40 protein-coding genes are annotated in these 42,199 nt (G+C 40.0%); 16 read left to right on the plus strand and 24 right to left on the minus strand.

The features are described from left to right. Nucleotides 1-280: 280 nt before the first annotated feature. Entirely contained in the window at nucleotides 281-1,396 is a 1,116-nt protein-coding gene (locus AC5JMF_RS09880; RefSeq protein WP_495795532.1) for an iron-containing redox enzyme family protein, read from the plus strand. A gap of 204 nt (nucleotides 1,397-1,600) precedes the next feature. After that, nucleotides 1,601-2,296 carry a class I SAM-dependent methyltransferase gene (locus AC5JMF_RS09885; RefSeq protein WP_495795533.1) on the plus strand — a complete coding sequence of 232 codons (696 nt, stop codon included), beginning with the start codon at nucleotides 1,601-1,603 and terminating at the stop codon, nucleotides 2,294-2,296. 137 nt (nucleotides 2,297-2,433) lie between these two features. On the opposite strand, the gene AC5JMF_RS09890 is transcribed toward AC5JMF_RS09885, so the two are convergent. Together AC5JMF_RS09890 and AC5JMF_RS09895 are read right to left on the minus strand one after the other, a co-directional pair. Beyond that, nucleotides 2,434-2,595, minus strand: coding sequence for a hypothetical protein (locus AC5JMF_RS09890; RefSeq protein ID WP_495794220.1), 162 nt, complete (start codon nucleotides 2,593-2,595; stop codon nucleotides 2,434-2,436). 130 nt (nucleotides 2,596-2,725) lie between these two features. Continuing rightward, nucleotides 2,726-3,820 (minus strand): glutamate--cysteine ligase, encoded by a 1,095-nt coding sequence (locus AC5JMF_RS09895; RefSeq protein WP_495795569.1) that lies wholly within the window; start codon nucleotides 3,818-3,820, stop codon nucleotides 2,726-2,728. 451 nt (nucleotides 3,821-4,271) lie between these two features. On the opposite strand from AC5JMF_RS09895, the gene AC5JMF_RS09900 reads away from it, so the two are divergent. Continuing rightward, nucleotides 4,272-4,700: a hypothetical protein gene (locus AC5JMF_RS09900; protein WP_495795534.1), complete on the plus strand. Its 429-nt coding sequence runs from the start codon at nucleotides 4,272-4,274 to the stop codon at nucleotides 4,698-4,700. A 95-nt stretch (nucleotides 4,701-4,795) separates the two neighbouring features. On the opposite strand, the gene AC5JMF_RS09905 is transcribed toward AC5JMF_RS09900, so the two are convergent. The 3 genes from AC5JMF_RS09905 to AC5JMF_RS09915 form a co-directional block, all read right to left on the minus strand. Continuing rightward, nucleotides 4,796-5,242 carry a hypothetical protein gene (locus AC5JMF_RS09905; RefSeq protein ID WP_495795535.1) on the minus strand — a complete coding sequence of 149 codons (447 nt, stop codon included), beginning with the start codon at nucleotides 5,240-5,242 and terminating at the stop codon, nucleotides 4,796-4,798. 69 nt (nucleotides 5,243-5,311) lie between these two features. After that, nucleotides 5,312-6,004, minus strand: a complete 693-nt coding sequence (locus AC5JMF_RS09910) for a hypothetical protein (RefSeq protein ID WP_495795536.1) — start codon at nucleotides 6,002-6,004, stop codon at nucleotides 5,312-5,314. An 86-nt stretch (nucleotides 6,005-6,090) separates the two neighbouring features. Continuing rightward, on the minus strand, nucleotides 6,091-6,861 hold the full coding sequence (locus tag AC5JMF_RS09915) for a Uma2 family endonuclease (protein ID WP_495795537.1): 771 nt from the start codon (nucleotides 6,859-6,861) through the stop codon (nucleotides 6,091-6,093). A gap of 206 nt (nucleotides 6,862-7,067) precedes the next feature. On the opposite strand from AC5JMF_RS09915, the gene acs reads away from it, so the two are divergent. After that, nucleotides 7,068-9,038: an acetate--CoA ligase gene (gene acs / locus AC5JMF_RS09920; RefSeq protein WP_495795538.1), complete on the plus strand. Its 1,971-nt coding sequence runs from the start codon at nucleotides 7,068-7,070 to the stop codon at nucleotides 9,036-9,038. A 130-nt stretch (nucleotides 9,039-9,168) separates the two neighbouring features. On the opposite strand, the gene AC5JMF_RS09925 is transcribed toward acs, so the two are convergent. Together AC5JMF_RS09925 and AC5JMF_RS09930 are read right to left on the minus strand one after the other, a co-directional pair. Continuing rightward, nucleotides 9,169-9,693: a GNAT family N-acetyltransferase gene (locus tag AC5JMF_RS09925; protein WP_495795539.1), complete on the minus strand. Its 525-nt coding sequence runs from the start codon at nucleotides 9,691-9,693 to the stop codon at nucleotides 9,169-9,171. After that, nucleotides 9,694-9,975 carry a type II toxin-antitoxin system TacA family antitoxin gene (locus AC5JMF_RS09930; RefSeq protein WP_495795540.1) on the minus strand — a complete coding sequence of 94 codons (282 nt, stop codon included), beginning with the start codon at nucleotides 9,973-9,975 and terminating at the stop codon, nucleotides 9,694-9,696. It abuts the gene before it with no gap. A gap of 363 nt (nucleotides 9,976-10,338) precedes the next feature. On the opposite strand from AC5JMF_RS09930, the gene AC5JMF_RS09935 reads away from it, so the two are divergent. Both AC5JMF_RS09935 and AC5JMF_RS09940 read left to right on the plus strand, forming a co-directional pair. Next, the gene (locus AC5JMF_RS09935) at nucleotides 10,339-11,007 is read left to right on the plus strand and encodes a tetratricopeptide repeat protein (protein WP_495795541.1); all 669 of its coding nucleotides are present in this window, start codon (nucleotides 10,339-10,341) and stop codon (nucleotides 11,005-11,007) included. Between the two features lie 149 nt (nucleotides 11,008-11,156). After that, the gene (locus AC5JMF_RS09940; RefSeq protein ID WP_495795542.1) at nucleotides 11,157-11,969 is read left to right on the plus strand and encodes a Uma2 family endonuclease; all 813 of its coding nucleotides are present in this window, start codon (nucleotides 11,157-11,159) and stop codon (nucleotides 11,967-11,969) included. Here AC5JMF_RS09940 and AC5JMF_RS09945 read toward each other — a convergent pair. The 7 genes from AC5JMF_RS09945 to AC5JMF_RS09975 form a co-directional block, all read right to left on the minus strand. After that, nucleotides 11,966-12,547 carry a Uma2 family endonuclease gene (locus tag AC5JMF_RS09945; protein ID WP_495795543.1) on the minus strand — a complete coding sequence of 194 codons (582 nt, stop codon included), beginning with the start codon at nucleotides 12,545-12,547 and terminating at the stop codon, nucleotides 11,966-11,968. The two genes, AC5JMF_RS09940 and AC5JMF_RS09945, sit on opposite strands and share 4 nt — an antisense overlap. A 247-nt stretch (nucleotides 12,548-12,794) precedes the next feature. After that, a complete protein-coding gene (locus AC5JMF_RS09950; RefSeq protein WP_495795544.1) occupies nucleotides 12,795-14,060 on the minus strand; it encodes an MFS transporter in 1,266 nt (421 codons plus the stop codon). A 114-nt stretch (nucleotides 14,061-14,174) separates the two neighbouring features. Continuing rightward, nucleotides 14,175-14,642, minus strand: coding sequence for a MarR family winged helix-turn-helix transcriptional regulator (locus AC5JMF_RS09955; RefSeq protein ID WP_495795545.1), 468 nt, complete (start codon nucleotides 14,640-14,642; stop codon nucleotides 14,175-14,177). A 108-nt stretch (nucleotides 14,643-14,750) separates the two neighbouring features. Next, the gene (locus AC5JMF_RS09960; protein WP_495795546.1) at nucleotides 14,751-16,085 is read right to left on the minus strand and encodes a tetratricopeptide repeat protein; all 1,335 of its coding nucleotides are present in this window, start codon (nucleotides 16,083-16,085) and stop codon (nucleotides 14,751-14,753) included. A 240-nt stretch (nucleotides 16,086-16,325) separates the two neighbouring features. Further along, complete coding sequence (locus AC5JMF_RS09965; RefSeq protein ID WP_495795547.1) at nucleotides 16,326-16,487, minus strand: hypothetical protein; 162 nt, start codon at nucleotides 16,485-16,487, stop codon at nucleotides 16,326-16,328. Between the two features lie 435 nt (nucleotides 16,488-16,922). Then, a complete protein-coding gene (locus tag AC5JMF_RS09970) occupies nucleotides 16,923-17,678 on the minus strand; it encodes an outer membrane beta-barrel protein (protein WP_495795548.1) in 756 nt (251 codons plus the stop codon). A 15-nt stretch (nucleotides 17,679-17,693) separates the two neighbouring features. Then, nucleotides 17,694-17,987, minus strand: coding sequence for a hypothetical protein (locus AC5JMF_RS09975; RefSeq protein ID WP_495795549.1), 294 nt, complete (start codon nucleotides 17,985-17,987; stop codon nucleotides 17,694-17,696). On the opposite strand from AC5JMF_RS09975, the gene AC5JMF_RS09980 reads away from it, so the two are divergent. Continuing rightward, nucleotides 17,977-18,111: a hypothetical protein gene (locus AC5JMF_RS09980; protein WP_495795550.1), complete on the plus strand. Its 135-nt coding sequence runs from the start codon at nucleotides 17,977-17,979 to the stop codon at nucleotides 18,109-18,111. The two genes, AC5JMF_RS09975 and AC5JMF_RS09980, sit on opposite strands and share 11 nt — an antisense overlap. A gap of 199 nt (nucleotides 18,112-18,310) precedes the next feature. Here AC5JMF_RS09980 and AC5JMF_RS09985 read toward each other — a convergent pair whose 3' ends face one another. Further along, nucleotides 18,311-18,880 carry a nuclear transport factor 2 family protein gene (locus AC5JMF_RS09985; protein WP_495795551.1) on the minus strand — a complete coding sequence of 190 codons (570 nt, stop codon included), beginning with the start codon at nucleotides 18,878-18,880 and terminating at the stop codon, nucleotides 18,311-18,313. A 258-nt stretch (nucleotides 18,881-19,138) separates the two neighbouring features. Continuing rightward, on the minus strand, nucleotides 19,139-19,582 hold the full coding sequence (locus tag AC5JMF_RS09990) for an aspartyl protease family protein (protein WP_495795552.1): 444 nt from the start codon (nucleotides 19,580-19,582) through the stop codon (nucleotides 19,139-19,141). Between the two features lie 41 nt (nucleotides 19,583-19,623). Here AC5JMF_RS09990 and AC5JMF_RS09995 point away from each other — a divergent pair, with 41 nt between their 5' ends. Beyond that, a complete protein-coding gene (locus tag AC5JMF_RS09995; protein ID WP_495795553.1) occupies nucleotides 19,624-19,788 on the plus strand; it encodes a hypothetical protein in 165 nt (54 codons plus the stop codon). A gap of 452 nt (nucleotides 19,789-20,240) precedes the next feature. On the opposite strand, the gene AC5JMF_RS10000 is transcribed toward AC5JMF_RS09995, so the two are convergent. Further along, on the minus strand, nucleotides 20,241-22,967 hold the full coding sequence (locus AC5JMF_RS10000; protein ID WP_495795554.1) for a two-partner secretion domain-containing protein: 2,727 nt from the start codon (nucleotides 22,965-22,967) through the stop codon (nucleotides 20,241-20,243). A gap of 214 nt (nucleotides 22,968-23,181) precedes the next feature. Beyond that, complete coding sequence (locus AC5JMF_RS10005) at nucleotides 23,182-24,822, minus strand: ArnT family glycosyltransferase (protein ID WP_495795555.1); 1,641 nt, start codon at nucleotides 24,820-24,822, stop codon at nucleotides 23,182-23,184. A 141-nt stretch (nucleotides 24,823-24,963) separates the two neighbouring features. Between AC5JMF_RS10005 and AC5JMF_RS10010 the strand changes: the two genes are divergently transcribed. Both AC5JMF_RS10010 and AC5JMF_RS10015 read left to right on the plus strand, forming a co-directional pair. Next, nucleotides 24,964-25,608, plus strand: coding sequence for a class I SAM-dependent methyltransferase (locus AC5JMF_RS10010; protein ID WP_495795556.1), 645 nt, complete (start codon nucleotides 24,964-24,966; stop codon nucleotides 25,606-25,608). Nucleotides 25,609-25,620: 12 nt separating this feature from the next. Further along, nucleotides 25,621-25,758 carry a hypothetical protein gene (locus AC5JMF_RS10015; RefSeq protein ID WP_495795557.1) on the plus strand — a complete coding sequence of 46 codons (138 nt, stop codon included), beginning with the start codon at nucleotides 25,621-25,623 and terminating at the stop codon, nucleotides 25,756-25,758. 104 nt (nucleotides 25,759-25,862) lie between these two features. Here AC5JMF_RS10015 and aroF read toward each other — a convergent pair whose 3' ends face one another. Further along, nucleotides 25,863-26,735 carry a 3-deoxy-7-phosphoheptulonate synthase gene (aroF, locus tag AC5JMF_RS10020; protein WP_495795558.1) on the minus strand — a complete coding sequence of 291 codons (873 nt, stop codon included), beginning with the start codon at nucleotides 26,733-26,735 and terminating at the stop codon, nucleotides 25,863-25,865. A gap of 775 nt (nucleotides 26,736-27,510) precedes the next feature. Between aroF and AC5JMF_RS10025 the strand changes: the two genes are divergently transcribed. Further along, nucleotides 27,511-28,005, plus strand: a complete 495-nt coding sequence (locus AC5JMF_RS10025) for a hypothetical protein (protein ID WP_495795559.1) — start codon at nucleotides 27,511-27,513, stop codon at nucleotides 28,003-28,005. Between the two features lie 251 nt (nucleotides 28,006-28,256). Continuing rightward, nucleotides 28,257-28,940 (plus strand): pentapeptide repeat-containing protein, encoded by a 684-nt coding sequence (locus tag AC5JMF_RS10030; RefSeq protein ID WP_495795560.1) that lies wholly within the window; start codon nucleotides 28,257-28,259, stop codon nucleotides 28,938-28,940. 69 nt (nucleotides 28,941-29,009) lie between these two features. Here the strand turns inward: AC5JMF_RS10030 and hisB are convergent, their stop codons facing one another. Together hisB and fabI are read right to left on the minus strand one after the other, a co-directional pair. Further along, complete coding sequence (hisB, locus tag AC5JMF_RS10035) at nucleotides 29,010-29,639, minus strand: imidazoleglycerol-phosphate dehydratase HisB (RefSeq protein ID WP_495795561.1); 630 nt, start codon at nucleotides 29,637-29,639, stop codon at nucleotides 29,010-29,012. Nucleotides 29,640-29,898: 259 nt separating this feature from the next. Continuing rightward, a complete protein-coding gene (gene fabI, locus AC5JMF_RS10040) occupies nucleotides 29,899-30,675 on the minus strand; it encodes an enoyl-ACP reductase FabI (RefSeq protein ID WP_495795562.1) in 777 nt (258 codons plus the stop codon). A gap of 378 nt (nucleotides 30,676-31,053) precedes the next feature. Here fabI and ntcA point away from each other — a divergent pair, with 378 nt between their 5' ends. Continuing rightward, nucleotides 31,054-31,725, plus strand: a complete 672-nt coding sequence (gene ntcA / locus AC5JMF_RS10045) for a global nitrogen regulator NtcA (RefSeq protein WP_010998529.1) — start codon at nucleotides 31,054-31,056, stop codon at nucleotides 31,723-31,725. Between the two features lie 166 nt (nucleotides 31,726-31,891). Then, a complete protein-coding gene (locus AC5JMF_RS10050) occupies nucleotides 31,892-33,379 on the plus strand; it encodes a DUF3084 domain-containing protein (RefSeq protein WP_495795563.1) in 1,488 nt (495 codons plus the stop codon). Nucleotides 33,380-33,585: 206 nt separating this feature from the next. Here AC5JMF_RS10050 and AC5JMF_RS10055 read toward each other — a convergent pair whose 3' ends face one another. The 3 genes from AC5JMF_RS10055 to AC5JMF_RS10065 form a co-directional block, all read right to left on the minus strand. Further along, the gene (locus AC5JMF_RS10055) at nucleotides 33,586-34,332 is read right to left on the minus strand and encodes a Stp1/IreP family PP2C-type Ser/Thr phosphatase (RefSeq protein WP_495795564.1); all 747 of its coding nucleotides are present in this window, start codon (nucleotides 34,330-34,332) and stop codon (nucleotides 33,586-33,588) included. An 18-nt stretch (nucleotides 34,333-34,350) separates the two neighbouring features. Then, nucleotides 34,351-36,036, minus strand: a complete 1,686-nt coding sequence (locus tag AC5JMF_RS10060; protein ID WP_495795565.1) for an ABC1 kinase family protein — start codon at nucleotides 36,034-36,036, stop codon at nucleotides 34,351-34,353. Nucleotides 36,037-36,161: 125 nt separating this feature from the next. Then, nucleotides 36,162-36,485: a DUF6825 family protein gene (locus tag AC5JMF_RS10065; RefSeq protein WP_495795566.1), complete on the minus strand. Its 324-nt coding sequence runs from the start codon at nucleotides 36,483-36,485 to the stop codon at nucleotides 36,162-36,164. 320 nt (nucleotides 36,486-36,805) lie between these two features. On the opposite strand from AC5JMF_RS10065, the gene AC5JMF_RS10070 reads away from it, so the two are divergent. Further along, nucleotides 36,806-38,248, plus strand: a complete 1,443-nt coding sequence (locus tag AC5JMF_RS10070; RefSeq protein ID WP_495795567.1) for a DUF1822 family protein — start codon at nucleotides 36,806-36,808, stop codon at nucleotides 38,246-38,248. Nucleotides 38,249-38,365: 117 nt separating this feature from the next. Next, nucleotides 38,366-41,722 carry a CHAT domain-containing tetratricopeptide repeat protein gene (locus AC5JMF_RS10075; protein WP_495795568.1) on the plus strand — a complete coding sequence of 1,119 codons (3,357 nt, stop codon included), beginning with the start codon at nucleotides 38,366-38,368 and terminating at the stop codon, nucleotides 41,720-41,722. The last annotated feature ends 477 nt before the right edge of the window (nucleotides 41,723-42,199 follow it).

Consider the following 42,199-nt stretch of genomic DNA (forward strand, 5'->3'; position numbering starts at 1 on the left):
CGGGTGACGCTCGCAAGCTCGCTAACGCTGCGCTAACGCAGTCGCCTGCGGAGGGTTTCCCTCCTGCAGCGCTGTCTCACCGTGTCCCCGCGTCCCCGTGTCCCCCAATCCCCAGTCCCCAATCCCCAATTCCCTACTCCCTACTCCCTACTCCCCACTCCCTTAGACTTAATCTTTCTTTATAACCAGGGAAAGAGGTAGAGAAGGCTACAAGCATGGAAATTATAGGTATTAAGAGGTGAAATGAATTTCACGCTTTTGTAAAGCTATCGAATATTCCATGCAAAGCAATTTGGTGATGTCCCACAATGCTGGGACTGTGATCAACAATCAACAAACACAGGAAAAAACGGCTACCAAGTATGAGCGTGCTGAGCAACAATTTATAAAATTGCTTGCAACAGCAGATTTGGACAGTCAACTCAATGCCAAAGCTGTAAATGCTGATGAGTTTGAAAACACAATCTCAACGGCGGTTATTGCTGCTTATCAAGATGGTGATGGCGATGACCAAGCGCATCGTTTTCTCCAGCGGATACTTTACCGAATTAATCGGTTAAATCTTTTTTGGTACGATGATTTGCGAAGCTATGCTAATGAGCGATCGCTTTACTTATATTCTTGGCGCGACCAAATTGAAACTGCTTGGCAAGAGTGGGAATTGGCACAGGTTGATGTAGCAGCACTGCAACAATTGGATGTTAAGCAAGCACTAATTGAACGTGCAGCAATTGATTTAGACCCGCCATTATCGCCAGAGAGTCGCTATATCCGTGAGGAAATGACTCAAGCCGGCTACCGTCATCTACTAGCAATTGGTTCCTTTGATGGCTTGGTTGAAGGTAGTCGCCTGTCACGGATTTTAGGTGGTGCAGCCAATGAAGTGCAGTGTATGCTTGTACGGGTACTGCTAGAAGAATATGGCAACGGTCGCTTAGCTCGCAAGCACTCTACATTTTTTGCCCAAATGCTTAACGAGTTTGGCATGAACACTGAACCAGAGGGATATTTCGATTTAGTACCTTGGGAAGTGTTGGCTTGTGCTAATCATAATTTTCTGTTGACTGAGCGTAAGCGTTATTTTCTACGTTACAGTGGTGGACTCACTTGTTTTGAGGTGGCTGGCCCAGCGGCTTACAGAAATTATTTGACTGCGGCCCAAAGACTCGAACTTTCGGAGGCAGCGATGGGTTATTGGGAACTACACATCAAAGAAGATGAACGCCATGGTCGGTGGATGTTGGATGACGTGGCTTTGCCCTTGGCTGAGCAATATCCTGATGATGCGTGGGAATTGGTGCTGGGGTATGACCAGGAAAAATTAACAGGCGATCGCGCCGCTAAAGCTGTTGTGAAATCAATACGCAAAGCCGAACAGGCTACCCTAATTTTGTGACCAATCCAAATAACTAAGAATGAAAAATTAGCAATGTAAGTTCGTTTCTTACATTGTCAATTTTGTGTTTCTTTAATTTGGGTTTTAAATTTAATTCCTTTAGTAACTAACTACTGACTAAAGGAACGATTTTTGTCTGCTTTAAATTTTGTACAAGGCAGCAACTAACATCCTCTCTAATACTATACTACGAAGTGCAGTCAAATGAAAGACATCTTTGTTTGCCCAGAAGAATCTAATTTCTACTCAAATTGCTTAGAGAATTTTGTGATCAGGAATAGTAAAAATCATGCTTCAGTTGTGGAGTTTGGTTCAGGAGATGGTAGTCCTGTAATTAATTCATTGCTGAGAAACAAATTTGATGGAGTAATCCGGGGTTTTGAGTTAAATGCTTCTGCCTGGAAAGTTGCTAACTCTACAATTGACGAATATGACTTAGGAAATAAATATGTAATTTATAATTCATGCTTGTTTGAGTCTTCTAAACCAGAAGCTGACTATCTTGTCGCTAATCCGCCGTATCTACCTGCACCAGATCAAGATATTTATATGCCGCTGTTATTTGGTGGTATTGATGGAGCTACAGTTACCAATAAATTGTTATCATTAGGTTATGAGAATGTATTGGTTTTAGTATCTAGCTATTCTAATCCTGAAAGTACAATTCAACAGGCTCAAGAAAATGGCTACAGTGTGAATAATTTTGTAGTCTTACCTTTGAAGTTTGGCTATTATAGTTCTGAGCCAAAAGTCAAAAAACACATAGAAGAGTTACGAAAACATGGGATGGCATATTATTCGGGTGATTATTACTTCTTGGCTGGTGTTTTATTTAAAAAATCCCAGAAATCAGCAATTGATTTATCTAATGAACTAGCTCAGGTGATGACAAGTTTGTAATGTTTGTACATCCAGGTTATATCGTTTCACTCTAAGGTTGATACAAACCGGAGGCTGGGGAGCAGGGGGAAAGAATTAGGGACAAATCATTTGTATCAAGTATTTCATGAAATGGTATAGCAATTCTAAATCATTCGTTAGACTTCTTGCAAAAATACTTGAACCGTCAGAGACTCAAGTCTCTGCCTAATAGCAAAAGTCCGTTGAAACGGACTAAAAATACTGTTATTAGTCGGTTGAAACCGACTTGAGTTATCAGCCAGAAAATTTATTTTCTGGCGAGTATCCGACTTTTGCAAGAGGTCTGTTGTGTCCAGACACCACGAGTTTTAACAAATCAGATAGGATTGCTATATTATACATACTCTAGTTAAGATTGTCCTTGATCATTTGTACTCACAAAAAACAAAAGACTAATGACGAATAATTTTAATAAGTTTGCCTTAATGTTTCTTCTATCGAACTTGTACGTTGAAAAACTTCAATCAGCTTATGAGCTTGAGTTTTTCGGTTATCTAGCATAACTTTTAACGGCGTTAATAACTCAACATCTGGATCATCTTGAAGTGCAATTTCAGCTGCTTGCATAACTTGAGTTACATGTTCAAAAATCTCTTGATTATCAAATCCATTTCTTGCAGAAATTTGATGCAAAGCTGCATTAGGAATAATTGCTCTACCTGGCAAAGTTTCATCTAAAATCAAACCTTTTAATAAAGCTAATAACGCCGCATAGATAGAAAAATCATCACAACTATCACAGGCTTTAAATTCGATGCGACTGACTTCAGCGGGAATACGTGCAACTTTTGTTAAAGAAGGGACGCTATGAATTAGTTGCTCTTGTGTTTGAACAAATACTAATGCTGCTGATCTTTTTCCTGTTCTAATAAAAGTTCTTACTGATAGTCCTTCCCATAAGCCCCCTTGATAAAAGGGAGAACTATAACTAAAAGGCACAATAAAAGGGCTGTAATAAGTTAATTTTTTGCCAATATCAATTACGCATTCAATAGACAAATCTGTCAAAGAAATATTTAAATCTGGGCCATATGTCACCATGTAAATGTTAGCGGTTTGTTCGTCAGGATAAGCCTGTAACTGTTTGATTTCATAATCATTCAATGGTGGTTGTGGCTCAAAAACTGGATTGTAGGGATTAAAACTCACTAAAACTGGTGTAAAACCAAAGTCAGCAGCAACTTTTTGCAGCAAACAAAAGCTTTCTGATAATTCAGTAATAGCACCTTGAATACTAGAGTGTATTGTTGTTCTGATTTCAATACCTTTAGGCAAACAATCTATAACTTTGTCAGAATCTGTAAATCTTTCAAATCCTTCGATATACCATCTCTTCTTTTTAATACCAGCATCTCCTACACGCAGTTGAGTATAGTCATTGGGGTATATGGGTAGCTTTTCAACAATTTGATTAAAATCGGCAAATTTTGTATGAGAAAAATCAGCAAATTTTCCTTCCTTGTTAAGGAAAGCAACTTCATGCTCTATACCAAAGAAAAACACCATGTCTACCTTAAAATAAATCAGTAGACAGCTATCAGATTTATTGATAACTGTTGACTGTGGCTTTACTCATAAATTTTAGTAGAAAAATTTCTCAAGATTACCTCAGACGGATTTTACCTTAAGACTGACTGTTGCGATGCGGAAATTTTTCTGATTTAATATACCAAGCTGTGAGGCGATCGCTCCAGTCTCCGCTAGAGATAAGCTATTTGCTGTCAATCCAGATAGGAAATTGAAGTTGTACGGGTTGTAAGTGGCTACCGCGATTTAGAGACGCTGTTTTTAGAGTAGGATGAGGAGCGATCGCGCTTTTGTTGACTCAGGCGTGTTAACGACAGTATCGCTCAAATCAACGCTAATACAATTTATACATTTTAAATTCGAGATTTTGGATGATAAAATTCACTTGATAGGTTGAAAGTTATACCAAAAACTCAGGATATTAAAAATGCGTAATCATCTTCAGTTGTATCCAAAAAGATTATTTTTGTGCTTAAGTTTCGTTTGTGGGGTATTGGGTGCAACAATTCCTAATACTGTTTCTTCTCAAACTACTCCGATACGCATTTTAAGAGTCACAGCACGGGGAGGTACTATTCTTAAGCGGCAAGAAAGCTGGTATCTACAAGCACGCGATATCCAACAGGCAGATCAAAAGTGTTTTGCCAAACAAAGTGAGAAATTTTTTGTCTCCTCCATTATAGAAAACAATAATAGCCGCGAAGTAAGTCCTACTGGTAATGGTGAACGCCTCAGAGATTACTTAGAAGTAACCTTCGAGAAGCCACTTCCTTGTAGTCAGCAGACTGAAGGAAAGGATACTTGGTTTGTTTATAAAGCCCACGTCCAGAAATTACAAGCTGTTGCAGTTCGCTAGTTGACTATTTAACGCTCACAGTTATTCTAATTTGAGCATGACTTTACTTACTGAGAGAGCTTTTTTACTATCTGTCCGACTTTTCAAATACCCTCTTACGAAATCTCTAACAGCTTTTTTAATAGGTTATTGGCGATATCATCGATCTCATTACTTGTATCGTCGTTATATTTATCAACAGTTAATAAATTTTTTATAGCTGATAACCTATTATCTACTTTGGTGATTCTCCAACATTTTTCTAAGTTTACCGCAACATCAAAAAGTGTTATGGAAGTTTGTTCTTCCAAATACTGCCGTACTCTTACAGCTACATCATCATCACTAACCAAAAACTCTTTAAGAGAATCAAGTAAAGGGCTGTATACTATTTCATCATTGCTCCAATTTTCTAGCCAATCTCCATCCACATCTTCAAAGTAGAGATGGACAAAATCTAGTCCATAATTTAACCAGTCTGTCTGCATTTTTCGAGCAGTTGCTAAAGCTTCAGCAAATTTATCTACTTGATGATTGTTGCTAGTTTGTTGTTGATTAGGCATAAAAGCTGTAATAAGCAGGTAATAATTTTGGCTAACAAACAAATACTTAGTAGAACACCCCAGAACAAATTAAGCAAATTTTAAATATTTGCCACCAGCAAGATGATTACTGTTGTGCAGTGCAACATTTACTAATTGGTTAATATAATTAGCATCGCTAGGATTAAAACTTAAGAAAAGTCCTCGATCTATTTCCCACAATTGGAGTGTACTTTGCCACGCTTGATACTTTTGGTGATTCAATTCTTCGCTAACACTGGTAAATTGAATACAGAGGGGTTGTTGCTGATGACTGCTGACAATTAAATCTGTTGCCATAGAAAGGTCGGCTATATAGCGCTGCCAAAAACTACCTTTACGGCTAACAATATATTTAGCTATTAAATTAATAATATCATCATCTACCTGATTAAACTCACCTGCCATAAGTTTTTGCTTCCAAATATAAAACTTAGAGTCGGTGGCATTAATCCATCTCGGAAACAGATAACCGTACCAGTATCTTTCATTGGGTGTCATTTGCTCGAACTTAGATTGTTGTTCTTCTGCCGTAGGTAGAGATTTTATGACTAACCAAACTGTAGAATCGGTGATTACTTCTAACAGAAAGGCTAGAACCAATGGTTTAGCGGTTAGCGAACCAGGTTTGATATCTTTAACCCAACGATTGATTTCATCTAATCTTCTCGCTAAATTAGCGTCTATCGAGGAGGCTTGCTCGATGAGGGATTTTAGCTGATTTTTAATCTCTGTTGCTCGCAAACTATGCCCCACTCTCAGAAACTAAGCTTTTTTAAATTTATACCTAATTAAACTGGAAAATGTCTCTACTCACTTAACTAATATTATCAACTGTTCTCAGGGTTAATGCCTTGTGCGTGTAACATTTCTCGTAGTCGAATGATTTCTTGTTCGGCTTGTTGGGTGCGTCCTTCGGCTTGTTGGGCACGTTCTTCGGCTTGTTGGGCACGTTCTTCGGCTTGTTGGGCGCGTAATTGTTCTTGTGTGGCAATTTCTTCCGGTGAAGGTATTAATTGATTCTCTACAGTAAAGAATCGGAGTTTATTTTCATGTACTCCTAAGTATAACTCCAATTGCTGACTCCATAATTGTCCTGCGGATGTAGGTTGAATTTCTTGATACTTGCCATCTACTAAATGAAATCCTCGAAATTCTAATGTCACGGGATCAAACCAGAAATAATCGGGTGTGCGGAAAGTGTCTTGGTAAATTTGTTTTTTTAAGCCTCTATCAATGGCTGCGGTTGTACGGGATAAAATTTCTACAATTATGTGTGGGTATTTGCCTTCTTCTTGCCACACTACCCAACTTTTGCGGTCTTTTTTTTGAGTTCCCAAAACTACAAAAAAATCTGGGCCGCGAAAATCTGCTGATTTTTTTTGATTGGGACTGTAATAAATCGTTAAGTTGCCAGATGCATAGAAATCTTGCTTTTCTCGCCACCATAATTTGAGTGTGCGGATCAGCAGTTCGATTTGGTCACGGTGGAAGTCACTTTCCAAGGGGGGTTCGTCGCTAAATAAATCGCCAGGGGGAAAGATAATTTCTGTGTCTAAATTATCACAAGAGGTTATCTCTAGAGTAGCAGGTTCAGACATATAAGCGATCGCTCGTTAATTTAAGTTAATTGTACTGAAAATAGAGGAATTGGTAGTGGTGAAAGCTTAGGAAAGCAACTAGAACGGATTTGATTCTGAAAGAAATCTACACGATCTAAATAGTTGGTTAACGCTAATCTAAACACTATCTGACATAACTTTGCTAAGAATAGTTTTCAGTAACAATACAGTTTGTCATCTTCACCATGTCTCAACCAACTATAGAATCAATCCTACAAGAGAATCGACTATTCCATCCTGCTAGCAAATTCTCTCAGAATGCTTATATCAAAAGCCTGGACGACTATCAGTACATCTATGACAAAGCCAAATCCGATCCGGAGCATTTCTGGGCAGAATTGGCAGAAATAGAACTGCACTGGTTTCAAAAATGGCATACAGTGCTAGATTGGCAACCACCTTTCGCTAAGTGGTTTGTTGGTAGCAAGATTAATATTTCTTACAACTGCCTAGACAGGCATCTTACCACTTGGCGTAAGAATAAAGCGGCCCTGATTTGGGAAGGTGAACCAGGAGATTCACGTACCCTGACTTATGCTCAGCTACACCGGGAAGTTTGTCAATTTGCCAATGTACTTAAGCAATTAGGAGTGCAAAAAGGCGATCGCGTCGGTATTTACATGCCGATGATCCCAGAAGCGGCGATCGCCATGTTAGCCTGTGCCAGAATTGGCGCACCCCATAGCGTAGTATTTGGTGGTTTTAGTGCCGAAGCTTTACGCGATCGCCTCATCGATGCCCAAGCTAAACTAGTCGTGACTGCTGATGGTGGTTGGCGTAAAGATGCGATCGTTCCTCTCAAAGCTCAAGTAGATATCGCCTTAGCGGATGGTGCTGTTCCTAGTGTAGAGAATGTCCTAGTTGTCAAACGCACCGGACAGGAAATAGATATGCAGGGAGGACGCGATCGTTGGTGGCATGATTTACAAAAAAGTGCATCTGCTGATTGTCCTGCCGAACCGATGGACAGCGAAGACATGCTATTTATTCTCTACACTTCTGGCAGTACTGGCAAACCGAAGGGTGTTGTGCATACAACAGCAGGTTATAACTTGTACACTCACATGACCACTAAATGGATCTTCGACCTGCAAGATACTGATGTATATTGGTGTACTGCTGATGTTGGTTGGATTACTGGTCACAGCTACATCGTTTACGGCCCCCTTTCTAACGGTGCAACAACGCTGATGTATGAAGGTGCGCCCCGTGCATCAAATCCTGGCTGTATGTGGGATATCATCGAAAAATATAGTGTAAGCGTTTTTTATACCGCACCTACCGCAATTCGGGCATTTATTAAGATGGGTGAACACCTCCCCAAAGCGCGAAATCTCTCTTCGTTGCGCCTACTGGGAACCGTCGGTGAACCAATTAATCCCGAAGCTTGGATGTGGTACCATCGGGTCATCGGTGGTGAACGCTGCCCAATTGTTGATACCTGGTGGCAAACAGAAACTGGCGGCATCATGATTACACCGCTACCAGGGGCAATCCCCACTAAACCAGGTTCTGCCACTCGTCCTTTCCCCGGTATTATCGCAGATGTCGTGGATTTGGAAGGTAATTCTGTACCCGAAAACGAAGGTGGTTATTTAGCAGTGCGCTATCCTTGGCCGGGAATGATGCGGACAGTCTACGGCGATCCAGAACGCTTCCGCCGCACCTATTGGGAACATATTCCGCCGAAAGATGGCAACTACACTTATTTTGCTGGTGATGGTGCCAGACAAGATGCAGATGGCTACTTCTGGGTGATGGGTCGTGTGGATGATGTACTGAATGTGTCAGGACATCGCTTAGGTACAATGGAAGTAGAATCAGCCTTAGTTTCCCATCCAGCGGTTGCAGAAGCTGCCGTAGTGGGTAAGCCAGATGAACTCAAAGGTGAAGAGGTAGTTGCTTTTGTGACTTTAGAAGGTACGTATCAACCCAGTGATGATTTGAGTAAAGAACTCAAGCAACATGTAGTTCAAGAAATAGGTGCGATCGCTCGTCCTGGTGAAATTCGCTTTACAGACGCCTTACCTAAAACGCGATCGGGTAAAATTATGCGGCGGTTGCTGCGGAATTTAGCCGCAGGTCAAGAGATATTGGGTGATACTTCAACGTTAGAGGATAGAAGTGTCTTGGATAAATTGCGAGGAGGTGCTTAAATAATTCGTAATTCGTAATTACGAATTACGAATTACGAATTGGTATAAGACAGACCCCAACACAAAACTTACAGGTTATGGAACCGGGGGACTTAAACCCACGGAACTTGTTAACATTTTTACGAAGTATTTACTTAAAAAGTTTGGCAATAGTTTCCATCAACAGAAATAATCGGTAAGGGAAATTAGGAAATTGAATAAAGTCAAAATGCTCGTAAAACAAACGGGCTTGATTATCTTTAGCATCAACCACTACAGCTACTGTAGCTATTTCATTTTGCAAACTTCGATATAGTGCATCCATTAAAAGTATCTCGCCTAAGCCCTTTCCTCGATATTTCTTGTCAACTGCTAATCGACCTAAAAGAGTTGCAGGAACATTTGGATATTTTGGAAGTTTTTTAGTTATCTCAGTTGGTAATTCACTAAATATGATGCTGGTTGAAGACAAAGTGTAATACCCAATGACTGTGCTAGAACTTTGTTCGATTAAAACAAAGGGAGCAGCCATACGCCTACGGGCGTCTTGCCCGGCTTGTTGCTTCAAATAAAGATCCAGCGGCTCGACTCCACAAAAAAAAGCCGCCCGGTTTTGTTTAGCCAGCGGCTCTATTAAATATTTATCAGAAGTATCAGAACTATTGGAGAACGTCACTTATACATCCATTGTTTGCTTATAACGCTGAGCAGCATCTCGTAATTTTGCACTTGGTTCTGGCGGGTTTAATAATGCTGTAACAAAAACTTCTTGATCTTGCTTAGTTAAAATCATCATTTCGTGTTCATGAATAACTTGTTTAGCAGTATTCAAGACACTACTAATAACAAAATCTGTTAGTGTTCGACCCTGAATCTCAGCAGCACGCTGGAACAATTCTTTTTGCTCTTTGGTAACACGAACTTCCAAACGTTCAGCTTTGGAGCGCTCTGAATTCACTTTGGAGCCTTTACTCACTGGGACGGTCATAATAGCCTCTACATAATTAGAATGATTGGCTTTGATAAAAGTAGAATGACTTTGCAGTCTTCAAGTTACTTATTGACTGCAAACCATCAATTTTCTACCAACTCTGGGCAATTTTAACAACTCAGCCGTAAAAATGTACGGCATTTAGCCTCACATACAACATAACAAATTTTCTATTTGTTTGGCTAATAAGTATTTATACTCAAATGTCGTGAAATATCTCCAATAGGGCAATTATGTCTGAGCAGCACTGGTGGCGTTGGCGCGAATATTTCAAGCAACACACCTTAGATTTATCATGGGAATCAGGACATTATTAGGGCATTGAGGACAATGAAGCTGAAGAAGCAGCACAAATCAGTATTTGTTCAACCTCTTAGTTGCATGACGCTGAGTATCATAACTGCAATCGGTATATCCCCATCGGTGTTGGCAGCTACTGCACCAGGTTCTCTGCATTTGCCTAAGCAGCAACCGCAGAAGATAGCACAATTTTCCGGTGCAGATACACCAGAGCGATCGCAGCTTTTGCAAGAGATTAATGCCTTATATAATCAAAGAGACTTTAAAGGTGCTGAGGAAAAGTTACGTCAATTTATTAAAAAATTTCCAGACGTTGCTTTTGGACACTTTCAATTAGGTAATGTCTTGTTTCGACAAAATAAGCCGGAAGCAGCAATTAGTGCTTATCAAGAAGCTATTAAACTGAGACCAAAATATGCTCTTGCTTATAATGCGATCGGTGTTGTTTATGCCAGTCAAGACCGCTGGACAGAGGCGCTTAGGGAATATAATCAAGCTCTAGAAATTAATCCTGAATATGGTGAGGCCTTAACTAATTTAGCGCAGGTACTTTGGCAAACTAATAAACGAACTGAGGCACTTGCTTCTTTGGAAAAAGCTTTGAATATTTTCAAAGCTCAAAATAGAAATGAAAAAGTTTACCAAGTTGAGCAGATTATGAAACAGATGAAAGCTTTGGATGATCCTAGTGTTTCGTAATTCAGAAAATATCACGCAGAGGAGCCAGTGCGTTGGGCGGGTTCCTCGCGTTGTAGCAACTGGCGTAGCGCAACAGACGCAGCGAATTTTTTAGTGTTTCTGTGTGAAAATTGAATTAAAATTTTTAAATTAACTTTTGGTTAAAGCCTATGACTTCTTTATCGGCATTAACTTTACCTGATCATACCCAGCTACCAGAGTCAGACGGTACATTTGTGCAGAATTGGCAAGAGCATCCTCAAAGTATTTTACTAACTGATTCTATTGAACCTATTCTGGAAAAACTTTATCCAGATAGTCAATACTGTATAGGGCAGGATTTAGACATTTATTGGCGATTAACTGATCCGCCAGAAAAAGGTGCTACTGCACCTGATTGGTTTTATGTCCCTAATGTACCGTTGATTCTCAACGGTAAAACGCGGCGTTCTTATGTCTTATGGAAGGAATATGTTGCGCCAATGATTGTAATTGAATTTGTCTCTGGAGATGGTACTGAAGAACGAGATCAAACACCACCTTCACAGGGAGATGTTGGGAAGTTTTGGATTTATGAACAAGCAATTCGTGTTCCTTATTATGCAATTTATGAAGTATCAAAAGCACTGGTAGAGGTTTATCATTTGGTTGATAATGTCTATCAACTCATGCAACCCAACGAACGAGGGCATTACCCAATTGCTCCTATGGGGGTAGAGTTAGGGATATGGCAAGGGGTGTATCAAAACGCAGATTTACCTTGGTTACGGTGGTGGGATGCACAAGGTAATTTATTGCTAATGGGACACGAACGCGCTGATGTTGAGCGACAAAGGGCTGATGTTGAGCGACACAGAGCTGATGTTGAGCGACACAGAGCTGATGTTGAGCGACAAAAGCGGGAGATAATTGTAGAGAAACTGCGATCGCTTACTCCTGAACAACTTGATGCTTTAGGGATTGAACCACAAATATTGGACTAGGAAATATTATCTTCGATCAATAATACGTCTTCATATATTGCTGCGATCGCACAACGCAAATCAATGCTAGCTAAATGTATTTCTTCCTCTTTCCCATAAGGGTAAAGTACCCAATGTCCTTCTGGATTGCGACGGAAGCACTCTACACTCATTTGCTGTGCAGATATTAATACATATTCTTGTAGTGAATCTAATTTTCGATAGTCAGCAAACTTTTTACCTCGGTCAAAAGCTTCTGTTGTCTCTGAAAGTACTTCTACAATTAAACAAGGATGAGATTTAAAATACTCGAATTCTCTATCTCGTGTATCGCAAGTCACCATTACATCGGGATAGAAGTAGCGGTTGATCACATCAATTCTAGCTTTCATGTCTAACATGTAAACACGACAACCACTACCCCGAAGATGGTTGCGTAGCAGCATAGAGAAATTCATACTAACGGTAACATGAGCATCACTGGCTCCTGCCATTGCGTAGACTTGCCCATCAATATATTCGTGTTTGATTTGGCTGGCTTTCTCGCCTTCTAAATATTCTTCTGGGGAAATATAGTATTCACTCTGGCTAATGATCATCTTAGTACTTTAGTATTTCAGTAGTTATATTTTACCAGTATGCTCAATCTAATGAGCAACAGCCCCACCAGTGGCCTTTAGTTTTTTAAAGAATAAAATAGCAAAACCGTTGATTAATAAAGTAAAAACAATCCTTAAAAGCCATTACAAAAGCTTCACGGCGAACTATGTTAGATATAGATGCGATCGCTTTTAACTGAAATATTTATCATAATCAGGACGAATTTTAGCATCCAATTATTTATTCTCAATCTCTCTTAATCGAAACAATTCCCTTTTGCTCATAAATTGGAAGAACCATCTTCCTTAAATTAGGCAACTGTTTAGAAAAAATAATAGCTCCTAAAAGACAAGCTATGCCATCAATCATTAAAGTAGTAGGAGCGCCAATATGATCTGCTAATGTCCCTCCCAACAAATTACCCAAAGGTATCATCCCCAAAAAGGACATTGTATACAAACTCATCAACCTGCCACGTTTATCATCTTCAACAATAGTTTGCAAGAACGTGTTACTAGCAGCTATTTGGAGAATTGTACCCAAGCCAACAAACAACATTGTAAATAAAGAAAGTGGTAAAAACCGAGATAAAGAAAAGGCAATTAGACCAACCCCTAAAATTGCTGGAGCTAATGCAATCACATTACCAATTCCGAAAATTGTCTTGCGAGTAGCTAAATAAATGCCCCCAAACAAAGCCCCAACTCCTGAAGCTGCCATTAAAAATCCTAAACTTTCTGCACCACCTTTAAGAATTGTCTCTGCAAAAATTGGGACAAGAATTGTATTTTGTAATCCCATCAAGCTGACTAAAGTTGATAACAACAAAATTGCTCGAATTGGTGGAAAGCTAAAAGCATATACAAATCCCTCTTTAACTCTTTGCAAAGGATTACCATCGTTTATTAAAGTTCTCCAAGGTTTAACTTTCATTGCCAATAAAGCAGCAATTACGGCAATATAGCTCAAACCATCAATTAAAAAACAATATGCAACTCCAACTCTAGCAATTAATAAACCCCCAATCGCAGGGCCAATTAACCGCGCCCCATTGATCATCGTTGAGTTGATAGCGATCGCATTGGCTAAATCTTCTCTGCGTTCAACCAGTTCCGGCACAAATGCCTGTCTTGCGGGCGCATCTAAAGCATTAATGAATCCTTGCAATAAACTTAAAGCGATAATATGCCAAACTTCAATTACACCAGTTAACGCCAACACCGCCAATGTTAACGATTGAATCATTGCCAAGATTTGCGTGCCAATTAAGGTATGATACCGAGAGAATCGGTCTACAAAAACGCCACCAAAGGGAGCCAAAAAGAAGTTAGGAATTTGACTCGTAAATCCCACAACTCCAAGCATTAATGCTGAATTGGTTAAGTCATAAACTAACCAAATTGTCGCCAATTGCGTCATCCAAGTTCCAATTAGGGAGATACCTTGTCCAGCAAAAAATAGGCGATAATTTCTTGAGCTTAATGCAGGTAGTAGCAAATTTTTTGTAGTCATTGGTTATTTTATTTAAAATGCGTAGTATTTGCCTATAATTATTTAGTATGCGTAATATATTCTCATGATAAAACTTAACAAAGCTTCACCCTATAGGGTGATTAGGAAGTAACCTCAAGAAAGGTTAGCGATCGCCCGGTTAATTAGTTGAGTCAATAGTTCACGTTCCGTGACGGAAAAACCCTGCATCGCTTGCTCACGTAAATCAGCCGAGATAGGCGGTAAGATGGTCTCCAGTTCTCTACCTGCATCCGTTAGCCATATCCGCCAGATGCGGCGATCGTGGGAGTCGCGTTCCCGCTGTACTAAACCGCGTTCTTCCATGCGATCTAGCACACCAGTTAAAGTCCCCCCCACCTGTTTGAGTTTGTCTCCAATACTAGAAGTAGGTAAGCCATCTTCTTGCCACAGGCAGCATAACACTAACCAGTGAAATGGGGTTAATCCAAATGGTTCTAACTTCTCACTAAACTTGCGGCTGAATAGTTGCGATAGCAGCTTGATTCTGTAGCCCATGCTGTATGGTGCGAGATTTTGCTGCGACGACTCCACAGTTTGAGAATGATCTGATGTCGAAACCATTTGGCATATTACTTAGTGTACGTAATATTATTTTAACTAAATAAAATCGTTTTGGCAATATTTTAAGACTAAGTTGCCCCCAAAACTCAAGTTTTAGGGGTTTTTACATTAAATCATTATTGCTTCTCCAGCTTTCTTTAACTCAGAAGATGCTTCAGGTATGTAAGAAGTTTTGGGTTGATTTGCTGTAGTTTTTTGCTGTTCTCGTAATTCGGATAAACGTCTATTAGTCCAGTTAACCAGTGCTGAGTTACCTAAACGAGGAGCTAAACGATTAAGCCGTTCCACAGCAGAAATGGCAAGTGAATCCATCTGTATTGAGGCGAGATAACAATCACAAGCTATATCTAACTCACCCAGTTTTTCATGGCATTGACCGGCCATAAACCAAGCGATCGCTGTTCTTGGAGGGCCAAGTCTAGTTGCAGAACGATACATCTTGATGGCTTCTTCAATTTTGCCACATTTGATGAGAACTTCTCCTAACTCCAGACGATATCTAGGGTCTAATGAGTCCATCTGAGCTACCTTTCGCGCTCTTTCCTCAGCTAACTCTAGATCGCCAAGCCATAGAGCTTCCTTTGTTCGACTCTCTAAAATAATGCATTGATTTTCTAAAGCTACTTTTTGCTGTTCTTCATTTACACAAGTTAAGCTTTCTGCATAAGCTTGGCAAACATCCATTTCTTGGATTACCTTGTCTTTATCTCTTTGTAAGAGAGGAACAAAAACAACTGCACGATAATAGATACTTGTAAATAGTTTATAATCAAAATCATTGAGCGAAGATTGAAGTTTTTGAAGTTCCTCAGTAGCAATTGCTCGCCAAAATTCTGCACTTTCCAAATCTCTGAAATTTTTAGCATATCGGACTACAAGCTGGAGAACTGCACTTAGCCGTGTTAATGTTCCTAAAGGAGTATGCTTAGCAATATTTTCCAATTCTTTTAAGTTCGATCTATCAACTTTACCTTCATACTCCTGTAATAACAAATTAGAAATAGCTCGACACAAAGCCAGTTTTGCTGATACACTTCCACTAGCTATTTCTAGTTCAGACATCGCTGGAACATACTCCAAGATAGCCCGATGTAAACATAAGCTTTTTAACACTTTTATAACTAGCAGCTTGGTAGTTGGCTGAAGCTCTTGGTACTGTGTCAAATATTCACATAGCTTGCTCCATCTTTTTGTTCGTAACCCATCGTCTAGTTGTAATGGGTTATCAACTTCATATTCCTTCATACCAGTTTCTCGCACCAAAGATTCCCGAAATGAGGAAGGATAAATTACTTGTATTCCATAATTAACTGAAGCTTGATGGATTAAGTTATGATAGCTGAATTCTATGCCATATAGATGTAATGGGCCACCATTAAAAGTACCTAAATCAAAGTATGGTCGATATAGCGAAACTATAGGCGATTGTTCAATGAGAGACATAGTTATACCTCTTTTTATGTTTTGATAACTAAGGGATTTAAACAAAAAATATAAATTTTTAACCTATTTTTGAAAATTTAATACATAGTGTAAAACATATTATATGGAGCCAAGTAATCCACAGTGGTATCGGTAAAAATAGCTAATATTACCACTGTGGTATTAATATAATTACTCAAAATAATTCCCGTTTTTTAGAGAACTATTAGTTGTTAGAATTTGGCTAAATGCACACTAGATCTAACAGTTACACCATACTTCCTTGTTTGCAAAACGAAAACCTCCACGTAAAGTTGTGAAAGCAGTAATAGCATCTGAGTTACCTTGTTCAGCTTCTTTCTTCAAATCAATCATTTCTGCTGGTTTGTTAACTTTCAGTTCGTTAATTTTAATTTCAGCCATTGGAACCTTTCCTCGTAAATAAATTTGCGTTGATTGGAATTTGACCTTGAATTGTCTGTTTCCATGACTATAGTCACTGATTTATTGATTGATTTCAATCTTTGATTCACTTAAAAACGAACATAAATATTGCATTTTTGTTAGTAAAAAATATAGTAATTCTATGTAACTTGTGAGAATTCGCTGTGTCTATATCTCCGACTTGTCAAATAAATTAGATATCTTAGCTCTCACGATTTATGATTGCTATACAAGTTCCTGATAATTAAATTGAAAAAACTAATAAAAATAGAGCAAAATTATTATATTTAAGATTTCTTTTAATCTACCCAAATCATCAAATAAAAATTTCGCTTACAAGTCACTAAAAAAACAACTCAAGATTTCTCTTGAGTTGTTAGAGGTTTATTGAAGGAGAATAAATAACGGCAATGCTTAAAAACCTTGGCGATAACCAACGCCTATCCCAAAGGAATTAATAGGATCAATATTGGCTTTATTGTCACCAGAACCAGTACTAAAACTGCCGAGATTTTGGTACTTTAATTCTAGAAAAACATTGCTTTTATTTGCAACTTCATATTGAATACCTGCTTTTCCTTGCACTGCTAAAGCCGTACCACTACTTGATGGGTTAGTTGCTTCACCAGATTTTAGCTCGCTAAATTCAGGGAAACCAATACCTATTCCCGCACCAATATAAGAACGCCACTTTGAACTGCTGGGAATATCCCAGTAGCCGTTAACGAAAACAGTAGTTGCACTCACGCTACCACTAACAGGGATAGTAACATCACCACTCTTAAAATTATTGACACCGAAAGAACCATAACCAACTTCGAGTTCAGCACGAGCTTCATTCCATTGATATCCCACAGCAATATTCCCTTGAACAGCAGTATCAACACCAATAGATGCTGAATCATCTCCTTGGTTGACTTTAATACTGTTAGGAAAACCGGCACCAACACTTCCACTCACATACCAGTAGTTTTTTTCAGGAAGTTGAGATGAATTTTCAGTGTTAACGTTCTGAGCAACTGCAAAACCTTTTTGTTCAGGTATTGTTAACTGGTTGTTAATAGGAATTAAATCTGAAGCTTTTGTAGAAACTTCATCAGCATGTGCAGAGGTAGCAAAAGATAGGCTAATTGGGATAGCCAAGAATAAAAAACACCAACAGTTTTTCATGTTTAAATTAACCTTTTATCCTAAACCACTAAAACCACTTCCTCCTATGCCAATAAAACTGGCAGCAGTTTGATAAGCCCATGCTAGACTGTATATCTGATTTACTTCTGAATTAATACGTTGCAAACGTTGCTCTATTGTTTCTGAAGTTGTGGATGATGAGGAAGAACCATTATTTACGCCTGAGATGATAGCTACCGCAGCAAATAGTTGTCTGAAACCACCTTGTATCTCTGATATTTCTGCGTTAGTTAGATCAACTAATTCGATATCAGCAGATGGTAAGTTATTAATTTTGATGTTAGCCATAGTGAAATATCCTCAGAAAAAATTTGTTGTTTGGTTTGTCAGAACTATGGAAAAAGTGGAAAACCTGAGTGCGATGGGCTACCAGGGCGAATGCGATCGCTATTTATCTCCAATCGTCTTTTGATATAGTTACACTATGAAATAGTCGTAGTAGTAATTTGCAATCACAGACGATTTACAGTTTTAGATTTGCTTTGGCAACTTATTTAAGATTTAAATCTGCATTGGGATTCTGGTATTGCTTTAACAGCTGTAAATAGTAAAGGGAATACTCCGCAAGATCGTGGTCTTACCTGTTTATTGCAATGTTAGGTATTTTAGTTTTAAGGATTCCAAAATTTAGGCATTTGCCACACAAAATTAAATTGCTCACTGATGCTAGTAGAAGGTGGCAATGGTGCAGTTTGAGTAGGCGATCGCCCTATAGCAACCTCATTATAATTCGCCTTATACCATCTTGTAGATACTAATACCCAATCGTTATTAGTTTTTTCCCATATATCCTCGTATGGAGTTTGCCTATGTACGCGTTTATTGCCAATAATGTAATCAGAATATCCTAAACCCATGACATCTGCACGATTTCCATTGACACTGACACGAATCAGTTCTTCACGAGTTTTATATTGACTGACTTGCTGAAAAAATTGTTGACGACCTTGGATTTGTTCTCTTAAATTAGTAATCGTTCCATCTGCTCGACGACCTTGGAAATTAACTGACCAGTAAGCGTAACATTGTTGGATAACTTTAGCGTTACAACCGTCACTCATCCAGTGATACTTTCGGATAATTTCTTGTCTATCTGATTGTGTGTCAGCTTTTGCTATATCAGCATTTATGAATATCGACGCTGTTAATAAAGCTGTTAGAGCAATATTATTTTTCTTCATGATGTCAGGTGACTAATGTTTCCTTTATCGAACAGATTAAAGGAAACACCGATGTAATTTATTCACCTTTCATGCTGATTGATATGCAGTAACTATCACCAAAAATTGCAGAAAAATGTATTGTTGCCAGGAAGTAAGTGTGTTGGCGGTTCGTTCTCTTAACCCCCATAACTTATGGAACAGACCACTACTAGCTAAAATAGTGCATTATTAAACCGCAGAGTAACAGTGAACTAAGTCAAGTCCCTAAACGCTGTATTATAAAACCATTAAATATGTATCTTTTCCTTCTATTGGTAAAACTCGCAATTTCTGATTTTGCAAATCAGGTTCTAATCCTAAATCTTCCAAAGGGATTAATCCTAATAACGGATCTGAACCTTCTGGTAATTCAATACAATTAAATGTCCCTTCTCTGCCCTCAACTGAAAGATTTAATTCTCTAAATATACGAGCTTTTTGTACTCCTGTAGCTATTTTTATATCTACCTCACCTTGCAGAGGCAACCCCAAGTCAAGAATAATATTTTTAGGTAGACATAGTCTTGTTGCACCTGTATCAACTAAAACATCATGTAAAGTAATTGAGCGTATTTGTTCTACCGGAATAAAGCCTCGTTCCCCAAGTATTTGGTCAATTCGATTAGTAACAGTGATTTGAGTAGTCACTTTACCCATTTTTTCACTTTTGCTATGTCTCATACTATTTTCCTATAACTTAATCAAGTTGATTATTAGACCTCTTGCAAAAGTCGGATACTCGCCAGAAAATAAATTTTCTGGCTGATAACTCAAGTCGGTTTCAACCGACTAATAACAGTATTTTTAGTCCGTTTCAACGGACTTTTGCTATTAGGCAGAGACTTGAGTCTCTGACGGTTCAAGTATTTTTGCAAGAAGTCTATTGAATAACACTCTTCCATCACTCTCATGAGAGTGATGGAAGAACGTTAATGCAAATATTCTTATCAGTGGGACTTAGACAAAAAGTAGCCTGAAAAAACTCTTAAACGTATATATGAAAAGGCTTTGACATCGTTTTACCTAGTTTACTGATATACAGCACTTTGCAAGTAAATGAAGTACACATCTTAATATGATAAATTTTGTGGGGTGGGCATCCTGCCCGCCCTTGTGTACTTCATTCAGATGAAATGTGCTGTATCTAGGTTTCAAGCATTTTTGAGCGAGGAGTGTATTTTCCTTGCCCTGTATAGGTTTGAGCCTTGTTTCTGTCTCAAAAATGTTTAAGTCCCGTTAGTTTTATTTACACTTTATGATAGATTAGATCCCCAACTTTTTTAAAAGTCGGGGATCTAAAACTCTTGATTTTCACAAATAAAATTAAGCTTTAATTAGATCAACGACACTCGCGACTCATCACCAATTCCCCAGTTGCTAGTCGATATACTCCTTGCGGTTCCACAATTGGATCGCCTTTTTTCCACGAACTAGGTATACTACTGTTCGTGACATTCTGCACATCACCCGTATGATAGCTAGAAGCTACAGCCTCACCAGGACGACTAGGTAAACTACCAATACCAGTAATCGTAAAAGCCCCTTCTTGCTTAGAACTACGAGCAATGCAACTATTAGCAATTAGGGCGTTAGTATCAATGAGATTGTTTTGTAATTCTGTTAGACTATTTTGGATAAAACTAATATCAGGTACACCAATGATATTGCCAGAAATTGCACCACTGGCATTAATATCAGAACTACTATTATTATTTAGTGATTGAAGGCTATTACTATTAGTTAATGTTTGTCTAGGGTTAAATAGAGAATCACTAAATAAAACACGGGTGTTAAAAGTAATATTACCACCTTGCCCCTCTGGTGCAAAGGCGAGAATGTCGCTATCTTCTAAAGCGATAATAGTATCAGCGGTGAGGAAAATATTACCACCTCTACCAATACCAGTAGATAAATTGGTGCGGATGTCGGTGTTATTTCGCAGGTTGATATTTCTCGCAGTAATATCAATATTGCCACCACCAGACTGTTCAGATCGGGCGGTGATAACGCCATTACTCCCATTAAAATTTTCCTTGGCAATAATATTAATATTTCCTGCTATACCTCTTCCTTCGCTGCGTGTAGAAACTAAGACGATACTATTAGGCAAGTTTAAGTCAGTTGTAAATAGATTAAAGTTATTTGTGGATAGAGATATAGTTCCACCATCGCCAGTGGAAGCAGTAGTATTTGCACCTGCAAAGATGCCAGTGCGCCTATTTATGCTCGATGAAATAGTGACATTATCTGCATTGATGTTAATATCACCAGATTTACCATCGGCAATGGTTCCTGTAGTCACCAGTCCACCATTAGATACCTCAAATACACGAGCATTAATTGTGATATTACCTCCTTTGCTAGAATTTTCTGTTAATGCAGATACAATACCTTCTTCTGCTGCACGGAAATAATCTGTGTTGATTATAATATCTCCTCCCTGACCAATTGCCCCCGTCCGGGTTTCAGTTGAGATAAAACTAGCAATTCCATCTGGATTAATTCCTGAGATAATCACAGCATCAGTAGCATTGATGCGAATAGTTGCACCCCTACCTTTTCCACCAGGTAGATCTGCTTCTACTCCAGAAATTTGAGCATCAATTTGGCCACCATTAATTAAAGTAAGTTTCTGTGTTTCAATCTGAATATTACCAGCATTTCCTACAGCACCTACTCCCACCCGGCTATTAATGGTGCTATTGTCAAGGATTACCTCATTATTACTATTAATAAAGATCTTACCTGCATTTCCCTGACCAAAAGTTCCAGATGAAATATTACTGTTTGTTAGCTGCAAACGTTTGGTATTAATTGTTAAATCTCCACCACTACCTGTATTGGAAACATCAATACCGAAAGGTGTAACTCCTGTAAATATAACGTTACGATTTTCAGGATTTGAGCTAATTAACTCAACAAATTCTGATGCATCGATATTGATGTTACCAGCATTACCGCCTAAATTACCATTAGCTTGTACGCCGATGAAACCACCATTTCTCATAATGAAATTTTTGGTTTTTAGTGTTATGTTACCTCCACGACTTGAACTGCTTGTTGTTGCCAAAAAACCAGTTGTTGTATCTGCTGCATCTTTGGGATCTATTTCTATAGAATTTGTTGCTATAACTTGAATATTTCCTCCACGTCCAATTTTTTCACCTGGTTCCGATGTAGCAGTATCAGACAATATAAACCCACCATTTGTTAACAGCAAATTATTAGCATTAACTACAATATGGCCACCCTTTACTCCATAAGCGCCAACAAAAGATTGATTTAGCAAAACATCTGATTTCGCTACACCATCAGGAAAACTCAAGCGCACATCGTTACCATCAACAGTAATTCCTACTGTTCCCGGTGCTGTTAATCCACCAATTTCTACCCTACCGCCAAACGCCTGAATTATTCCGCCATCCATAATGATTTTGCCAGTAGATTCAGGGGTAGGCGCAACACGACCACCAAGTAGTATTAAACTCTTACCTGGAGAGGTAAATAAATTACCTTGATTTTCAATAGAGTTTGCGCCTTGGTTAGCAATTTGATTAAACAAGAATGCTGTAGGACTAATACTTAGTAGTGAATTATTGGGTGCAACTGATGAAGTTTTAGAAAACTCAGCACCACCAGGAAATTGAATTGCATTCGCTGTTGTGACAATAAATGAACCACCAATATTGATTAGAGCATTTTTCCCAAAAATAATCCCATTAGGATTCATTAAAAATAAATTGGCAGTACCTTGAGAACTAATTGCTCCTTGAATTTCGGAAGGTGTACCACCAGTTATTCTTGCAAATATATTAACAATATTGGGTTCATTTGCAAAAATTGCAGCCCCTTTATCAGGAATATTAAAATTACTAAAACTGTGAAACAAGTTGGTGTTATCAACTGTTGTTCCACCTAATATCAAATAATTTCCATCAAGATTAAAAACTTGTGTTCCTAATGTTTTATCGGCTGTGACTTGAGCTGAGGCTTTGATATTTGTTGTAAAAGTCAAACTCAGCAATAGCCATAAGTTAAAACACCAATTTAAGCACCCTTGTTTCATCGCAACCTAATTTTTAAATACTTCTTTAACAACACTCAAAACTTATCACTAAATTATCTGCTGTAAATTATAAACTACAAGCGATCGCCCCAATTTACAGCACATTTCATCTGAATGAAGTACACAAGGGCGGGCAGGATGCCCACCCCACAAGATTTATCATATTAAGATGTGTACTTCATTTACTTGCAAAGTGCTGTATAATTACAAACCGTTAAGAAAGGACTTGAATCAACTGGTACTGTTGCACTGTACCAACAACGCGGTGAGGCGTGGATAATTCCGGTGACTGTTTGGTATCGATCCAAGCATAGCCAAAAGCGGGTACTTGGAAAATTGTATCTAGCGGTTTGCCATGAACAGAAGTATAGAATTTGAGTAATACAGCATTTTTGCCACCAACTTGCACAAAGTAGATAGGATGAGATTGGAGGATGGAAGCGATCGCTTTTTGTTGAAAGAAAGTTCTGAAAACTGGGTTATAGTCGCTAAAAAATCCCTGGCTACCAGCTACAGCCAAAGCTAACCAACAGGGAATTAACCAACCAGCTAGCCAGTAATGAGCTGTGAGAAACTTGATCCTAAAGTGACATATCCATACTAAAGGCAAAATCAACCAACCTAAACCTACACTTAAGCCAAGACTCGCATACTTACGGATGTCAGCATTACCCCAAATAATAATGGCTATAGCCGCCAGTAAAAGTAAAACACCTAACGCACCAAATATGTAACTGAGATTGCGGGAAATGTTAATTTTCCGACTGGAAAATATATGTTTTCTCTTCTTGTTTAGAGAGGTAGTTTCTCTTTGATAAATTTTCCCTAACCAATCTAAACCTACAGCTGCTAATAAAGCGATGAAAGGATAAATACAAAGACTATAGTGAGATAAACGAGTCGAGAAAAAACTCAGTTCAGCAAACATTACCAGTGGAAAACCGACTAATATTAATTGGTATCGATGAATAGGGCGACGGATAGCTAAAACTAAACCTAAAACCCCAAAAAAGAACCAAGGAAATGATTTTAAAGGGATATTCCAAAGATAGAATAATATCCCATTTTGATTACGGTCTTCTGAACCTAAATCAACTACAAACTTGAGTAATTGCCCATAGCTTAGATCACCATAGCGTAGCCAGTTAAACCATAGCCAACTCCAAGTAGGAATTAAACCTATGAAAAATCCTAAATATAAAGTTGGGTTAGCAAGATGACGATGACGATGATGTTCCCAAATCAGATAAGGTGATAAAGCCATGATTGGCAAAACAATCATAAAGCTTCTCATTAAGAAACCTAAACCAAAACTTAAGCCAGCAACAAAACTCCAAAACAACTTATATTGAGGATGTAATTCTGCTTTTAATAAAGACCAAATAGCTAACATTACTAATAAAATCATTGGCACATCAGGCGTACCCAAGCGACAGTATTGCAGCCAGAGAAATTCTACACTTAAAATTGCCGCAGCTAGCCAAGCCAATTTTTTATTTAGTAGAATTTTGCCAATTTCATATACAAGTATTAAAGCTAAAATCCCCGCGATCGCACTAGTAATTCTGCCACTAGTTTCACTAATACCAAATAGCTTGTAGGCGCTGGCAATTAACCAATAAGGCCCTGGTGTTTTATGATGAGCATTACCCCAAGGCGCTATCCAATCACCAGAATCGAACATCTGACGTGCCCGCCAAGCGTAAAGCCCTTCATCATGGGCCATGAGGCTATTCTGCCCAGCATTGAATATTAATAAAGGCAGTATCCAGACTAATAAACTGATATATGGAAATGCAACTGATAAGCGGACTTTTTGCCAAATACACTGCCAAAAGTTTGATTTATATATCATCTAATCGATAGGGACAGAATACTACTAGGTGTACTTAATTAATATGTACTATTATTATTAAAATATATTAAATAGTGATTATTTTAAACAATACCTGAAATTGACGCAATTTTAGGAAAAAGCTGTGCAGACAAGAGATTTATGCTGTTAAGACCAAACCAACGCCTCAAGCTGGATGACACCAACGACAAGCTGTTTTATGAATATCCCCGTTTCGTCACCCATGTGGATGAAGGATTTATTCAACAGCTAACGGATTTATATCGCGATCGCCTCCAACCCAACATGCGTATCTTAGATATGATGAGTAGTTGGGTGTCTCATCTCCCAGAAGAGGTAGAATTTTCCCACGTAGAAGGACACGGACTCAACGCTGAGGAATTAGCACGTAACCCCCGATTAAGTCATTATTTTGTGCAAAATATCAACGAAAATCCTCAGCTACCTTTTCCAGATCAAGATTTTGATGCTGTTCTTAACTGCGTTTCCGTGCAGTACATCCAATATCCAGAAGCAGTCTTTTCGGAAATTTACCGCATCCTCAAACCTGGTGGTATTGCCATCATCAGCTTTTCTAACCGGATGTTCTATCAAAAAGCGATTCAAGCTTGGCGTGATGCTTCCGAAGAATCCAGAGTTGAATTAGTTAAGCATTATTTTGCATCAGTTCCAGAATTTACCACCCCAGAAATCATTGTCCACAAATCAACAGTCCCCAACTTCTTACAATGGTTGGGTGCAGGTGGGGGAGATCCGTTTTATGCGGTGATTGCATCCCGTAGTTAGGGACTGGCTCTTATGGGCAGGTTTTTTAGATTTCGCGTTTTGCTCGACGCGGGGACGCGGGGACGCGGGGACGCGGGGACGCGGGGACGCGGGGATGGGGGGACGCGGGGACGCGGGGACGCACAGAAAGATTTTAGAACGAAAAAATAGGCTTTTTCAGATTGAATGTAAAATACCTAACCTGTGAGGGAGACTGGGGGAGGCAGGGAGAGCAGTTGTACAGACGCGATTAATCGCGTTTGTACTAAGGGAAATTAAGCCGCGCAATAAATAGGGGCAGGTTTGAAACCCACCCCCATTGCTTCTGATATATTCCGTCCAACTGCTGCTGCTACAGGCTTTAAACTATCAACTAGATTCACCATATCTTCGAGGGATAGGGCTTGGCGTGCATCAGAAACCGACTTTTCGGGTTCTGGGTGACATTCAATAATTAGCCCATCTGCCCCACAAGCTACCGCAGCCTTAGCCATAGGTGCTATTAGTTCCCGTTTACCTACGGCATGGGAAGGATCTACAATCACTGGCAAGTGAGTTATTTGTTTAAGAGCTGCTACAGCACCTAAATCCAAAACATTGCGTGTGTAATTATCAAAGCTGCGGATACCTCGTTCACACAACACCACATCAGGGTTGCCGTGACTGAGGATATATTCGGCTGCCATCACGAACTCTTCAATTGTCGCTGCTAAACCACGTTTAAGCAGTATTGGCTTACCAGCTTGCCCCAAAGCTTTGAGTAAATCGAAGTTTTGCATATTACGACTACCAACTTGAAGCATATCAACATGGGCAGCGACTACCTCAATTTGAGAAATCGACATCACCTCAGTGACGATTGGCATATTGTAACGCGATCGCACCCTCGTCAAAATCGCTAATCCTTCCTCTCCCATGCCCTGAAAAGCGTAGGGAGACGTCCGAGGTTTGTAGACACCGCCCCGCAATGCCTGTATAGGTGCAGCAGACAGCTTTTCGGCGACTTTCTCCATTTGTTCCAAGCTTTCCACAGCACAGGGGCCACCGATAATTATCACCTCTTCGCCGCCAAAAGCAACTTGTTCTGTGAGTTTAACAACAGTCTGGTGGTTAACATGAGATTGTGCAGCAAGTTTAGCGTTAATCATGGTTTTGTCCTTAGTTATTAGTCATTTGTTATTCTTCGCGTCCCCGCGTCTTCCCCAGTCCCCATTACCCCTAATCCCAAGAAAAAAGCCCAGAACCTGCGAGAAGTTCCGGGCGCGTTCTGATTCATCGGCATGACGCTATTTACCCGGAACTTGATCTGGGCCAAAAGTAAAAGCCATAAAACCAGCTGCTGAGATAGGTCATCACGATGAGAATTTACTCCTTAAAAAACAAAAACCGCAGAGTTTGCTCTGCGGTTCACCGGGCAGTTTCCATCTGGAAACCAGCTCACCCCCGGTGAACCGCCCTAAACCAAAAATAAAAATAGGATTTGTTGCTAGACATTTGTGGGATATTTAGCTGAAAAATTTAACCTACACCTTTAACTTGTTAAGTTAGCAGCAAGAGCCGGCCGTGTCAAGACGATTTTTATATTCAAAACAACTCCCAGACAATGAGAGATCATCAAAACAATGGCAATGATCAGAAATTTACCTCAGTTCTCAACCAATATAGCCAACTTTGCCACCCCAGTAAAAAAGCGATAAACTCAGTACAACTGTGGAAATCAAGGTTGGTAGCTTATTTTAGTAAACTAAGAAAGTTACTTGTCATTAAGATATCACCAAAGTTATGTAAATGTACAAATATTGTTAGGTCATGATTAATGGGTAATGTAAATAAATAAAAATGAATATTGAAAAAACTAAAAATTTATTAACTTACCCAAGTTTTCATTGACTCGATCAACTTTTTAGAATCACTAGTTTTATTATGCCCAGTTCCAAAATCTTAGCTACATCTTTCGACTATCATGGAGTTTACCCCTGCCCAGTTTGTCGGATAGGTAAGATTTCTCACATGCCATTAATGGAAGCGATGTCTTGCGATTTTTGCCAAGAGATTTTTACTGTCAACTCAGAACTCCAGCAAATCAAGATGCCTTCTCGGCAACCTCCCCTAATTTGGCGTTGGAATGGATGTAATTGGACAGAAGCACAGTTAGAAGGTGTGGAATTAGGTTGGGGTTATTTATTAGCAGCAATTGCTTTTGTAATTCTACCTACAACTCTAGTTGGTGTGGTGGCTTACTATTTTCCTCCTAACCCCAAAGAACCCATTACTTGGATGCCGTATATTTGGACAATATTAGCTTTTTTGTCGCATTTATCAATAATTGTTTGGATATTTATAGAGGTTTATCAAATTCCAGTATCAGCATATTTCAGAGCTGTGGGTAGGTGGAGAAATGGAGTTTTGGGGAGATGAAGTATTGGGGACTGGGGACGCGGTGAGACAGCGAGTAAAGGAGGGTTTCCCTCCGCAGGCGACTGCGAACCCGTTCGCGCAGCGTCTCCGATAGGAGAAGGGTAGGGGGAAACGGGGACGCGGTGAGTCCAGTGAGTAAAGGAGGGTTTCCAACGCCAGTCGCTCATGGGGGAAACCACACCACTCCCACGCCACTTGCGACAACTTTCTCGACCAGAGCAACAATGACAAATGACTAACACTAAAGTCGTATGAACGAGATGGAGCGGTACTATAGAGTCTTGGAATTAGAGCCTGGAGCAACACTTGAAGAAGTTAATCAGGCTTACAAAGATTTAGTTTTTGTCTGGCATCCAGATCGCATTCCTAAAGATAATATCCGCTTACACCAAAAAGCACAAGAAAAGCTCAAAGCAATCAATGAAGCTCGTGATAAATTACGTTCTTCAAAAGTAAGGCATCAACATCCACAACATCAACCACATCAACCTTATTCCCCACCGTATCAACAGAAAAATAATCAACATAAAAGTACATCTGAATCAACTCATCAACCACCACCAAAACAAAATCCAGACTTGAGTGGCAAAGACTACAGTCGGGCAAATTTGAGCAATAAAGATTTATCTGGTAGAAATTTGAGTTATGCCAATTTGAGTGGTGCTGATCTTAGTGATACTTTCATGCACAAAGTTAATTTAAGAGGGGCAAATTTATCGGATGCAAATTTGTTTCGAGCAAATCTACTTTTAGCTGATCTTAGAGAGGCAAATTTACGCTCAGCTAATTTGATTGGAGCAGATCTCAGTGGTGCTGATTTACGAGGAGCAGACTTGACAGGGGCGCGGATGCGTTCAGGCGATCGCCTGCTTGTTAAACTAGTTGGTGCCAACTTAGCCGGCGCAGTCATGCCCGATGGCGCTATTCATCAGTGAGTTGGGGACTGGGAAGTGGGTGTTTATTATTCCTCCCCCTGCTCCCTGCTCCCTGCTCCCCACTCCTCTTTACAAGACTCCTTTAGAACTGGGGATCATTCCCGCACGACGGGGATCAATTTCCACGGCTATTCGCATGGCTCTGGCAAATGCTTTAAATGTCGCCTCAATGATGTGATGGGAATTAATGCCATCGAGTTGTCGGATGTGTAGTGTCATTTGGCTGTGATTCACTAGTGCTACAAAGAATTCGCGCACTAATTGAGTGTCGTAGGTTCCTACTCGTTGGGTGGGAATTTGCAAGCCGTAGCTGAGGTGAGGACGCCCAGAAAAATCTAGCGCTACCTGAACTAAGGCTTCATCAAGTGGGGCAAGAAAATTACCAAAGCGAACAATGCCTTTTCTATCGCCTAGTGCTTGGTGCAAAGCTTGCCCTAAAGTAATGCCCACATCCTCGTTGGTGTGATGGTCGTCAATTTCCCAATCTCCCTTAGCTTGGATATCCAAGTCAATCAAGCCGTGGGAAGCAATTTGATGCAACATATGATCCAAGAATGGAACACCTGTTGCTGCCGTACAGATGCCTCTACCATCCAAGTTAACAGTAACTTGCACATCAGTTTCACCGGTAGTGCGATGAACAGTCGCAATTCGCGGAGTGTAATTTGGGGAATTGATTTGACGATTAGTTGTTTGCATGAGACTAAGGGAGTGGGGAGTGGGGGGATGTGGTTCGACTTCGCTCACCAACCGGGGGATGAGGGAGACGCGGGGACGCGGGGATGCGGTGAGGTAGCGCGGTCTTGGGGGTTTCCCCCATGAGCAACTGCGTTAGCGCAAGCGGTAGCGAGGAACGAGCATCACCCGAAGGGGGACGCGGAGAATAACTAATGACAAAGGACAAATGACAATTCCCAATTTCCCAGTCTCCAGTCCCCAGTCCCCAGTCCCCAGTCCCCTACATTCCCATAATTTCATATCCTGCATCTACATACAGAACTTGTCCGGTAATGCCGCTAGATAAATCACTACATAGGAAAGCTGCTGCGTTGCCAACTTCTAGCTGGGTTACGGTGCGGCGTAGGGGGGCGATTTGCTCTACATGATGAATCATATCTAAAATCCCGCCTACCGCTGAAGATGCCAAAGTCCGAATGGGGCCAGCTGAGATGGCATTGACACGAATATTTTGTGGCCCTAGTTCGGCAGCTAGGTAACGCACACTCATTTCTAACCCTGCCTTGGCTATTCCCATGACGTTATAGTTGGGAACCACCTTCACACCCCCTAAATATGTCAAGGTGACGATGCTACCTCCCTGTGTCATTAAGGGTTTGGCGGCACCTGCTAATTGTATTAGTGAGTAGGTACTAATATCCAGAGCAGTGTTGAAGCCAGAGCGAGAAGTTTGGCTAAAATCTCCACTCAAATCGTCTTTGCTAGCAAAAGCTAAGCAATGGATCAAAAGATCCAACTTTTCCCACTTTTCGCGGACTGTTTCAAAGGTAGACTTAATCTGTTCATCGTTTTGAACATTACATGGAAGAAATAAGCTTGGTTTAAGAGGTTCTACTAATTCCGCTACTTTTGTCTCCATCCTACCTCGGTCATCCGGTAGGTAGGTAATCCCTAGATTTGCTCCGGCTTTATGCAATTGTTGAGCAATACCCCAGGCGATCGAGCGGTTATTGGCAATACCTGTAACAAGGGCGTTTTTTCCAGTGAGATTAAGCATAGAAATTGTAAATCAGATCGATCACTAGGAGCATACTAGAATCTGCGGCTACTTGATCTTTGTTTTGCACGCAATTTGTCAAAATGATTATTGAGGAGGATATTTACCGCAATAAAACTCTCAATTATTTCTTAAGATATTCTCAAGATACCTTAAATTGTTCTTCCAAAAAACTTTTTATTACAGGTATTGGAAGCGTTTATCAACAATAATCAGCTTAAAGGTTCTACAATTATGTATCATTATAAACAAACAGTTATGAAACAATAAGTTGGAGTATAGGAAAGTACAGAAAGGTTGACGGTGCTTTATTGATTTTTCAGGTGTATTCTTAGGTAATTAGTTTTTGTTTTTCCGGCATTGGGTAGGGGAAGGGAGATGATCGTGACACAAGATAAAGCCCTAGCAAATGTATTTCGTCAGATGGCGACCGGGGCGTTTCCGCCTGTCGTGGAGACGTTTGAACGCAACAAAACGATCTTTTTTCCTGGCGATCCTGCCGAACGAGTTTACTTTCTTTTAAAGGGTGCTGTAAAACTTTCCAGGGTGTATGAGGCAGGAGAAGAAATAACAGTAGCACTGCTGCGGGAAAATAGCGTTTTTGGTGTGTTGTCACTGCTGACGGGAAATAAGTCAGATCGGTTTTACCATGCAGTTGCATTTACCCCTGTGGAATTACTGTCAGCACCAATTGAACAGGTGGAGCAAGCACTCAAGGAAAATCCCGAATTATCAATGTTAATGCTGCGGGGTCTATCTTCGCGGATTTTACAAACAGAGATGATGATTGAAACTCTCGCTCACCGAGATATGGGTTCTAGGTTAGTGAGTTTTCTATTAATTCTTTGTCGAGATTTTGGCGTTCCTTGTGCTGATGGAATCACAATTGATCTCAAGTTATCTCATCAAGCGATCGCTGAGGCAATTGGTTCAACTCGCGTTACAGTTACTAGGTTACTGGGAGATTTGCGTGAAAAAAAGATGATTTCTATCCACAAAAAGAAGATTACTGTCCACAAACCTGTTACCTTAAGTAGACAATTCACTTAAAAGTAATTGGGGTTAGAGTTAGCACATGTTGTATTTTTAGAAAGAAAACCCACAGTCGGAGGTAAATCTAAAAATTGATTAAATTCAGCCATTGCCAATCTCGAATCCCCCACAAACAATGGTCGAAAGTAGTAGGCTGTATCTGCAAGCATTTCGGTAGCTGAAGATGACCACAGGGTTCATCCTCATTGCAGCAATTGTCATCTTGGGAGGCGTAATTGCGACCGTAGGCGATCGCATTGGCACACGAGTCGGCAAGGCTCGCCTCTCATTATTTAAGCTGCGTCCGAAAAACACCGCTGTATTGGTAACTATTTTTACAGGCGGTTTGATTGCAATATCTACCCTAGCGATTTTATTTGCTGCTGATGAAGGATTACGCAAGGGAGTTTTTGAGCTAGAAGATATCCAAAGAGATCTCAGGCAGAAGCGCGAACAGCTCAAAACCGCAGAAACTCAAAAAAGCCAAGTGGAGGGTGAGTTAAGCAAAGCTAGGCAAGAACAAGCCAAAGCACAAGCAGACTTACAAGCAATCAATAAGTCCTTACAAGCGGCGAACGCCAAACAACAGCAAACCCAAGCTCAACTCAACCGCACCATTACCAGACAAGCTCAAACTCAAACTCAACTCCAGCGTACCCAAAATCAGCTAGGGTTAGTGATCACTCAGTATCAACAAGCGATCGCCGAACTGCAAAGCGTATACGACCAAAGAAAGACGCTACAGGCAGCAATTGAACAACTCAAAGCCGAACGCGAAAGACTTTACGCCGACGCTAAAAAAGCGATTGACGAAGCCAAAACAGCCATTGAAGGACGCGATCGCGAACTAGCCAACCGTCAGTATGCTATTGAACAGCGCGATCAAAAAATTACTCAACTCGATAGACTAATTCAAAAACGTAATCTCGAAATTGCAGTGCGAGAACAAGTGATTACCAAGCGGGAATCTCGCCTCAAAGAATTGGAGAAACAGCAAGCTTATTTAGAAGAAGAAGTCGCCAGACTAGAAAAATACTATCAATCCTACCGTGATTTGCGTTTAGGTAAACTGGCTCTAATTCGGGGTCAAGTTTTAGCTGCTGGCGTAGTTCGCGTTAACCAAGCCACAGCCGCCCGCGAAGCAATCATACAACTTTTACGAGAAGCTAATCGCAATGCCAACATTGAATTGAGCGAACCTGGTTCACCTGCAAATGTAGAGTTGCTGCGGGTTAGCAAAGAAAAGGTTGAGCAATTGATTAAGCAAATTAGTGATGGCAGAGAGCATGTAGTACGGATTTTTTCGGCTGGCAATTATGTCAGGGGAGAAAAACAAATAGAATTTTTTCCCGACGTAGCGCTCAATCAACTAGTTTTTTCGGGAGGTGAAGTCCTAGCTACAACAACTGCCGATCCTAAAACCATGACTTCATATCAATTACAGCAGCGGCTCGAACTGCTAATTTCTGCTTCTCAATTTCGCGCTCGCAATGCTGGAATCGTCGAAAATGTGCAAATAGACGGTACTCTTTTGCGCTTTATTGCTCAACTGAGGCAATCTGAGCAACCATTAGAGATTAAAGCAATAGCCGCAGAAGATACTTATACAGCCGGCCCTCTCAGAGTCAAATTAGTAGCACTATTAAACGGACAAATTATTTTTAGAACGTAAAAGGGCGTGGGCTTCTCCTGTCGGAGACGCTACGCGAACGACTTCGCTCAGCCCACGGGGAATGGGGAATGGGGAATTGGGAATTGTCATTCATCATCCCTTTTCATGGCGGAGACGCTGCACGTAGCAAGATCCCGAAGGGTACGACTTCGCTCAGGGCAAGTTGTTATTGATTATTCTCCGCGTCCCCGCGTCTTCCCCACTCCCTACTCCCTACTCCCCACTCCCTCCAGCTCGACAAGGACGACTGTGATGTTATCATGACCACCTTCCTCTTTTGCAGCCTCAATGAGAGAAAGCGCTACTTTGTCGTCAACGGCAGGACTATCTTGTAGGGAAGCGGCAATTTTTTGATCAACTAGTTCTTCTGTCAAACCATCGCTGCATAATAGCAAGCGATCGCCTGCTTTGACATCCAGTTGTTGTACATCAATTTGATTCAGGTCTTCACGTCCCAAACAACGGGATAATACATGGCGAAATGGATGAATACGTGCTTCATCTTGGGTGATGTCACCAATCTTGATTGCTCGCGCTACCCAGGTATGGTCTTCTGTGAGTTGCTCTAATTGCGATTTGCGAAAGCGATATAGGCGCGAATCACCAACATGAGCGCACCAAGGTTGTTCGGAAGCACGAAAAAGTACTGCGACAACCGTTGTCCCCATATCGGCGCGTTCAGGATGATTTTGCTGATCCTGTAAAATCGCTTGATTGGCTTCCCACAAGGCTTGCTCTAGTAATTCTGGGGAAGATTTAGCTGATTGCCAATTTGTTTCTAAATACCCTTGAATTTCCCTTGTGGCGATGCGACTGGCTTCTTCACCTCCCGCATGACCACCCATACCATCAGCAACTATGAAAAATCGCCCTTCTGGGTCGATATAGTATGCATCCTGATTATTAGAACGAATAAGTCCCGGATCGCTAAAACCCGTGAAATTAAGTTTCATAAATTTTTTTTGCAACAATTAATACATACGGTCATAACGCTCAAGGCGTAAAAGCAGCCGGATTAACATTACTGAAATCCCTACTGCAATTAAACCAGGCAACAGGGCCAACCATGCAAGATTATGAACCACTAAAATAGTAGCTGAAAGGGTAAAACCACTAATTAAAAGAGCATAGCTGATTGAGAGTTGAATATTACCCTGTCGCCGCAGCAGACGTTCTGTTTCTACAGAACGAACCCGCAGACGCATATCTCCCCGTTCTAGTTTTTCTAGTGTATCTTCTAATCTCCGTGGTAGTCCAAAAGCAGTGCTACTGACTTGAACTGCTTGACGACTTAATTCGTTGAGAAAGCTATTCCCCTCAGAACCATTTGTGTTGGTCATAAGCTGCATTGCATATGGTTGGGCAACTTCCATAAAGTTAAATTCTGGATCTAAGCCTTTGCCTACTCCTTCTAGAGTAGAGAAAGCCCGCATCACAAAAGTGAAAGTTGCTGGAAATCTAAATGGTTGATTATATGCTATTTCGTAAAGGTCGTCACTGATGGCTGCGACCGATTGGGTTTCAAAGGGCTTATCCATAAAATTATCCAGCATGTACTGGACGGAACGCCGGACTGGCCCCATGTCATCTACTGGAGCGATCGCACCCAAGTCTATCAAAGATTGAACGACGCGATCGCCATCTTTTTGGGCAATGCCAAACAGCGTTTCCATCAGTCCTTCCCGCACATTCGCCTTAATCCGCCCCATCATGCCGAAATCGTAAAAGATTAAAGCACCACTGGGACTCACCGCAATATTACCTGGGTGGGGGTCAGCATGGAAGAAGCCATTATTAAGTAACTGATGTAAGTATGCTTGAGCGCCTTGACGGGCTAGTAGCTTGCGATCTAAACCCGCTGCTTCTAAAGCTTCGTATTGGCTAATTTTAATTCCAGGTAAGTATTCCAAGGTCACTACACGAGATGTGGTGTAGCGCCAGTATACTCTAGGAACTTTTACCCAGTCATAGGCGCGAAAGTTACGCCGAAAAGTATCGGCGTTACGACCTTCACTAAGATAATCAATTTCTTCCCACAGAATCCGGCAACACTCTTCGTAAATCCCTATCCAATCTCGTCCTTGTCCCCATTTGGGGTGATTTTGAAAGTAGCGGGCGATTCCCTTAAGAATTTCTAAATCTATTTCAAATAATTTCTTTAGCCCAGGACGCTGTACTTTCACAACGACAGCTTCCCCTGTGTATAACACAGCCTTGTGTACTTGCCCCAAGCTAGCAGCGGCTAAGGGGATGGGTTCAAAATTCTGGAAGAGTTCAGGAATTTTTTTACCTAGTTCTTGCTCAATAATCGTTTCTACTTGCTCGTAGCTAAATGCTGGGACTCTATCTTGTAATTTGGCTAGTTCTTCTACATATTCACTGGGGAATATGTCAGCGCGAGTAGAAAACAACTGCCCGACTTTGATAAAAGTTGGGCCCAAGTCTAGTAGGGTATTACGAATCCAGATCGCTTGCGCTTTGCGTCTTGCAGCTTGCTTAGCTTCAGTTACACCACCTGAGTAACTCCAAGATTTGTTATAACGCCAAATCTTGAACATTAAGAGCAAAACGAAAGACCAAATATCAACAAAGCGCCGTCTACTAGAGTAGTTTTCACGATTCCAACGGTATGCTTTATCTGAATAACCTTGTTCCATATGTGTTGCGTACCGCCGGGTTGTCACCGAATCAACTGCAAGAAAAGACACTCTAAATTTCTAAACTGGTTTGGGATAAATGTCATTTATCAATTGTCATTAGTTTATAAACAAATGACCAATGACTAGATATTGCTGCGATAACGTTGCAATTCAGTTCGCAACAGAGCGATTTCTGCTCGTAATTCATCAATCTCTGCTTGCAAGTCAACACTATCTGCATAGGTTTGTCCACTACCTGTGGTAGCTTGGCCAGCGTTAGCCGCTTCTGCTGCCCGGTTTGCCCGTTCTAGGACTTCTTCTGTAAACTGGCGCAGTTGTTCTCTAGCCTCGGCATCAAATTTACCTAATTCACTCAAAGCATCGGTCAAGGCGACCTCTAAACGCTCGTTAACTACTTCAGCTACCGCTCTGCCTACGAAAAAGGCTTGTACTAGTGGGTTACTCATAAATTTTTGTTACGTTGCTCCGCACAAGAATTATAACTTGCCTGTATGCTTTGCGGCTTCTGCTTTGGAGCTTGGCTTGTGTGGATTTTGGGAGATGGGGCGAGGATATTTTGTGAAGTGCTTGAGAAATCATTAATAAATTGAAATAAGAAATTGTGATTATACGTAGTAAATATGTATATTACGTTTCTGCATAATGGCGATCGCTAAACAGCAAAATCCCAGGTATTAGCCCTCAAACTTGTTGTCAGGCTAGCTATTTGATTTTCGCGCATAACAAAATTAACATCTAATACATTTTAAAACTCAGGAGGTCAGCAATGGTTGGTATTGGAGAGAGTTTCGGCTTAGGAGTAATTCTGGCTGGCGTCGTATCTGGTGTCTTGGGTAACACTGCTGACCGACAAATACTAGGTGGATATCAAGCTGCGTATACAGCTTTTCTCAAGCATCAAGGTAAGTTTGTCAATCATGACCTGGAAAAAGCTCTAAAACGTTCTTTTCTATTAGCGCAACAAAGCATTGCTGATGAGTGCCGCCAAGAGATCGTCAAATCTTCTCGGATGCGATACCGAGGCGCTCCCCGACCTGAAACATTAGAACACGAAGCTGATATTCGTCTGCTGAATCAAAAACTTAAACAACTTAAACAAGAATTAAACAAAGTTAATAAATTAAAAGAAAACACTACACCGATTACATCTTTGAGCGACTTGGGATTGCTGTTAACTCAAGCGGGAACTTTAGAACAAAAGCATATCAAAGACCAACTTTTAGCAGTAGCTATTCAAGATATTACTGTACCTTGCTATCAAACTAAAGCAGAAAATAGTTTATTAGAAAGAATCAATGCTTACTTTATCTTTGAGATTAAAAATAATCCAGTTGTCAAAGATATATTGCAAACACAATTTTTAGCTAAGATTAATCTTCAATCTGAAGATTTAGAAAAATCATTACAGAATGTAGCGCAGGTTTTCCCACAGTTATTAGAAAAACTCGAAAATCTGGAAGAAAAGATTCAGAAAATAGGGGCAGAAAATCAAGAAAATCAAGCTATTAGACAGATTATTCAAATTAAGCTACCCCTAGAAGAACTAACGCCAGAGCAATCACAAAATATTATCGCTCTTCTGCGAGAGATTTCAGAGGATGTTACCTTAGAATTTTTGGCAACCAAGAAAGGAAGTGTCATCCTATTTTTTGAAGGTTCACAAGATGGATATGAACGATTACAGAGACTATTCCAGTCTGGTCAATTAGCCCAAAGATTGGGTGTGCCTGTAGAATATGTAACTACAGTAGGTGAAGATAATCTAGTTGCTGATATTGTTGATAGCAACATTTTAGATAACTTTAGACAATGGTTTGACTCATTGAGAGAATATTGGCAAAAGCCGCAATTTTTACCTGCGAGAAGCGCTGAATTGCAACCAACACAAAACACTATTCAGCGGGGTAAAGTAATTGATTTGGGTGAAGAACAGTCAATAGTACTAATAATAAAAGTAACTGAAGAACCTGATGAGATATTAGGGATTATCGTCTCTGTTTATCCAACGAAAGATGCGTATTTACCAACAGGTTTGCAAGTAATCACAATTGATGAATCTGGAGAAACGATTCGTGAAAGCACATCTGGTAAAACTAGTGATTCTATAAAACTAGAGTTTGCTGTTGCACCTCAAGAACAATTCAGTATAGTCCTCAAATTGGGCAATATTCAAGTTAGAGAAAATATTCTTGAGAGTGTTAGCTTTTAAGCTCTAGCAGCGAGGTACTTAATATCTCATTAGATTAATGCGTAGCTAATAAAATTGGGTATACCTCTGTGTTCCTCTGCGCTTTCCTCCGCGTTTAAAAATGTTAGTCTGCACCTCATGACAAAAAAAGTTGAAATTGAATTTTTAAATGGTAGTTTTGCAAAGGGGTTTGATGTCACTCTCCGAGTGATTGATGAGTGTCAATTTACGGGTAAGCTACCTGAACAGCCAGATATTCCCAGATTGTTACGTCACTGGCAAGAGAACTTTCAAAACAAGGTAAAAAATTCTCTAAATCGTGCCATACCTCGCAGTGCAACAGAATTTAATACCAGTGATTCAGCCGAAGCTTTAGCAATTGCACTAGATAACTGGCTCAATTCTGAATCTCCAGAGTGGAAAAGAATCATATCTGGTTTACACATAAACCTCCACAAAAATGATGAAATCGAAGTAATTATTAAAGCTCAAGACCATCAAATACGACGGTTGCCTTGGCAAGAGTGGAATTTATTCAAGAACGACTATCAGAAAGCAGAAATTGCCTTGAGTCCTACAGAACATCAAAAAAAGAATCGTAGTTTTTGTGCTGGTGAAGAAATCAGAATTCTGGCAATATTAGGCAATAGTAACAACATTGATACTGAGTTTGATGTTGAAGAATTAAAGAAGATAGAGAAAAGAGGCGCAAAAGTCGAATTTATTAAGCAACCAAGCAAACGAGAATTCCTTCAGCAATTGGGGAATGAACAAGGCTGGCATATTTTATTTTTTGCTGGCCATAGTAATAGCGATGATGATGCTCAGACTGGTTGGCTACAAATTAATGAAACTGAAGGCTTAAATATTAAACAATTAAAAAATACTCTGACATATGCAATTGAAAGAGGGTTGCAATTAGCAATTTTTAGCTCTTGCGATGGTTTGGGATTAGCAAATCAACTAGCAAATTTGTCTTTGCCTTTAAGTATTGTGATGCGAGAGATAATACCTGATATTGTAGCAAAGGACTTTTTACAATGTTTTCTGGATTCATTTTCGCTAAATCGATCTCTTTATATGTCGGTACGAAAAGCAAAAGGATATGTAGCAGACCTTTGTAATGATGAATATCCTGGCATTGGTTGGTTGCCAATAATTTGCCAAAATCCTAATGCAAAAACATTATTAAGTTGGGTTGAACCAGGTGGAAGTAAACAAGCTCAAGAATCATTAGGAGTACCAACAAATACACCAGCTTATATACATCAAAATGTGTCAATAAATAGACCAGTTCATATACCTCTATATGAATGGGCTTTTAGTGGTAGAGAAGCAGAATTGTCAGAGTTAGCAAATAAGCTAATCACACTCAAAGGACAGCAAAGGTGCAACATAATTGGCATATGGGGTACTGGTGGCATGGGTAAGTCGGCGCTGGCTTGCAAGTTTGCCAGTTCATATAGCGATAGCGAAGATTTTCCTGGTGGTGTGATTTATCAGCGAGTAGATAATAAAAAATTAATAGATATAGCTAAAGAATTTGCTGACCACTGCGGGGATGAAATTAAACCAGAAGATGAGCGTAGGGGTGCTGATCATATCATGCAGAAAGTATTTCGGAATCGGCGTGCTTTGCTGATTTTTGATAATGCTGAAACACAAAATATCGAGCAACTATTACCAACCGTAACAGATCAATATTCTGTGATTGTAACAGCACGCGATCGCGGCATATTTCCCCTGAAAATGCAGCCAGAATGTCAGATAACTCTTGAGCCACTTCCTGATAGCGATGCTTTAAGTCTCCTAGAAAAACTTTTAGGTAAAAAGCTGATCAACGACAAAAAACAAGCGGCTGAAGAAATCATTAATTTAGTGGGTGGATTACCATTAGCTTTGAGAATTATCGGGACTAATTTACAAGTAAATTCGGTGCGATCGCTACAACAATATGCTATTAACTTACGCAATGAAAAACAACGCCTAGATAATCTCAGATACGATAATATTAATGAACTTAATGTGAGAGCGACCTTTAATCTGAGCTTAGAACAATTACGAAGAAAGAACGAACAAGAAACTATAAACTTCTTTTCATATCTCAGTGTCTGTTATCAAGATGGCTTTTCTAAGTATGCAGCCAAAGCAGCAAGTAAATTTGATAAATTAACAAAAGTAGAGGAACAACTAGGATATTTATGTAGATTTTCATTGCTAAATCACGAAAAAGGGCAAGAACGATATGTATTTCATCCTCTCATTCGAGTTTTTGCTCAAGAAATATTAGAAGCACAACCCACAGAAGCAAACAAAGCTAAAGAAAGACATGCTTTTTTCTATCAAAATTTTATTAAATATAATGATTTAAAACAAAGAGAAATTGCATCTATAGTTTCAACTGAGTTGAATGAAATTATGCGAGTTGCTCAATGGATGCAGCTTGAAGAAATTGCTGATTTTGAATTTAGTCGCCGCCTAATGCCTTTTTTTGAGCAATATGTTTTTTGGCACCAAGCAGTCGATATGATTGCTGGATTCATCCCATTAGCAGACAAGCTTTCAGAATGGGAAGAAATGGTTAATTTACGCATTCAAAAAGCCAAATTTCTATCTCGGCTAGGTGAACACCAACAGGCTTATGAGGTGCTTATTGGTCTTGAAAGTATGCTGGATGGCATCTATCCACCTAAACGGCGTCTGCATTGTGAAGCAATGTGGTTAACTACAAGGGCGGTAGCTTTACAAGGACTGAGTAAATTTTCAGAAGCCATAAAAGATCTAAAACGCGCTGTTGAAATAGAAAAACAAGATGCGGGTAGCCAAAGAGGTTTGTCAAAAGCACTCAATACTCTGGCTGGAGTACTGGAGAAGCAAGAATGCTACGGTGAAGCCATAGAAGCTTTGATGCTTTGTCTTAAGATTGAAGAAGATATAAACAAACAAAGAGACAACCGAAAAGGATTAGCAATTGCATTAACTCGATTGGCGACTGTGCTAGGTCAGCGTGGCAGGTATGATGAAGCCATAAAAGCTTTGATGCGTTGTCTTGAGATTGAAGAAGATATAAACAAGCAAAAAGACAACCGAAAAGGGATAGCAATTACTCTAAATTCTTTGGGCACAAGATTCAGCCAAAATCAAGAATATGAGAAAGCTATTGATTATTTGACGCGCTGTTTAAAAATGAAAGAGGAATTGAAAGACCGAGTGGGTATAGCAATGGCACTCAACAGTTTAAGCGAGGTTATGTATAAGCAAAATGAAAATTTGGATAAGGTGATGACATATCTTCAACGCAGTGCTGAGATTAAAGAACAACTCAATAGTTCAAGCACATTAAACAAATTTATCGATATTTTAGTTAAGGTATTAAAGGCATTTGTAAATCAGGATAGGCGTAATGATGCCTTAGCCTATTGTCAAAATATATTGGCGATTATACCTCAAAACCAACGCCTTCTAACACTGCGCGACGAGTTATCTCGATTCTAGTAAATATCACAATCGGGAGTTTAGTAAGTCAATTTCTGAGATACTAAGCTGTTCCATATATAACTTGCATAATTAGGGCGGGCAAGATGCCCACCCCACAAGAGTTTTATTTAATTTGATTATGTAATTTAGATGTTTTTTAGCTTAAATCATAGCGATCGCTACCCTTAGTCATTAGACCTCTTGCATAAATATTTTTTTTTGTTGGGCTACGCCCCGCTTCTCTACGAGACGCTTCGCGAACGCTAACACGCAGAGGCGCAGCGAAAAGTTCTGTTCGCGTAGCGTCTCCGTCAGGAGAAGGAGGGTTTCCCTCCGTAGGAAACTTTTCAAGACAGAGACGCAGAGAAGAGAACGCAAAGAAGGACTTTTGCAAGAGGTCTATTAATAATCATTGGCGTGACGCAGATAATATAATACTGATTTAATTACGAATTACGTTAGCGCAGCGTAAAGCCTGCGGCATAGCTTCGCTTA

Source organism: Desmonostoc vinosum, assembly GCF_059505385.1.

What these genes read in the sequence shown, in the direction of transcription:
- AC5JMF_RS09915 (WP_495795537.1), bottom strand. Translation starts at nt 6,861, where the DNA reads ATGTCTGAACCTGCTACTCTAGAGATAACCTCTTGTGATAATTTAGAC.
- AC5JMF_RS09935 (WP_495795541.1), top strand. Translation starts at nt 10,339, where the DNA reads ATGAAGCTGAAGAAGCAGCACAAATCAGTATTTGTTCAACCTCTTAGT.
- AC5JMF_RS10015 (WP_495795557.1), top strand. Translation starts at nt 25,621, where the DNA reads ATGGGCAGGTTTTTTAGATTTCGCGTTTTGCTCGACGCGGGGACGCGG.
- AC5JMF_RS10025 (WP_495795559.1), top strand. Translation starts at nt 27,511, where the DNA reads ATGCCCAGTTCCAAAATCTTAGCTACATCTTTCGACTATCATGGAGTT.
- AC5JMF_RS09970 (WP_495795548.1), bottom strand. Translation starts at nt 17,678, where the DNA reads ATGAAAAACTGTTGGTGTTTTTTATTCTTGGCTATCCCAATTAGCCTA.
- AC5JMF_RS09945 (WP_495795543.1), bottom strand. Translation starts at nt 12,547, where the DNA reads ATGATCATTAGCCAGAGTGAATACTATATTTCCCCAGAAGAATATTTA.
- AC5JMF_RS09905 (WP_495795535.1), bottom strand. Translation starts at nt 5,242, where the DNA reads ATGCCTAATCAACAACAAACTAGCAACAATCATCAAGTAGATAAATTT.
- AC5JMF_RS10075 (WP_495795568.1), top strand. Translation starts at nt 38,366, where the DNA reads ATGACAAAAAAAGTTGAAATTGAATTTTTAAATGGTAGTTTTGCAAAG.
- aroF (WP_495795558.1), bottom strand. Translation starts at nt 26,735, where the DNA reads ATGATTAACGCTAAACTTGCTGCACAATCTCATGTTAACCACCAGACT.
- AC5JMF_RS10060 (WP_495795565.1), bottom strand. Translation starts at nt 36,036, where the DNA reads ATGGAACAAGGTTATTCAGATAAAGCATACCGTTGGAATCGTGAAAAC.
- AC5JMF_RS09965 (WP_495795547.1), bottom strand. Translation starts at nt 16,487, where the DNA reads ATGGCTGAAATTAAAATTAACGAACTGAAAGTTAACAAACCAGCAGAA.
- AC5JMF_RS10070 (WP_495795567.1), top strand. Translation starts at nt 36,806, where the DNA reads ATGGTTGGTATTGGAGAGAGTTTCGGCTTAGGAGTAATTCTGGCTGGC.
- AC5JMF_RS10055 (WP_495795564.1), bottom strand. Translation starts at nt 34,332, where the DNA reads ATGAAACTTAATTTCACGGGTTTTAGCGATCCGGGACTTATTCGTTCT.
- AC5JMF_RS10010 (WP_495795556.1), top strand. Translation starts at nt 24,964, where the DNA reads ATGCTGTTAAGACCAAACCAACGCCTCAAGCTGGATGACACCAACGAC.
- AC5JMF_RS09980 (WP_495795550.1), top strand. Translation starts at nt 17,977, where the DNA reads ATGTTAGCCATAGTGAAATATCCTCAGAAAAAATTTGTTGTTTGGTTT.
- AC5JMF_RS09960 (WP_495795546.1), bottom strand. Translation starts at nt 16,085, where the DNA reads ATGTCTCTCATTGAACAATCGCCTATAGTTTCGCTATATCGACCATAC.
- AC5JMF_RS09900 (WP_495795534.1), top strand. Translation starts at nt 4,272, where the DNA reads ATGCGTAATCATCTTCAGTTGTATCCAAAAAGATTATTTTTGTGCTTA.
- AC5JMF_RS09885 (WP_495795533.1), top strand. Translation starts at nt 1,601, where the DNA reads ATGAAAGACATCTTTGTTTGCCCAGAAGAATCTAATTTCTACTCAAAT.
- AC5JMF_RS10050 (WP_495795563.1), top strand. Translation starts at nt 31,892, where the DNA reads ATGACCACAGGGTTCATCCTCATTGCAGCAATTGTCATCTTGGGAGGC.
- ntcA (WP_010998529.1), top strand. Translation starts at nt 31,054, where the DNA reads ATGATCGTGACACAAGATAAAGCCCTAGCAAATGTATTTCGTCAGATG.
- hisB (WP_495795561.1), bottom strand. Translation starts at nt 29,639, where the DNA reads ATGCAAACAACTAATCGTCAAATCAATTCCCCAAATTACACTCCGCGA.
- AC5JMF_RS09940 (WP_495795542.1), top strand. Translation starts at nt 11,157, where the DNA reads ATGACTTCTTTATCGGCATTAACTTTACCTGATCATACCCAGCTACCA.
- AC5JMF_RS10005 (WP_495795555.1), bottom strand. Translation starts at nt 24,822, where the DNA reads ATGATATATAAATCAAACTTTTGGCAGTGTATTTGGCAAAAAGTCCGC.
- AC5JMF_RS09955 (WP_495795545.1), bottom strand. Translation starts at nt 14,642, where the DNA reads ATGGTTTCGACATCAGATCATTCTCAAACTGTGGAGTCGTCGCAGCAA.
- AC5JMF_RS10030 (WP_495795560.1), top strand. Translation starts at nt 28,257, where the DNA reads ATGAACGAGATGGAGCGGTACTATAGAGTCTTGGAATTAGAGCCTGGA.
- fabI (WP_495795562.1), bottom strand. Translation starts at nt 30,675, where the DNA reads ATGCTTAATCTCACTGGAAAAAACGCCCTTGTTACAGGTATTGCCAAT.
- acs (WP_495795538.1), top strand. Translation starts at nt 7,068, where the DNA reads ATGTCTCAACCAACTATAGAATCAATCCTACAAGAGAATCGACTATTC.
- AC5JMF_RS09990 (WP_495795552.1), bottom strand. Translation starts at nt 19,582, where the DNA reads ATGAGACATAGCAAAAGTGAAAAAATGGGTAAAGTGACTACTCAAATC.
- AC5JMF_RS09985 (WP_495795551.1), bottom strand. Translation starts at nt 18,880, where the DNA reads ATGAAGAAAAATAATATTGCTCTAACAGCTTTATTAACAGCGTCGATA.
- AC5JMF_RS09950 (WP_495795544.1), bottom strand. Translation starts at nt 14,060, where the DNA reads ATGACTACAAAAAATTTGCTACTACCTGCATTAAGCTCAAGAAATTAT.
- AC5JMF_RS10065 (WP_495795566.1), bottom strand. Translation starts at nt 36,485, where the DNA reads ATGAGTAACCCACTAGTACAAGCCTTTTTCGTAGGCAGAGCGGTAGCT.
- AC5JMF_RS10000 (WP_495795554.1), bottom strand. Translation starts at nt 22,967, where the DNA reads ATGAAACAAGGGTGCTTAAATTGGTGTTTTAACTTATGGCTATTGCTG.
- AC5JMF_RS09880 (WP_495795532.1), top strand. Translation starts at nt 281, where the DNA reads ATGCAAAGCAATTTGGTGATGTCCCACAATGCTGGGACTGTGATCAAC.
- AC5JMF_RS09975 (WP_495795549.1), bottom strand. Translation starts at nt 17,987, where the DNA reads ATGGCTAACATCAAAATTAATAACTTACCATCTGCTGATATCGAATTA.